The sequence below is a fragment of the Massilia cavernae genome, from assembly GCF_003590855.1.
In the GTDB taxonomy this organism is placed as follows: Bacteria; Pseudomonadota; Gammaproteobacteria; order Burkholderiales; family Burkholderiaceae_D; genus Telluria_A; species Telluria_A cavernae.
The window spans coordinates 1-55,922 of the sequence record NZ_QYUP01000146.1; the positions used below are offsets into that span (position 1 = coordinate 1).

General features: G+C 63.5%; 47 protein-coding genes and 4 pseudogenes. 30 read left to right on the forward strand and 21 right to left on the reverse strand.

Annotation, left to right across the window (positions count from 1 at the left end; all coding sequences use genetic code 11):
- The 3 genes and pseudogenes from D3872_RS25325 to D3872_RS18885 all read right to left on the reverse strand — a co-directional run.
- Window positions 1-194 (reverse strand): annotated as a pseudogene (locus D3872_RS25325) (hypothetical protein); the annotation flags it as partial.
- A gap of 77 nt (window positions 195-271) precedes the next feature.
- Window positions 272-826, reverse strand: a complete 555-nt coding sequence (gene mepK, locus D3872_RS18880) for a peptidoglycan L,D-endopeptidase MepK (protein ID WP_119812266.1) — start codon at window positions 824-826, stop codon at window positions 272-274.
- A 116-nt stretch (window positions 827-942) separates the two neighbouring features.
- A complete protein-coding gene (locus D3872_RS18885; protein WP_147373928.1) occupies window positions 943-1,431 on the reverse strand; it encodes a hypothetical protein in 489 nt (162 codons plus the stop codon).
- A gap of 132 nt (window positions 1,432-1,563) precedes the next feature.
- Here D3872_RS18885 and D3872_RS18890 point away from each other — a divergent pair, with 132 nt between their 5' ends.
- The 5 genes from D3872_RS18890 (at window position 1,564) to D3872_RS18910 (ending at window position 9,466) form a co-directional block, all read left to right on the forward strand.
- Window positions 1,564-3,195: a M28 family metallopeptidase gene (locus D3872_RS18890; protein ID WP_182915858.1), complete on the forward strand. Its 1,632-nt coding sequence runs from the start codon at window positions 1,564-1,566 to the stop codon at window positions 3,193-3,195.
- A 133-nt stretch (window positions 3,196-3,328) separates the two neighbouring features.
- Window positions 3,329-4,531, forward strand: a complete 1,203-nt coding sequence (locus D3872_RS18895) for a serine hydrolase domain-containing protein (protein WP_229459411.1) — start codon at window positions 3,329-3,331, stop codon at window positions 4,529-4,531.
- A gap of 154 nt (window positions 4,532-4,685) precedes the next feature.
- Window positions 4,686-6,740: a S9 family peptidase gene (locus tag D3872_RS18900; RefSeq protein WP_119812269.1), complete on the forward strand. Its 2,055-nt coding sequence runs from the start codon at window positions 4,686-4,688 to the stop codon at window positions 6,738-6,740.
- Between the two features lie 640 nt (window positions 6,741-7,380).
- Window positions 7,381-8,558, forward strand: a protein-coding gene (locus tag D3872_RS18905) for an IS3 family transposase (RefSeq protein WP_220476966.1) whose coding sequence is annotated in 2 segments (ribosomal slippage) — window positions 7,381-7,648 and window positions 7,648-8,558 — 1,179 coding nt in all. Because the reading frame shifts where the segments join, the coding sequence is not laid out codon by codon here.
- 530 nt (window positions 8,559-9,088) lie between these two features.
- Window positions 9,089-9,466: a PH domain-containing protein gene (locus D3872_RS18910; RefSeq protein ID WP_119812270.1), complete on the forward strand. Its 378-nt coding sequence runs from the start codon at window positions 9,089-9,091 to the stop codon at window positions 9,464-9,466.
- Between the two features lie 29 nt (window positions 9,467-9,495).
- On the opposite strand, the gene D3872_RS18915 is transcribed toward D3872_RS18910, so the two are convergent.
- On the reverse strand, window positions 9,496-9,972 hold the full coding sequence (locus D3872_RS18915) for a winged helix-turn-helix transcriptional regulator (protein WP_119812271.1): 477 nt from the start codon (window positions 9,970-9,972) through the stop codon (window positions 9,496-9,498).
- 138 nt (window positions 9,973-10,110) lie between these two features.
- On the opposite strand from D3872_RS18915, the gene D3872_RS18920 reads away from it, so the two are divergent.
- The 3 genes from D3872_RS18920 (at window position 10,111) to D3872_RS18930 (ending at window position 13,165) form a co-directional block, all read left to right on the forward strand.
- Window positions 10,111-10,458 carry a DUF4148 domain-containing protein gene (locus D3872_RS18920; RefSeq protein WP_119812272.1) on the forward strand — a complete coding sequence of 116 codons (348 nt, stop codon included), beginning with the start codon at window positions 10,111-10,113 and terminating at the stop codon, window positions 10,456-10,458.
- Between the two features lie 755 nt (window positions 10,459-11,213).
- Complete coding sequence (locus D3872_RS18925; protein ID WP_119812273.1) at window positions 11,214-12,083, forward strand: hypothetical protein; 870 nt, start codon at window positions 11,214-11,216, stop codon at window positions 12,081-12,083.
- A gap of 83 nt (window positions 12,084-12,166) precedes the next feature.
- On the forward strand, window positions 12,167-13,165 hold the full coding sequence (locus D3872_RS18930) for an LLM class flavin-dependent oxidoreductase (RefSeq protein WP_119812274.1): 999 nt from the start codon (window positions 12,167-12,169) through the stop codon (window positions 13,163-13,165).
- On the opposite strand, the gene D3872_RS18935 is transcribed toward D3872_RS18930, so the two are convergent.
- The 3 genes from D3872_RS18935 to D3872_RS18945 all read right to left on the reverse strand — a co-directional run bounded on the left by D3872_RS18935 (window position 13,162) and on the right by D3872_RS18945 (window position 15,885).
- Window positions 13,162-14,103, reverse strand: a complete 942-nt coding sequence (locus tag D3872_RS18935) for a CysB family HTH-type transcriptional regulator (protein ID WP_119812275.1) — start codon at window positions 14,101-14,103, stop codon at window positions 13,162-13,164. The genes D3872_RS18930 and D3872_RS18935 overlap by 4 nt on opposite strands.
- A 93-nt stretch (window positions 14,104-14,196) precedes the next feature.
- Window positions 14,197-14,859 (reverse strand): RBBP9/YdeN family alpha/beta hydrolase, encoded by a 663-nt coding sequence (locus tag D3872_RS18940; protein ID WP_119812276.1) that lies wholly within the window; start codon window positions 14,857-14,859, stop codon window positions 14,197-14,199.
- Window positions 14,860-14,874: 15 nt separating this feature from the next.
- Entirely contained in the window at window positions 14,875-15,885 is a 1,011-nt protein-coding gene (locus D3872_RS18945; protein ID WP_119812277.1) for a sulfate ABC transporter substrate-binding protein, read from the reverse strand.
- A 201-nt stretch (window positions 15,886-16,086) separates the two neighbouring features.
- Here D3872_RS18945 and D3872_RS18950 point away from each other — a divergent pair, with 201 nt between their 5' ends.
- On the forward strand, window positions 16,087-18,360 hold the full coding sequence (locus D3872_RS18950; protein ID WP_119812278.1) for a CHASE domain-containing protein: 2,274 nt from the start codon (window positions 16,087-16,089) through the stop codon (window positions 18,358-18,360).
- 48 nt (window positions 18,361-18,408) lie between these two features.
- On the opposite strand, the gene D3872_RS18955 is transcribed toward D3872_RS18950, so the two are convergent.
- Window positions 18,409-20,211, reverse strand: coding sequence for a tetratricopeptide repeat protein (locus D3872_RS18955; protein WP_229459412.1), 1,803 nt, complete (start codon window positions 20,209-20,211; stop codon window positions 18,409-18,411).
- A 230-nt stretch (window positions 20,212-20,441) separates the two neighbouring features.
- Between D3872_RS18955 and D3872_RS18960 the strand changes: the two genes are divergently transcribed.
- Window positions 20,442-21,758, forward strand: a complete 1,317-nt coding sequence (locus D3872_RS18960) for a metal-dependent hydrolase family protein (protein ID WP_119812303.1) — start codon at window positions 20,442-20,444, stop codon at window positions 21,756-21,758.
- A 70-nt stretch (window positions 21,759-21,828) separates the two neighbouring features.
- Window positions 21,829-22,320, forward strand: coding sequence for a hypothetical protein (locus tag D3872_RS18965; protein WP_182915859.1), 492 nt, complete (start codon window positions 21,829-21,831; stop codon window positions 22,318-22,320).
- Here the strand turns inward: D3872_RS18965 and D3872_RS18970 are convergent.
- On the reverse strand, window positions 22,317-22,886 hold the full coding sequence (locus D3872_RS18970) for a hypothetical protein (protein WP_119812280.1): 570 nt from the start codon (window positions 22,884-22,886) through the stop codon (window positions 22,317-22,319). The genes D3872_RS18965 and D3872_RS18970 overlap by 4 nt on opposite strands.
- A 431-nt stretch (window positions 22,887-23,317) precedes the next feature.
- Between D3872_RS18970 and D3872_RS18975 the strand changes: the two genes are divergently transcribed.
- The 5 genes from D3872_RS18975 (at window position 23,318) to D3872_RS18995 (ending at window position 32,086) form a co-directional block, all read left to right on the forward strand.
- Entirely contained in the window at window positions 23,318-25,432 is a 2,115-nt protein-coding gene (locus D3872_RS18975; RefSeq protein WP_229459413.1) for a TonB-dependent receptor, read from the forward strand.
- Window positions 25,433-25,504: 72 nt separating this feature from the next.
- A complete protein-coding gene (locus D3872_RS18980) occupies window positions 25,505-26,329 on the forward strand; it encodes a carotenoid biosynthesis protein (RefSeq protein ID WP_229459414.1) in 825 nt (274 codons plus the stop codon).
- Window positions 26,326-27,723, forward strand: coding sequence for an oxygenase MpaB family protein (locus tag D3872_RS18985; RefSeq protein WP_119812282.1), 1,398 nt, complete (start codon window positions 26,326-26,328; stop codon window positions 27,721-27,723). Before D3872_RS18980 ends, D3872_RS18985 begins: the two co-directional genes overlap by 4 nt.
- A complete protein-coding gene (locus D3872_RS18990; RefSeq protein WP_229459415.1) occupies window positions 27,720-31,172 on the forward strand; it encodes a hybrid sensor histidine kinase/response regulator in 3,453 nt (1,150 codons plus the stop codon). The genes D3872_RS18985 and D3872_RS18990 overlap by 4 nt, the downstream gene beginning before the upstream one ends.
- A complete protein-coding gene (locus D3872_RS18995; RefSeq protein ID WP_119812283.1) occupies window positions 31,169-32,086 on the forward strand; it encodes a diguanylate cyclase domain-containing protein in 918 nt (305 codons plus the stop codon). The genes D3872_RS18990 and D3872_RS18995 overlap by 4 nt, the downstream gene beginning before the upstream one ends.
- Before the next feature lie 32 nt (window positions 32,087-32,118).
- Here D3872_RS18995 and D3872_RS19000 read toward each other — a convergent pair.
- Window positions 32,119-32,337, reverse strand: a pseudogene (locus D3872_RS19000) (DMT family transporter); the annotation flags it as partial.
- Window positions 32,338-32,551: 214 nt separating this feature from the next.
- Here D3872_RS19000 and D3872_RS19005 point away from each other — a divergent pair.
- From D3872_RS19005 to D3872_RS19025, 7 genes and pseudogenes are all read left to right on the forward strand, one after another.
- Window positions 32,552-32,848: a hypothetical protein gene (locus D3872_RS19005; protein WP_119812285.1), complete on the forward strand. Its 297-nt coding sequence runs from the start codon at window positions 32,552-32,554 to the stop codon at window positions 32,846-32,848.
- Window positions 32,849-32,930: 82 nt separating this feature from the next.
- Window positions 32,931-33,854: a pirin family protein gene (locus D3872_RS19010; protein ID WP_119812286.1), complete on the forward strand. Its 924-nt coding sequence runs from the start codon at window positions 32,931-32,933 to the stop codon at window positions 33,852-33,854.
- Between the two features lie 310 nt (window positions 33,855-34,164).
- Window positions 34,165-35,282 (forward strand): annotated as a pseudogene (locus D3872_RS27290) (M13 family metallopeptidase); the annotation flags it as partial.
- Window positions 35,283-35,477: 195 nt separating this feature from the next.
- Window positions 35,478-36,176: a M13-type metalloendopeptidase gene (locus D3872_RS27295; RefSeq protein WP_307719446.1), complete on the forward strand. Its 699-nt coding sequence runs from the start codon at window positions 35,478-35,480 to the stop codon at window positions 36,174-36,176.
- A gap of 974 nt (window positions 36,177-37,150) precedes the next feature.
- The gene (locus tag D3872_RS25775) at window positions 37,151-37,297 is read left to right on the forward strand and encodes a hypothetical protein (RefSeq protein WP_182915860.1); all 147 of its coding nucleotides are present in this window, start codon (window positions 37,151-37,153) and stop codon (window positions 37,295-37,297) included.
- Between the two features lie 26 nt (window positions 37,298-37,323).
- Window positions 37,324-38,265 carry a bestrophin family protein gene (locus D3872_RS19020; RefSeq protein ID WP_119812287.1) on the forward strand — a complete coding sequence of 314 codons (942 nt, stop codon included), beginning with the start codon at window positions 37,324-37,326 and terminating at the stop codon, window positions 38,263-38,265.
- Between the two features lie 52 nt (window positions 38,266-38,317).
- Entirely contained in the window at window positions 38,318-38,854 is a 537-nt protein-coding gene (locus D3872_RS19025; RefSeq protein WP_119812288.1) for a DUF2058 domain-containing protein, read from the forward strand.
- Here D3872_RS19025 and D3872_RS19030 read toward each other — a convergent pair.
- Complete coding sequence (locus tag D3872_RS19030; RefSeq protein ID WP_119812289.1) at window positions 38,826-40,229, reverse strand: sensor domain-containing protein; 1,404 nt, start codon at window positions 40,227-40,229, stop codon at window positions 38,826-38,828. The genes D3872_RS19025 and D3872_RS19030 overlap by 29 nt on opposite strands.
- Before the next feature lie 329 nt (window positions 40,230-40,558).
- Between D3872_RS19030 and D3872_RS19035 the strand changes: the two genes are divergently transcribed.
- Window positions 40,559-42,208: a M28 family metallopeptidase gene (locus D3872_RS19035; protein WP_229459416.1), complete on the forward strand. Its 1,650-nt coding sequence runs from the start codon at window positions 40,559-40,561 to the stop codon at window positions 42,206-42,208.
- 80 nt (window positions 42,209-42,288) lie between these two features.
- On the opposite strand, the gene D3872_RS19040 is transcribed toward D3872_RS19035, so the two are convergent.
- Window positions 42,289-44,013, reverse strand: coding sequence for a methyl-accepting chemotaxis protein (locus D3872_RS19040; protein WP_119812291.1), 1,725 nt, complete (start codon window positions 44,011-44,013; stop codon window positions 42,289-42,291).
- A gap of 484 nt (window positions 44,014-44,497) precedes the next feature.
- A pseudogene (locus D3872_RS19045) lies at window positions 44,498-45,203 on the reverse strand (glutathione S-transferase N-terminal domain-containing protein).
- 187 nt (window positions 45,204-45,390) lie between these two features.
- Here D3872_RS19045 and D3872_RS19050 point away from each other — a divergent pair.
- Together D3872_RS19050 and D3872_RS19055 are read left to right on the forward strand one after the other, a co-directional pair.
- Window positions 45,391-45,759: a hypothetical protein gene (locus D3872_RS19050; RefSeq protein ID WP_119812292.1), complete on the forward strand. Its 369-nt coding sequence runs from the start codon at window positions 45,391-45,393 to the stop codon at window positions 45,757-45,759.
- Between the two features lie 21 nt (window positions 45,760-45,780).
- Window positions 45,781-46,275 (forward strand): SRPBCC family protein, encoded by a 495-nt coding sequence (locus D3872_RS19055; protein ID WP_220476967.1) that lies wholly within the window; start codon window positions 45,781-45,783, stop codon window positions 46,273-46,275.
- A gap of 96 nt (window positions 46,276-46,371) precedes the next feature.
- Here the strand turns inward: D3872_RS19055 and D3872_RS19060 are convergent, their stop codons facing one another.
- From D3872_RS19060 to D3872_RS19070, 3 genes are all read right to left on the reverse strand, one after another.
- A complete protein-coding gene (locus D3872_RS19060) occupies window positions 46,372-47,322 on the reverse strand; it encodes an SRPBCC family protein (protein WP_119812293.1) in 951 nt (316 codons plus the stop codon).
- Window positions 47,306-47,668, reverse strand: a complete 363-nt coding sequence (locus tag D3872_RS19065) for an ArsR/SmtB family transcription factor (protein WP_119812294.1) — start codon at window positions 47,666-47,668, stop codon at window positions 47,306-47,308. The genes D3872_RS19060 and D3872_RS19065 overlap by 17 nt, the downstream gene beginning before the upstream one ends.
- 103 nt (window positions 47,669-47,771) lie before the next feature.
- A complete protein-coding gene (locus D3872_RS19070; RefSeq protein WP_119808982.1) occupies window positions 47,772-48,908 on the reverse strand; it encodes an ISAs1 family transposase in 1,137 nt (378 codons plus the stop codon).
- Between the two features lie 351 nt (window positions 48,909-49,259).
- On the opposite strand from D3872_RS19070, the gene D3872_RS19075 reads away from it, so the two are divergent.
- On the forward strand, window positions 49,260-50,090 hold the full coding sequence (locus D3872_RS19075; protein ID WP_119812295.1) for a substrate-binding periplasmic protein: 831 nt from the start codon (window positions 49,260-49,262) through the stop codon (window positions 50,088-50,090).
- 174 nt (window positions 50,091-50,264) lie between these two features.
- Here D3872_RS19075 and D3872_RS19080 read toward each other — a convergent pair whose 3' ends face one another.
- The 5 genes from D3872_RS19080 to tnpC all read right to left on the reverse strand — a co-directional run bounded on the left by D3872_RS19080 (window position 50,265) and on the right by tnpC (window position 53,846).
- Window positions 50,265-50,681, reverse strand: coding sequence for a type II toxin-antitoxin system VapC family toxin (locus tag D3872_RS19080; protein ID WP_119812296.1), 417 nt, complete (start codon window positions 50,679-50,681; stop codon window positions 50,265-50,267).
- Window positions 50,678-50,932 carry a FitA-like ribbon-helix-helix domain-containing protein gene (locus tag D3872_RS19085; protein WP_119812297.1) on the reverse strand — a complete coding sequence of 85 codons (255 nt, stop codon included), beginning with the start codon at window positions 50,930-50,932 and terminating at the stop codon, window positions 50,678-50,680. Before D3872_RS19085 ends, D3872_RS19080 begins: the two co-directional genes overlap by 4 nt.
- Complete coding sequence (locus D3872_RS25330) at window positions 50,932-51,741, reverse strand: hypothetical protein (protein WP_147373930.1); 810 nt, start codon at window positions 51,739-51,741, stop codon at window positions 50,932-50,934. Before D3872_RS25330 ends, D3872_RS19085 begins: the two co-directional genes overlap by 1 nt.
- A gap of 399 nt (window positions 51,742-52,140) precedes the next feature.
- A complete protein-coding gene (locus D3872_RS19090; RefSeq protein WP_119808949.1) occupies window positions 52,141-52,401 on the reverse strand; it encodes a hypothetical protein in 261 nt (86 codons plus the stop codon).
- 32 nt (window positions 52,402-52,433) lie between these two features.
- Complete coding sequence (gene tnpC / locus D3872_RS19095) at window positions 52,434-53,846, reverse strand: IS66 family transposase (RefSeq protein WP_119811618.1); 1,413 nt, start codon at window positions 53,844-53,846, stop codon at window positions 52,434-52,436.
- Window positions 53,847-54,073: 227 nt separating this feature from the next.
- Between tnpC and D3872_RS19100 the strand changes: the two genes are divergently transcribed.
- The 3 genes from D3872_RS19100 to D3872_RS19110 are packed head-to-tail and all read left to right on the forward strand — an operon-like array spanning window position 54,074 to window position 55,810.
- The gene (locus D3872_RS19100) at window positions 54,074-54,451 is read left to right on the forward strand and encodes a COG4315 family predicted lipoprotein (RefSeq protein ID WP_119812307.1); all 378 of its coding nucleotides are present in this window, start codon (window positions 54,074-54,076) and stop codon (window positions 54,449-54,451) included.
- 52 nt (window positions 54,452-54,503) lie between these two features.
- A complete protein-coding gene (locus tag D3872_RS19105) occupies window positions 54,504-55,010 on the forward strand; it encodes an RNA polymerase sigma factor (protein ID WP_119812298.1) in 507 nt (168 codons plus the stop codon).
- Window positions 55,007-55,810 (forward strand): anti-sigma factor family protein, encoded by an 804-nt coding sequence (locus tag D3872_RS19110; RefSeq protein WP_119812299.1) that lies wholly within the window; start codon window positions 55,007-55,009, stop codon window positions 55,808-55,810. The genes D3872_RS19105 and D3872_RS19110 overlap by 4 nt, the downstream gene beginning before the upstream one ends.
- Window positions 55,811-55,922 lie beyond the last annotated feature (112 nt).

Below are 55,922 nucleotides of genomic sequence, written 5' to 3' on the forward strand. Positions count from 1 at the left end.
GGCGCGAAGGCGCGCTCGCGCTGGAAGCGCTCCATACCCTTGATCATTTTCCGGTAAGACTTGTCGACCGGGTCGCGCACATACGGCACGTGCACGGTGGCAATCGGGCCGGTGACGGCCTGTGCAAGGCATGCGGGCGGCAGCAAGGCTGCGGACGCGGCCAGCATGACGGCGGGAAGGGCGCGGGTGGGCATTCCGACATCTTAAGGACTTCGGGCGCGGCGCCGCGCACCGCAGGGGGCCGGGTCCGGCCCCCTTATTTACGGCAGTCCTACCAGTGGCGTAACCGGCCGGTGTCCATGTGGACGAATTGCGAGGTCGGGTAATAGCCCACGCCGCCGCCCTTGGCAGCCAGCGCCGCCTTGTGCAGGTGCTCCAGCGAACGGCCCGGCATGCGGATGTCGATCGCCTTGCCTTCGAGGTGCATGCTGTGCTTGGCCACGCCGCCGCTGGCCGCGGCCAGCTTGCGGTTCGATTCGGGCGAGCGGTAACCGGAAATGACGTGCAGCACGTCGCTGTCGCCGAATTGCGAGGTGACGCGGTCGAGCAGGCTCAGCAACTGCGGGTCGATTTCCGACACGGTGTTGTTGCGGTGGTCGCGCAGCAGCTTGTTGATGTCCATCAGCGCTTCCGGCACGTACTGGCCTTCCGCGTAGAACACGCGTTTCAGGCTCTCGCCGGTGTGGGTGTTATACAGGCGAAGGATGCGTTCGCCTTCTACTGGTTTTGCCGTTTGGGCAACTTGCGCAGCTTTGGATAATGCCGGCACGCTGAGGACCGACGCCAGGACAACTGAGCTCTTGAGGAAAGATCGACGCTTGTTCATGGTGATGGTCCTCCATGTTCACTGATTTTCCATGATACAGCGTTGAGCTGGATGATGCACGCAACAGTGCGCTTCACGCCCGGCTGGGCGTGAATGCCTTGCCGATCAGGCAAGTGTTACTGGACGCTGGCGGCGCCGGGGCGGTTCTGCAGCACGCAGCGATTGGCGGAACAGGTAGCGCCGGGGTCCTGCACCATCATGCAGTTCGACAGCATGCCGCTGCGTTCGTTCTCCGACTTGCGGGCTGCGGTATGGTCGGCGGCCAGCCTGGCCAGCTTCGCCTCATCCGTACCTTTGGTCGAGTACGCGGCATAGCTCTCGGGACCGCCGCAGGCCTTGTGCCCGACCGCAATGGTCTTGCACTGGGCGTGGGAATCGCAGGCGGCGCTGCCGATCTCGGCCTGCATCTGCTGCCACAGTCCTTGCGACGGCGCGGCCGGCCTGGTCGCCGGGGCCTCGGGGGCCGCCGGCGTGGCCGACATGTTGGCCGACGAACCAGCCGTGGTGGTGGCGTCGCCGTTGGCGCCGGCACTGCAGGCGGCCATGGCGAACGCCAGGCTCAGGGCGCCTAAACGGGCGCAACGTGGGAAGGTCAGTTTTTTCATGTCGTAATCTTGGACCGGCAATATGAAAATAGCAAGCGGAGCACGCTTGCTTATATGCATTCGAAATTACGCGCACGGCCGTGCCCTTCTGCTAGAGTGCTCGATCAACAATATTCCTCACAGGACACCGCGATGAAACACGGATTCATGCTGGCCGGCGGCTTGCTGGCGCTGGCGGCCAGTTGCCACGCCGCTCCCGCCGCCGCCCCGGCCGCCGACAAGAACATGATCCGCGCCCACCTGAACTTCCTCGCGGACGACCTGCTGGAAGGGCGCGAGACTGGCAGCCGCGGCTACGATATCGCGGCGCGCTATGTCGCGGCCCAGTTCATGCAGTACGGCGTCAAACCGATGGGCGACAAGGGCGGCTACCAGCAGCTCGTGCCGCTGCGCGCGACGCGGCTGGTGCAGGAGTCGCCGGTGGTCGAGCTGCGCAGCAAGGCCGGCAGCGAAACGCTGGCCTACCTGGACGACTACGCGGTCAGCGGCAGCCTGCTGCAGGACCAGTCCGAAGTCAGCGCGCCGCTGATTTTCGTCGGCTACGGCATCCAGGCGAAGGCGTTCGGCTACGACGACTACGCCAATATCGACGTCAAGGGCAAGATTGTGGTGACGCTTGCCGGCAAGCCGAGCCGCCTGCCGACCGAGGAGGGCGCCCACTTCGCCAGCGGCGACCACAAGCGCGCCATCGCCGCGCGCTACGGCGCGGTCGGCACGGTCACCCTGCAGACGCCGGTAAGCGAAAAGGCCGCGGCTTTCTCCAAGAACCGCGACTACCGCTTCATTCCGTCCATGAGCTGGGTCGACCTCGAGGGCGAGGCCGCGCGCGAGGAAGCGGCGCTGCAGAACCGCATCAGCCTGAGCATCCCGGCGTCGAAAAAGTTGTTCGCGCATTCGGGCGGCGCCAGCCTGGACGACATCTACGCACTCGCCGAGGCCAACAAACCGGTGCCGCACATGGACCTGAACATGTCGATGCGCATGTTCAAGAAAAGCGTGCGCAACGATGTGGCCAGCACCAACGTGGTCGGCATGATTGAAGGCAGCGATCCGAAACTGAAGAACGAATACGTGGTGTTCACAGCCCACCTCGACCACCTGGGCCAGGTGAAGGAGCGCAGCGGCGACAACATCTTCAACGGTGCGATGGACAACGCCAGCGGCGTGGCCACGCTGATCGAAACGGCGCGCATGTTCGCCCAGTCCGGCGCCAGGCCGAAACGGTCGATACTGTTTATCGCCCTGACCGGCGAAGAGAAGGGCCTGCTGGGGGCCGACTACTTTGCCCACAACCCGACTGTGCCTGTGCGCTCGATTGTCGCCAACGTCAACCTCGACATGCCGCTGCTGGTGTTCGACTTCAATGACGTAATGGCCTTCGGCGCCCAGCATTCGACCCTGAAGGGCATCGCCACGCGCGCGCTGGCCAAGATGAACATGACACTGATTCCCGACCCGTGGCCGGAACTGGGCCTGTTCACGCGCTCCGACCATTACATGTTCGTGCGCCAGGGCATCCCGTCGATTTTCCTGGCGACCGGCATGGGCTCGGCCAACAAGGACGAGAACCCGGGCAAGCTGTGGGGCGACTTCCTGTCCAAGCGCTACCACCAGCCCAACGACGACCTGACGCAGCCGTTCAACTTCGACGCGGCGGCGCGCTTCGCCCAGCTGAACTACAACATCGCGCTGGAAATCGCGGACACACCGGCGCGGCCTGCGTGGAACAAGGGCGACTTCTTCGGCGACACCTTTTCGAAGTAAGTACAGGGCGGCGGCCTTGACCGCCCCACGCGATGCAACTATGCTTTTCGGGTAGCGCCGTGCCGCCCGAAGGCCGCGGCTTTTTTCTGACCGTGCCCTTCCCCGGACTGGAGCCCCCGATGCCTGTTAGCCGATGAGCGTTTTCGCGCGTTCCCTCACGATGATTGCCAGCTTTTGCGCCGCCCTCGGGACCGCCGGCTGCGCCCACCAGGCGCCGCCGGCGGCGCCCCTCGACGCCACTCGTTTCGCCAGCATCGACCAGGCGATCGAACAGGTCATCGGCGAACGACGCATGCCGGGCGCGGTGTTCCACCTCGAACGGGGCGGCATGGTGTACCAGAAGGCGTTCGGCCGCTACAGCTACGAGGAGCAGGCCGCGAAGGTGGCGCCCTCGACCGTGTTCGACGCGGCGTCGCTGACCAAGGTGGTGGCTACCGCGCCGTCGGTGCTGCTGCTGGCCGAGGACGGCCGCCTCGCGCTCGACGCGCCGCTGGTGCGCTACATTCCGGAATGCGGCGGCGGCGGGCGCGACCCGATCACCGTGCGCCACTTGCTGACCCATACCTCGGGCCTGCCAGCGGGATTGCCTGCGCTGCCGGCGTGGCAGGGCAGGCAGAAGGCGCTGGAACTGGCCTGCAGCCGCGTACCCACCCACAGCCCGGGACTCACTTTCCGCTATTCCGACGTCAATTACATCCTGCTGGGCGAGCTGGTGCAGCGCGTTTCGGGCAAGCCGCTGGACCGTTTTGCGCACGAACGGATCTTCGCGCCGCTGAAGATGCGCGACAGCGGCTTCCTGCCCTTGTCGATTTTCGCGGTGGACCGGGTGGCGCCGACCCAGCGCATCGGCGGCGATGCCTGGCGCATGCTGCAGGGCGAGGTACATGACCCGACCGCGCGCCGCATGGACGGCGTGGCCGGATCGGCCGGCATGTTTACCACCGTAGCCGACCTGGCGCGCTATGCGCGCATGCTGCTGGCCGGTGGCGAACTGGATGGCGTGCGGGTGTTGTCGGCCGAGAGCGTCCGGCTGATGACCACGCCGCAAAGCGGCGCCCACATCGGGGCGATGCGCGGCATGGGCATGGACATCGATTCCCCGTTCGCACGTCCGCGCGGCAAGCTGTTCCCGGTGGGGAGTTACGGGCATACGGGGTTTACCGGCTGTATCCTGTGGGTCGACCCGACCTCGGGAACCTTCTACCTGTTGTTGTCGAACCGGGTTTATCCGGACGACAAACAGAACATTCTCGATCTGTATGGGCGGCTTGGAACGCTTTCGGCCGAGGCGGTGAGCGGGTTCGAGTTCGTTCCTCCAGCGGCAGGGGCGCGGTAAGCCTGCGGCGGAACGGCGGATGCGTGCCGCGCACTTATCCGCCGTATTCCCCGGCCCACCTTTCTGTGTGTCTTGACACCCTATTCCGATACAATCCCAGTCCAAAGTAACCGCAAGCCATAAATGCGGGCTTTAACCAGACTTGGGAGATCGAATGAAGTTACGTTTGCTGTTGTTGGGTACGGCCGTCGCTGCCGGCAGCGCGCTTGCTGCGCCGCGCGGGTTCACCGTGGAAGACCTGGTCGCGATGGAACGCGTCGGCACGCCGGTGCTGTCGCCGGATGCGTCGCGCGTCGTCTATTCCGTCCGCACCACCGAGTTGGACAAGAACCGCGGCCATAACGAGCTGTGGATGGTCGACCTGCGCGCGGCCAAGCCGGCGCCGGTTCGCCTGACCAACCACACCGCCAGCAGCAGCGACCCGCAATGGTCACCGGCCGGCGACGCCATCTACTTCCTGTCCGGCCGCTCCGGCTCGTCGCAGGTCTGGCGCCTGCCATTGGGCGGCGGCGAAGCGTCGCGCGTGACCGACCTGCCGCTCGACGTCGACAACTTCCGCCTGGCCCCGACCGGCGACCGCCTGGCACTGAGCATGGCCGTGTTCCGCGACTGTCCGGACCTGGCATGCACCAAGGCGCGCATGGAAAAGCACAGCAAGGACAAGGCGACCGGCCGCGTCTACGACCGCATGTTCGTGCGCCATTGGGACACCTGGGCCGACGGCACCAACGCCGTGCTGTACTCGGCGCCGATCGACAGCACTGGCCGCGTCAGCGTGGCGCCGGTCAGCCTCTCCGGCACCCTGGACGGCGACGTGCCGTCCAAGCCTTTCGGCGACGCCGAGGAGTACCGCTTCAGCCCGGACGGCAAGACCATCGTGTTCTCGGTGCGTATCGCCGGCAAGAGCGAATCGTGGTCGACCAACTTCGACCTGTACAGCGTACCGGCATCAGGCGGCGCGGCCCCGCGCAACCTGACGGCGGAAAACCCGGCATGGGACACCAAGGGCACCTTCTCGCCGGATGGCCGCACCCTGGCATACCTGGCGATGGCCAGGCCCGGCTTCGAGGCCGACCGCTTCCAGGTCATGCTGATGGACGTCGCCACCGGCAAGAAGCGCAAGCTGGCCGACAACTGGGATCGCTCCGCGGGCGACCTGCGCTGGACCGCCGACGGCAAGTCGTTGGTGGTCGATGCGCAGGACGTCGGCCAGCACCGCCTGTTCTCGATCGATGCCGCCAGCGGCAAGGTCACCGCGCTGACCGGGCCTGGGTCGGTGGGCGGCTTCGACGTGCGCGGCGACACCGTCGCCTACAGCCTGTCGACCCTGCAGTCGGGCGCGCAGCTGTTCAAGTCGAAAATCGGCGGCAAGCCGGTCCAACTGACCTGGCAGAACAACGCCGCGCTGGCCGACGTGCGCTTCGGTGAATTTGAACAGTTCTCCTTCGCCGGCGCCAACGGCGAGACCGTGTACGGCCACGTGATGAAGCCATGGAACGCGGTGCCGGGACAGAAGTATCCGGTTGCATTCCTGGTGCACGGCGGCCCGCAGGGCAGCTTCGGCAACGGCTGGAGCTACCGCTGGAACCCGCAAGTGTATACGGGCGCGGGCTACGCTACCGTGTTCATCGACTTCCACGGTTCGACCGGCTACGGCCAGGCCTTCACCGATTCGATCAGCAACGACTGGGGCGGCAAGCCGCTGGAAGACCTGAAGAAGGGCATGGATGCGGCGGTCAAGAAGTTCCCGTGGCTGGACCGCGAACGCAGCTGCGCGCTGGGCGCGTCGTACGGCGGCTACATGATGAACTGGATCGAGGGTAACTGGTCCGACGGCTTCCGCTGCATCGTCAACCACGACGGCGTGTTCGACACCCGCGGCATGGCCTACTCGACCGAGGAACTGTGGTTCACCGAGTGGGAAAACGGCGGCACCTACTACGCCGCTTCCGACAACTACGAGCGCTTCAACCCGGTCCACCACGTCACCAAGTGGAAGACCCCGATGCTGGTGATCCAGGGCGAGAAGGACTTCCGCATCCCGACTTCGCAGGCACTGGGCGCCTTCACCGCGCTGCAGCGCCAGGGCATCGAGAGCAAGCTGCTGGTGTTCCCGGACGAGAACCACTGGGTGCTGAAGCCAGCCAACTCGCTGATGTGGCACCACACCGTGTTCAGCTGGCTCGACCAGCACCTGAAGCAGAAGTAATTACGGTTTGAGAACCGAAGAACCCGCATCGATGGTGCGGGCTTTTTTTTCGCTTGTGGCAATGTGTTTGGAATCTCTTCTAGCTGCTGAGGTCTTACAAGATGCGGCACCGCTGAGGGGTAGCAACGAAGGAGGTAATCGGGCCGGTGACTCATGTCGGCAACTTACATCACGGAACGGGTATGCAAGAGGTTCGACGAAAGCCAAAGAAGAGGTTGGTGCAGGTCGCGGGCGATTCAAGTTATCAACCCAAGATCAGCCCTAACAAGGAGATTTCCAACCCGCTCACAAATACCTCGACTGGGGGCACTTTCCGGCGCTGAACACCCACGCCAAGGTGTTCCCAGCCGGACCGATCCGCCTTCGGTACGGAGAGCATCGGGGTGCTGAGAACGGATTCGGGCTGGCACATATATGGGCAGCTCGCAAAATGAAAAGTGAGGTGCTCTCAACGCCGCTGTCCGCAGTCAACAAGGTCGCGAACTTGATACACAGCATCTTGCAATCTGGTGCGGAGATTTTTTACGAGGGATCCATGGCGAAGCGCTTTGACAGGGCAACCATTTTCAAGAGCAATGCTGTGGTCTAATTTGCCCGGTCACGTCGATAGGTGGACAATCCACCATCCGAGGAGATTTGCATGACAAGGCAACGCCGTAGTTTCGATCCCAGCTTCAAGCTTGAGGTCGTCAAAATGATCAAAGAACAGGGGCTGAGTGTTCAGCATGTGTGCCAGAGCATGAGCATTGGTCCCACCGCCGTTCGCCGCTGGGTGGAGCAGTACGATTCCGAGCAGGCTGGCCAGCCAGGCATTGGCAAACCGCTGACGCCTGAGCAGCAACGAATCCGGCAACTGGAGCAGGAGAACCGCCAACTGCGAGGAGACGTAGAAATTTTAAAAAAGGCGTCGGCCTTCTTTGCCCGCGAGCTGAAATGAGTTTTCGACTTATCGACGAGCTGCAAACGAAGGCCATCCCTGTCTCGCAAAGCTGCCGTGTACTGGGCGTTAGCCGTTCCGGTTTCTATGAAGCTAAGCGCCGTGCTGCTGCGCCGGTGGTTTGCAAAGCGAGTGTCCATTTACGCGCAGCTTTCGTGGCGAGTCACCAGAGCTATGGCAGTCGCCGTATGGTGGCAGAGCTGTCAAATCGGGGCATTGCGGCCGGTCGCTTCAAGGTTCGACGTTTGATGCGCCAGGCAGGCTTAAAACCCGTCTGGAAGCGCAAATTCATTCACACGACCGACAGCAAGCATGATCTGCCGATCGCCGCCAACGTACTGGCCCGCCAGTTCAATCCGGCCGCGCCAAATAAGGCCTACGTCTCCGACATCACCTACGTCCGGACCGGAGCCGGCTGGCTATACCTGGCGGTGGTGATCGACCTGTTCTCGCGCAAGGTGGTCGGTTGGGCCATGGCACCGAGCATGCCAGCCAAGCTGGTTTGCGATGCTCTGCACATGGCGGTTCAACAGCGGCGGCCTGGCGAAGGATTGATCGTTCATTCAGACCGCGGCAGCCAGTACGCCAGTGCTCAATACCAGGCGAAACTGGCCAGCCACGGCTTCATCTGCAGCATGAGCCGCAAAGGGAACTGCTGGGACAACGCCGTCGCCGAACGCTTCTTCCTGAACCTCAAAATGGAACGCGTGTGGCAGCGAGAATACGCCAACCACGCTGAGGCCAAGATCGATATCGCCGCCTACATCGTCGGCTTCTACAACAGCGAACGCCTGCACTCAGTTCTGGGCAATCTGTCGCCCTCCGTCTACGAACGGAACATGGCAGCAAAAAAACCTATCGTTGTGTCCGAATTTACTTGACCACCACACAAGTCAGGCACGGTGATCGTGGAGGAGCGGACTGATGGACGTGGTAACCCAGTGTATTCCATCGTTACGGCCATCCCAAACAAGCAGGTGCGCGGTGTGAAAATCGGGATGCTTCCCTGACGGCCCTGCGCTTTCGCAGGCAGAAACGAAGACGGCCGCTTCGAAAAGCGGCCGTCTTGAAATTAGTGCGTTGAGCCCAAGGTGTCCGATGCCTCTCTTTAGCTTCACCCGAAGGTTTGGTCCAGAGCACCAGCGCTTCCGCTGCCCCACTATTCAGAGCTACCGATTGCTCTGCCTGCCCAGATGCATGAAGACCACTTATCGGTCATGTCCTCACCAAATGCTCGATTGCAGGAGGCCCAACGGTTTGTATACTACCTCAAATTGATCCGAAACGATTTGCTTGCGTTTCGCGTGAAGTCGCAGTACATCATCCCGGGCATGCCAGAAACGGGGGGTTAGTTTGCTGGCGATTTTCGCTTATGATTGACGCTCTGATAATTTCAATGCCAGGAGTCGCCATGGGTTTGCTCGACGGAGTTTTGGGCAACGCATCGAAGATCGATGCGTCGAAGGTGCAGGAAGAATTCAGCAAGGTGCTCGCGCCCAACGAGAGGGTGGAGCATGCCTACCAGCTGATCCGGGACTATTTTGTTTTCACCGACAAGCGCCTGGTGCTGGTGGACAAGCAGGGTGTCACCGGCAGCAAGACCGATTACCACTCGATTCCCTACAAGAGCATCACCCATTTCAGCATCGAGACTGGCGGCACATTCGACCTGGACGCCGAGCTGCACATCTGGATTTCCGGCACCGCGGCGCCGATCGTCAAGCAGTTCAACAAGAAGCTGAGCATCTACGAAGTCCAGGGCGTGCTCGCGACCTACGTCCTGCGTTAATCACACAGCGCCCGCGTCCCTGACGATCATCAGGCGGCGCTCAGCGGCTGCGCATCGGCGGGCGCTTCGGTGCCGCGCGCTTCCAGCCGCGCATTCTTGATGTTGATCGGATCCCCGCATTCCGAGCAGACCTGGCCGGCGCGCGTCACCTTGCCGCAGCCGAGGTGGCGAAGCTGCAGCGGCGAACCGAGTTCCGACGGCATCCATTCTTCCGCATAACGCATCAGTTCCAGCGCCACCGGCATCAGGGCCAGGCCGGCCTTGGTCAGCCGGTAGGTATAGCGCGGCGGCCGCTCCTGGTAGGGCACCTTGACCACGATGCCGGCCGCGATCATGCGCGTCAGCCGGTTGGTCAGGATATTCGTCGCTGCGGTGGTCTTCTTTTGCAGCTCGTCGAATTTTTGCGGCCCCTGGAACAGTTCGCGCAAGGCAATCAATACCCATTCATCACCGATCAGGCTGGCGGCGCGGGCAATCGGGCAGGCGGTAGATGAGCGGGTGTCCATGTTTTTGATTTTACACGCTTGCAAAATGAAAGTCTAGCGTGTATCATCAATTGTGGGTTGCAAAATGCAAGCTACTGTAGAAGTAACGAAATGCCGGTGCGGGCCTTCTGCCGGCACCGAATTCAAGGGAGAACAATCATGAAAACCTTTTATCTGATCAGCGCCGCCGCCATCCTGGCCACCGGTTCCGCCCTGGCTGCGGAGCCGCCCAACGACGCGGTCGCCAAGGCCCAGCAGACCCAGGCCCAGATCCAGCGTGCCGATGTGATCGCCGAAACCAAGCGCGCCATCGCCAGCGGGGAGCTCAAGTTCGGCCCGCTGGTGGACTACCAGTCGCAGTTCGGGCCGACGGCGGTGCGCAGAGGACAAGGCACCGCGCGCAGCGGCGTCGAAGCGCGCGGCGGCGTGGCGCAGGGACGCACCGTGGCGATGGAACCGGCCAAGCCTCAACAGCCTGCCATGCCGACCACCCCGGTAGAGAAGTGATCGGGGGAAGTAAGTACCCGCCAACGCGCGACTCGCAGTTTATGGGTTTCCGTGCAGAAATTCATGTGAAGCACTGAATTGATGAACACACCATCCACCACGCGGCGCGCGTGGCGGCTGACGAAGCAGGCGCGCGCGGCATCTCTGATCGCGTCGTACATGCGCAATGCCGCGCATGGGTAGCAAAACTGTAGACGTAGCTGTCCTTTACTTAACCCTTAGTTGACATACTCCCCTTCGTGAACGAAAGGGGATTCCCACTGCTGGCGTCTGATGCCCCAGACGGAAGCCGGACTGAAAGAGCCCAGCTTCTTATTCAATCCGCAGGATATCTCTCGACCTCGCCTAAGGCGACTGCGGATTGGAAAAAGCGGTACTGGTAAATCATGCCCAGCGCGTAATCGCATACTGAAGCACTTATGGAGTTTGACCGTGAACCAACACCAAAGTTCAAAACATTTTTTTACTTGGACGGCTGCGGGCGCTACGCGCCCGGCTCCTTTCACTCCCTGCCCTGAAGTACAGGGTTTCTCGGAGCAATTCCGATGAAAGTGAGCGAACCATGTGGAGCTATGTCCTTCTTGCGCCTGTCCTTGCTGTTGCCGCGTCGTCCATCTACGTCGGTAGCTTCATCCATGCCATCCCTGACCGCAACGAGGACTTCAACATTTTCCTGCAGCTGAGGTAATCCGGCGATCTGAAAAAAATACCGCCGGATTCGCGGAAGTCATCTTCATCTACTAAGGACAGCCACCATGCAAGTGCCAGCCAATATCCTCTCGCTCAAGAAGCGCGTTGTTGCAGAAATCTCGGACGACCTTGCGGCGCATGCGCCGGAAGATACCTGCCTGCTGCTCGACAGCACCGGGCCGAGCTTCACCCGCCAGTACATCGTGCTGAATGCCATCGGCGTCGAGCGCCTGGCCAGGTTCGGCGAAATCCACGCCTTTTCCGGCTCGGTGTATGCGCTGTTCGGCTTCCTGGCTTTCGCCACCGGCCGCAACCGGGTCAGCATCGATTCGCTGTGCCATCCTGAGGCCGAAACAGTGTTCCGCAACCAGCATCACGTGGGCGCATTTTCGGGCCTGCGCTCGATCTCCAAGCTCATGGTCGGCAAGCCGGCCTTCGATTCGGTCGACCCGCTGGTGGCCTCGCTCGAATACATATTCGGCGACTTCGTCGACCAGCCTTTCTCGGTCTTCGGCGCCAACATCCACGTCTATCTCGCCAAGTCGAAGGAGGCGCCGCTGCTGGTGCTGTCGAATAACGAACGCTGCTCGCCGGAACTGGTGAAGCTGCGCAAGCTGCCGATCAAGCACGTGATCGCGATGGCCGCCAACGTGCCGATCGTGTACGGCGGCGCGCGCGAGGGCACGCCTTACTTCGACCCGGTCTACACCGAGCATTACGTGCCGACCCTGAAGGCGATTACCTCCACCGACCGCCACACCCTGATCTCGACCCCGTGGCGTTCGGGCCAGAAGGACAACCGCCGCTACCTGAACTGCTACCCGAAGGGCAATGCGCGCTGGCTGATGCTGAAGGACTTCACGCGCCTGGTCAGCGGGCAGCGCAATGTGTCGTGGAGCCGCGACATCTACACGGCGTTCAAGGTCGCGGCCTGACGCCGGCAAAGGGGCGCGCGCCTGCAGGCGCGCGGCTTCTGTGATAACTTGGAATCATCCGAACCCGCTGCAGGAAGCCTACGATGATTCCACTTTCCGTTCTCGACCTGGCCCCCATCACCGAGGGCAGCGACGCTGCCCAGTCGTTCCGCAACAGCGTCGACCTGGCGCAGGCCGCCGAACGCTGGGGCTATAACCGCTACTGGCTGGCCGAGCACCACGGCATGCCGGGCATCGCCAGCGCCGCCACCGCGGTGCTGATCGGCCACATCGCAGGCCATACCTCGCGCATCCGCGTGGGCGCCGGCGGCGTCATGCTGCCGAACCACTCGCCGCTGGTCATCGCCGAACAGTTCGGCACGCTGGCTTCACTGTATCCGGGACGGATCGACCTCGGGCTCGGGCGCGCTCCCGGTTCCGACCAGGCCACCGCGCGCGCCATGCGCCGCAACCTGGCCTCCGATGCGGACGAATTCCCGCAGGACGTACGCGAGCTAATGGACTATTTTTCGTCCGAGCAGAAGCGCCAGGTGCGCGCCGTGCCCGGGGCGGGACTCGACGTGCCGATCTGGATCCTCGGTTCCAGCCTGTTCGGCGCCCAGCTGGCGGCCGCCTACGGCCTGCCGTACGCCTTCGCCTCGCACTTCGCTCCAGGCCAGATGATGGACGCCATCGCGGTCTACCGCGATACCTTCCGCCCGTCGGCGCGGCTCGACAAGCCTTACGTGATGTTGGGGTTTAACGTGATCGCGGCCGAAACCGACGGAGAAGCGGCGGTGCTGGCCACCTCGCAGCAGCAGGCCTTCGTCAACCTGCGCTCGGGCCGTCCGGGACGGTTGCAGCCGCCGGTGCCCGGCTACCTGGAATCGCTCGGGCCGCAGGAGCGCGCGATGCTGGACCAGGTGCTGTCTTGCTCCGCGGTCGGCTCGCCAGCCACGGTGGAACGCCAGGTGCAGGCCTTCCTGGCCCGCACCGGCGCCGACGAGCTGATGCTGACCTGCCAGATCTTCGACCACTATGCGCGCCTGCGCTCGTACCAGATCGTCGGCGAAGTCCACCACCGCGAGCGCGGCCTGGATTAATCCGGCTCGGCCGCCGTGTCGGTGCGCAGCGCCTGCAGCACGCGGGACTCGTCCAGGCCGGGCGCGCACAGTTCGATGAAGCGGTAGGCGTAGCGGCGCAGGTAGTGGCCGCGGCGCACCGCGATGCGGGCCACGTTTTCCGGGAACAGATGCTTGCTGTCGAGCTGGCGCAGGCCGCGGTCCTTGTCCGGGTTGACCGCCATCGAGGCCACGATGCCCACCCCCAGCCCCAGTTCCACATAAGTCTTGATCACGTCCGCGTCCAGCGCCGACATCACGATGTCGGGCACCGCGCCGGCTTGGGCGAAAGCCTGGTCGAGGTGGGTGCGGCCGGTGAAGCCTTCGTGGTAGGTGATGATCGGGTGTTCGGTCAGGGCTTCCAGGGTCAGCGGATACACGTCTTCGAGCGGATGCCCGGCCGGGACGATCACCGAATGGTGCCAGCGGTAGAAGGGGAAGGAGGCGAACGAGGACACGTCCGACAGCGCCTCGGTCGCCACCCCGATGTCGGCCTCGCCATCGAGCAGCAGCTTGACGATCTCACCCGGACTGCACTGGTGCAGCTTGAGGTGCACCTTGGGATAGGCCTTCTTGAATTCGGTGATCACGGCCGGCAGCGCGTAGCGCGCCTGGGTGTGGGTGGTGGCCACCGTCAGCTGGCCGACGTCGCGCTGGCTGTACTGGTCGCCCAGGCGCTTGATGTTGGCCGCCTCCATCAGCATGCGGTCGACCATCACCACCAGTTCCTTGCCCGGCTCGGTCAAGCCCAGCAGGCGCTTTCCCTTGCGCGTGAACAGCTCGACGCCCAGCTCGTCCTCGAGGTCCTTGATGTGCTTGGACACCCCGGACTGCGAGGTGAACAGGGCGGCGGCCACCTCGGTGAGGTTGAAGCCGCGCCTGACGGTTTCGCGGATGATGCGCAATTGTTGGAAATTCATGACGTGTGCCTGGCTGCTTGTTTTACAGGCAGTCTATCTGCCGGGCACTGCGATGGGAAATACAGTTAACGCAACAACTCATTACTTTTAAAGCTAAGCGCCCAGATTGGCCCGCGTATGGTGGCGCAGCCGCGCCAGTGCGCTGCGGCGGCCCTTGACGGCGGCCAGGCCGGTATCGATGGCGCCGAGCGGAAAGTCCTCGACGCTGTCCTGCAGGCCTGCCAGCAGGGACAGTCCCGCCGGCCAGGCGCCGAAGCCCGATTCGGTATTGACGTGGCCGGCGTTGCCGAGGTCCATCAAGCGGCTGCCCCACTGGTCGGCCAGCTGCACCGCGCGTTCGAACTGGAGCCAGGGATCGTCGCGGCTGGCGACCATCAGGCTGCTTGATGCCAGCGGCGCCTGCGGCAGCACCTGGGCCACGCTGATGCCGTCGGGGTAGTCCTCACGGGTGCCGAACAGCGAGAAGCGGCGCGGTTCGGCCGGCGCTACCAGCAGCAGCCCGGCCACCTTGCCGGGCCGGTCGGCGGCGGCGATCACGCTGGCCAGGCAGCCGAAGCTGTGCGCCACCAGCCACACCGCGCCCGGCGCCTCGTCGATTTCGCGCCGCACTTCCTCCGCCCAGCTGGCCAGCACGGGGCGTTCCCAGTCGATGCCGGAAACGCGCCGCGCATCCGGCAGCTGGCCTTCCATCCACGTTTGCCAGTGGCCGGGGCCGCTGCCGTGAAAGCCGGGGACGATCAGGGTGGTGGTTTGCATGGCGCGCTCCTTGCCTCACTTGCTGGCGTAGATCTGGTCGAAGGTGCCGCCGTCGGCGAAGTGGGTCTTCTGCGCCTTGGCCCAGCCGCCGAAGGTGTCGTCGATGGTGAAGGTCTTCAGTTTCGGGAAGCGCGCGACGTCCTTCGGATCGGCCAGCGCGGGCTTGACCGGGCGGTAGTAATGCTTGGCCACCAGCTTCTGGCCGGCCGGCGAGTACAGGTAATCGAGGTAAGCGCTGGCGACCTTGGTGGTGCCGCGGCGATCGGTGACGGCGTTGACCACGGCCACCGGCGGTTCGGCCAGCACCGACACCGACGGCACGACAATCTCGAACTTGTCCGGTCCCAGTTCATTCACCGACAGGAAGGCCTCGTTTTCCCAGGCCAGCAGAACGTCGCCCAGGCCGCGCTGGACGAAGGTATTGGTCGAACCGCGGGCGCCGGAGTCGAGTACCGGCACGTGCTTGAACAGTTCAGCGACGAAACCCTGCGCCTTGGCTTCGGTGCCGCCCGGCTTCTTCAGGGCGTAGCCCCAGGCTGCCAGGTAGTTCCAGCGCGCGCCGCCCGAGGTCTTCGGGTTCGGGGTAATCACCGAGACGCCCGGCTTGACCAGGTCGTCCCAGTCCTTGATGCCTTTCGGATTGCCCTTGCGCACCAGGAACACGATGGTCGACACGTAGGGCGAGCTGTTGTTGGCGCGCGTCTTCTGCCAGTCGGCCGGGATGCGTTTGGTCTTTTCCGCGATGGCGTCGATGTCGTAGGCCAGCGCCAGGGTGACGACGTCCGCTTCCAGCCCGTCGATCACCGCGCGCGCCTGCTTGCCCGAGCCGCCGTGCGACTGGCGGATGGTGACCGCTTCGCCGGTCTTTGCTTTCCAGTACTTGCTGAATTCCTGGTCGTATTCCTGGTACAGCTCGCGGGTCGGGTCGTAGGACACGTTCAGCAGGGTGGTCTGGGCCAGCGCCGGACCGGCGATGCCGGCAAGCAGGGTGGCGATGATGAGTGAACGGCGTGCGGGGCGGAGCATGATTTTTTTCCTCGGTAAGGGTGATTGAATGTGTATGAACCGAGTCTACTGTCGGCCCCGATGGACACGAACCAAGAAATTCTGCAATGCTTATCAAGGCGGCGCCCGGATGATGGCCGGGCCGGAAGTTTACGCCGGCGTCGTGTAAAAATGCTAACCTCATGGAATTAAGCCCGGCTTGCCCATCCACGACTTGCGTCAATGCCCACAGCCCGCAATACATCGCCGACCACCTTCCCGGAAACAACGGACTCGATCCGCTCCCCGCCACTGTGGCTGGCGACCGGCACGCTGCTGCTTTCGCTGCTGGCAACCACCATGCTCTGGCACCAGGCCGAGCTGTCGCGGATGGCAAGGGTGCGCTCCGAGTTCGAATTCCAGGCGCGCCACGTCGCCGCCCAGGTCGGACGCCGGATGGCCACCTACGAACAGGCCTTGCGCGGGCTGAAGGGAAGCCTGCACGGCTCGATGGAAATCGGCCGCGACGAGTTCCGCGACTATGTCGACACGCTGCGCCTGGCCGAGCTGTATCCGGGCATCCAGGGTATCGCCATGTCCGAGATCGTCCCCGGCCCGCCGGCGGCGACTCCGGTCCCCGGTCCCGGGCCGCAGGCACTGCAGCATGCCGCGCATGCCGTGTGGCCGTCCGGTCAACGCGACCTCTACACGGCGATCATCCGCATTGAGCCGCTCAACGCCATGAACCGCCGCGCGCTGGGCTTCGACATGTTTAGCGAACCGGTGCGGCGCGCGGCGATGGAAAGGGCGCGCGATACCGGCGAAGCGGCCCTGTCCGGCAGGGTGACGCTGGTGCAGGAATTGCGGCCGAACGGGCAGCCGGGCGCGCTGCTGTACCTGCCGGTGTACCGGCGCGGCATGCCGGCGGGAACGGCGGAGCAGCGCCGCGCCGCGATCATCGGCTGGGTCTACGCGCCGTTCCGCACGGGCGACTTCATGCGCGCACTGGAAAGCGAACGTTACGTCGGCCTGGCGGTCTCGATCCATGACGGGCCAACCGTGTCGGACGCCAGTTGCATGCACGGCTGCGATTTCGTGCGGAAAGCCGGCGGCGCTTCGGGCCTGGAATTGACCAGCGCGATCGACATCGCGGGTCGCCCGTGGCTCGTCCACGTGCGCGGCACCCCGGCCTTCGAGGAGCGTATCAAGAGCGATGCCCCGCGTTTCATCGCCATCGGCGGCGCCGTCGCCAGCCTGCTGCTGGCCTCGCTGGTCTGGGTGCTCGGCAGCGGCAGGCAGCGCGCCTGGGCGCTGGCCACCCGCATGGCGGAGGAACTGCGCGCGTCCGGCAAGGCGCTGGAGGCGGCGCAGCGGCTGGAATCGATCGGCATGCTGACAGGCGGCGTGGCGCACGACTTCAACAACGTACTACAGATCATTTCCGGCAATGTCCAGCTACTGTTGCGCTACCAGTCCACGCCCGAGAAGCGCGCGGCCCGGTTGAAAAGCATCGGCAATGCCGTCGAACGGGGCGCCAGGCTGTCGGCGCAGCTGCTTGCCTTCGCGCGCCGCCAGCAGCTGCATCCGCAGGCGGTTGACCTGCGCCTGCTGCTGGCCGGCATCGACGACCTACTGCAGCGCGCGACCGGGGTGGAGGTGGCGCTGGCGGTGCACAGCGAGCCGGGCGTGTGGGACGTGCTGGCCGATCCGTCGCAGCTTGAGAACGTGATCCTGAACCTGGCGATCAACGCACGCGACGCCATGAGGGGCCGCGGCAGGCTGGAGATCGGCCTGGAGAATGTCTTGCCGGACGGGGAAAAGCTGGCGGCGATATCGGACATCCGGCCGGGCGAGTACGTGCGCATCGCGGTGCGCGACACCGGGCCGGGCATGCCGCCGGAAGTGCGGGCGCGGGCGTTCGAGCCTTTCTTCACCACCAAGCCGGAGGGACAGGGCAGCGGGCTGGGCCTGAGCATGGCCTACGGCTTCGTGAAGCAGAGCGGCGGGCATATCGACATCGACAGCGCGGAGGGAATGGGAACCACCATCGCCATCTACCTGCCGCGCTCCTACCAGGCGCCGCAAGCCGCGGCGCCGGCCAGCGAGGTGGCCGAGGTTGCCGAAGGCCGGGGCGAGACCATCCTGGTGGTGGACGACGACCTGCCGGTGCAGGAAGCGGCGGCCGACATGCTGGCCGAGCTGGGTTACAAGGTGCTGCGCGCCAGTGACGGCGCAAGCGCGCTGGAGATGCTCGGCCAGGCCGGCCACGTCGACGTGCTGTTTACCGACGTGGTGATGCCGGGACCGGTCTCCAGTATCGAACTGGTGCGCGCCGCGAGCGCCCGCTTGCCGGGACTGGCCGTACTGCTGACCTCGGGATACCCGCGCGACCTGATGAACCAGGTGCGCGACGCTGCTCCCGGCGCGCAGCTGCTCGCCAAACCCTACCAGCGCGAAGAGCTGGCGCTGAAGGTCAGGCAGCTGTTGGACGCGCGACCAGAAACCCCGGCGGACTAGAAAGTGGGCTCAGCGTCACCCAGTGCGTGAACCAGGCAGCGATCGAGCCTAAAGCAGCGACAGCGCTGGTCCGTCCCTGCTTCCCAGCCAGGTGGAATCGAAGCGCTTCTGCGCCGCAGCCAGCGCCGCGGCATCGCCGCGCTTGCGGTAAAGCTCGATCAAACCGCGCAGCGCCCACCCATTGCTCGGCGTGCGCGCCAGCGATGTGCGGAACACCTGTTCGGCGGCGTCCAGCTGGCCGCCGCGCATCAGCGCCGCGCCCAGCGACTGGCGCACCGGGTAATACCAGTAGGGCGGCTCGGTGTACGGCAGCGTGTCCTGCACCGCTATCGCTTCCTCATAGGCCTTGATCGCCGCCGGCAGGTCGCCTTTGGCATCGGCCAGGCGGCCGGCGGCCACCGCCCGCGCCGTGTGCACGATCTCTTTCGCGGGAACGCCCCAGTCGGCGATCGGCTTGAAGTCGGCCGTGCGTTCGAGTTTGGCCAGCGCATCGACTTCCGCGGCGCCTTCGGCCAGTGCGCCCTTGCGTGCGAAACCGACGGCGCGCGCGTAGTGCCACATGGCCTTGGGCAGCACCAGGTCCGGCCCGGGATCGGGCAGCGACACCAGCACGTCGGGGCTGCTGAACTGCACGTGCGAGAAGTAGGGCGCCGCCTTCACCGGCTGCAGGACGCCGAAATCCTTCACCAGCGCTGCCGGAAGCGACTTATCCAGCTTGGCCGCAGCGCCCAGCGCGGTCTTGCCGTCGCCTCCCATCAGCGCCGACACCATCACGAAGTGGATGTTATGCGGATAGTAGGCGCCCTTGTAGACCGGGTCGCTGTCGGAGCGGCTGAAATACTTCTCGTCGGCGGCAATCGCTTCGAGGTTCGATTTCAGCGACTCCTTGTACATGCCCACGCGGTAGTAGATGTGTGACGGCATGTGCACGATGTGGCCTGCGCCCGGTATCTGCTTCGCCAGCACGCGCGCGGCGGGCAGGGCTTTTTCGGGATGGGTCGAGGCTTCGACCGCATGGATGTAGTAGTGCGCGGCCCCGGGGTGGGTGGGATTGCGTTCGAGCACGCGCTCGAGCGCATCGACCAGGTCGGCGGTGCGGCCCTTCGGTTTCGCGCCCGCCGCTTCCCAGTAGTCCCAAGGCGACAGGTCCATCAGCGATTCGGCGTACAGCACCTGGATGGTGTCGTTGTTGGGCCAGGCGCGCGCCGCTTCGGCCATGGCGTCGGCGTAGGCCTTGTCGAGCGGGGCGCGGTCGGCCGGCGCCGTTGCCGCGTAACGGAGCGACGCCGCCTTGATCAGCGCCTGTTCGGCCGGGCTGGCGCCCGCGGCAAGCCTGGCGGCGTTGGCCGCGGCGGCAAAGGCCGGCGCGACAGCGTGCGGGAACATCGGGGCGTTGATATTAGGCCCGAGCACCAGCGCTTCGCCCCAGTAGCATATGGCGCAGCCGGGATCGAGCTGCTGCGCGGCGCGGAAGGCGCGCGCCGCTTCGGCATGGTTGAAGGCGAAGGTGAGCCGCATGCCTTGGTCGAAGTAGGCCTGCGCCTGCGCATTGCGGGTGCTGATCGGCACGTGCAGCTTGCCGAGGTCCTTGTACAGCGGCGGCTTGCCTTCGGCGGCGCGCCGGGCCGGTTGCTGGCCGGGCTTGAACGGCGCCGTTTCCGTCGCCTGGGCAAGCACCAGCCGGTCGAGAAGCGGCGGCCGGCCCTTCTGGCCCGGGGCGCAGACGGCGCCGCCCGTGAGCAGGGGATCGAAACCATTCGCAACTTGTTTCTGCGCCTGCGTGGGCGCCAGGGCGGCAAGGCCGGCAACGGCGACGCCGGCCAGCGCAACCAGGGAAGTCTTGTTCTTCATATTGTTCTCCTGCAAGCGGCAATGCAAAGCGAATTCCGGCGTCCAGCCAAGAGAAGAGCCTACATCATTGCACTAAACGCCATCATAGAATTTTTCTAACGTGCCCGCGTTATGAAGCGTATTGACAACGGCATGCTGCGCGGCCGTGCTGGTTGCCTTGCCGCGGTTCTTGTGCCAGCATGGCGAGCCGGACCCTTCCGCACGACAACCCGTTTCCTGAATACTCGATCATGACACTCAACACTTCGCTCAAGACCATTGCTGCCGCAGCCGCCATGGCGTTCTCGCTCAGCGCCGCCGGCGCCGACACCATCACGCTGGTGCAGGCAGGCCACCTGCTCGACCGTCCCGGCCAGGCGCCGCGCGGCGCGTCGACCCTGGTGGTCCGCAACGACAAGGTTGCTGAAGTGCTGGACGGCTTCGTCGGCGCGGAACGCTACGCCGGAGCATCGGTCATCGACCTGCGCCAGCGCTTCGTACTGCCCGGCCTGATCGATAGCCATGTGCACCTGACCAGCGACCGAGCCGGCGTCGAAGGCCAGTTGGCCGCGGTGACCGACAGCGTTGCCGCCAGTGCGTACGAGGCGCAGATGAACGCGCACAAGACCTTGCAGGCCGGCTTTACGACGGTGCGCAACCTGGGCGATGGCGACGGCGTCACGCTGGCGCTGCGCGACGCGGTCGCAAAGGGCTGGGTGCAGGGTCCGCGCATCATCGACGCAGGCGCGCCGATCTCCACCACCTCCGGCCACATGGACGGACGCCTTGGCTACACGGACTGGGTCCAGCACGCGGTCCCGACGACCAACCTGTGCGATGGCCCGGAAAGCTGCCGCAAGGCGGTGCGCGTGCAGGTCGGACGCGGCGTGGACGTGATCAAGATCGCCACCACCGGCGGCGTCAACAGCGTGATCGGCGCGGGCGTCAACAAGCAGATGTTCGACGACGAGGCGAAGGCGCTGATCGAAGCGGCCCACCTGTACGGCAAGAAGGTCGCGGTGCATGCGCACGGCGCCACCGGCATCAACCTGGCGCTGGCCGCCGGCGCCGACTCGATCGAGCACGGCACCTTGCTGGACGACGAAGGCGCGAAGCTGTTCCTCAAGTCGGGCGCGTACTACGTGCCGACGCTGTCGACCATCAACGGCTACAAGGAGCGCATCGCCGCCAATCCGGATGCGTATTCGCCGGCGGTACGCGCCAAGATCGACTGGCGCATCGGCATCACCGGCAAGGCGCTGAAGCAGGCGCACGCGCGCGGCATCAAGATCGCGTTCGGCACCGATGCCGGTGTATCCAAGCATGGCCGCAATGCCGATGAATTCGAATTGATGGTGCAGTTCGGGATGACCCCGGCCGAGGCGATCAAGGCGGCGACGGTCAACGCGGCCGACCTGCTGGGCGTATCGGCCGTGGCAGGTTCGCTGGAAGCGGGCAAGAACGCCGACCTGATCGCGGTGTCTGCCGACCCGCTGGCCGATGTGCGCGCCTTGAAGAAAGTGGACTTCGTGATGGTGGGCGGCCAAGTGGTCAAGACGCCGAAGTAAGGCGCGCGTTTCGGGCGGACGGGAGCATAATCGGGCTGTTTTTCCATCCATCGCGGAAAGGACGGCGGCAATGAACTCCTCACTCTTGATAGCAGGCGCGGCGCTGCTTGCCTGCTGTACGGCGGCCTACGGCGCCAGTTCCAAACTCGCGCCAAGCGACGAGGCCGCCGCCTTCAAGGCGGCCGGCTTCACGCTCAAGGGCAAGCAGTGGCGCAGCTGCGACGACCCGACACCCACCTATTCGCCGGGCGCAATCGCCGAAGTGCGCGACCTGAACGGCGACGGCCGTCCGGAGGCCGTGATCACCGAAGGCGGCACCTACTGCTACGGTCATACCGGCGCCGCCTACACCCTGGTTTCGAAGCAGGCCGACGGTCGCTGGAAGGCGATGGGCGGCGGCACCGGCATCGCCACCTTCCTGCCGACGAAAGGCAAGGGTGGCTGGCCGGATATCGAGGTAGGCGGCCCCGGTTTCTGCTTCCCGGTCGTGCGTTGGAACGGCAAGGAATACAAGTTCAACCGGCACCAGTACGAAGGCAAGGCCTGCCGGCCCAACCGCTAGCCGCAGGTTTCGACGTAGGCGACGGCAGGCTGCAACCCGGCGCGGATCGTGGTAACGGAGGTGCCGTCTTCTTCCATCACGATGGCGGTCCCGCCTTTGCCCTTGACGGTCAGGTAGTGGCCTTCGGGCAGGTACTTGTGCGGGCCGGCTTCCACGGCCGGCGCCTTGGCGCGTACCTGGGCCAGCGAATCGCCCACCGCGACGCCCAGGCTGTTCGGCGTGCCGGCATCGGCGTCGGCACGCGTAATGACGCCGTTTTCCACCATCAGCCGCACACCCGGTGCCTTGCCCAGCCGCACCATGCTGCAGGCCGGATCGCGCGCTCCCTCCGGTTCGGCCTTGCTGCCCAGCGCCTTTTCGGCGTCGGCCAATTTGGCGCCGAAACGGATCGCGCCGTAGCCTTCGGGGGACAGCACCGGCGGCGCGACTGGCGCCGGGGCTGCCACGCCTTGCACGGCGGACGGTGCACTTGCCTGGGGTACCGAGCCAGCCTGGGGCGGCGCATCCTGGCGCGAACATCCAGCCAGCGCTGCGGCAATGGCGATTAACGCGATGGAAATCTTCATTTTGGTATCCGTACAAGAAAACCCGATCCTATCAGCGCGGCGTGCGGCGCACGGTGCGCTGCGCCACCAAGACCTGACTTGATGGCTGTCGCGCCGGGTGTACGCTTGCCAAATTTTTTTCCTACTGGACATTATCCTGTTTGGATATGGAAGCACTACCTGTTAGACTTTTTGATCGTGTCAGCGTGAAACAATTCCTGCCGAAATGAAATGATGTATTGGCAAGATGGGGCGATAGTGCCGGGCTGAGAAATATAATCATAAACAGATAGGTGGGATCCATGACAAGTCAGTCTGGGCAATGGAAACGGACATTGCCAGCTGCTTTGATTTGCGCGGCGTTTTGCGGAACGGTTGAACAATCTTATGCACAGGTAGTGGCGGGGCAGGACAGCGCGCCCGCAAACAATGAACAGGTAGCGGAAGTCATCGTGACCGCGCAGCGCACCGCCGCGCCGGCATCGAAGACGCCGGTCGCGATGACCATCCTCGCCGGCGAACGCTTGCGCGACGGCGCCATCGACAGCCCGTCGGCACTGGGCGCGCGCTTGCCCAACGTCCATCTGGACGGCGCCGCCGACGGATTGCGCATTACCATTCGCGGCGTGTCGAACGCCGACGCCACCGAGAAGGGCGATCCTTCGGCCGCCTTCATGCAGGACGGGATCTACATCGCCCGCCGCCAGATCCAGGACACCAGCTTCTTCGACATCGACCGCGTGGAAGTGCTGCGCGGGCCGCAAGGCACGCTGTACGGACGCAATTCGACCGCCGGCGTGGTCAACGTGATCTCCAACACGCCGGGCAGGCAGCTCGAAGGCGCGGCCAGCGTCGGCGTGGGCAACTACAATAGCCGCAAGGCCAACGCCATGGTCAACGTGCCGGTCGGCGACGCGCTGGCGCTGCGCGCCGCCGTGGCCTATAACAAGCATGACAGCTACCTGACGAACGGCCAGGGCACCGGCTTCGACCTGGGCCTGGATCGCGACGAGAAAGCCGCGCGCCTGTCGGCCCGGCTGGCGATCGGCAAGGACGCCTCGCTGCTGCTGCGCTACGACGCCAGCTCCCTGCGCGACAACAACGACAGCATCGTCCCGGTGTCGAACTTCTACAGCGTGGGCGCCGACAAGCAACCGCGCTGGGTCGACGCCAGCACCGGCTCGCGCCTGACAAACCGCTTCATTCCGCCGAACGCGCCGCTGGAACAGGGCTTCGGGCGCATGTCGACGTCGGGCCTCGGTGCCGAATTCGACTGGAACCTGGGCGCGGTCACCTTGCATTACCTCGGCTCGCACCGCAAGTTCGACGACGACCACAAGCTCAATTTCCACTACGGTGTGGCGCCCGGCTTCGCGCTTGGCGTGCGCCAGACCTTCAGCGGCAAGCACCGCCAGGATTCGCACGAACTGCGCGTGGAGACCGGCGCCGGGCCGCTCAAGGCGCAGGCAGGTATCTACCACTTCAGCGAAGACGCGGACGTATACTACAGCTTCCGCGACCTGCAGCTGCTTGGGCTGCCGCCTTACTATGTGTTCCCGCTAACCGCGTCCGCCGTCAGCAAGGCCGTGTTCGGCCAGGCTACGTACAGCCTGGCGCCTTCGCTGCGCGTGACCGCAGGCGTGCGCTATTCCGACGACGACAAGTCGCGGGTCGGCTCGACCAACTTCCAGCAGGGCGCCGCCTTCAACGCCGCCACCGATTTCAAGCTGCTCAACGCGGCGGCGATCGACACCCACAAGACCACCTGGCGGCTCGGCGCGGAATACGATGTGTCGCCTGCTGCGATGGCGTTCGCCACCGTGTCGACCGGTTACAAGGCGGGCGGCTTCAACGACGGCTGCCTCGCGGGTGCCGTCGAAAACGGCATTCCGTGCCCGCCGCAGGTCGCGGTGCCGGCCGGCGCGCTGTACTACCAGCCCGAGACGCTTACCTCGTACGAAGCGGGCGTCAAGACGTCGTTCTGGAACCGCAAGGCCACGCTGAACGCCACCGCCTTCTACTACGACTACTCGAACCTGCAGCTGTCCGGCGTGATGGTGGTGCAGGGCGCGCCGCGCTTCGTCACCACCAACGCCGGCGTGGCGAGCGTCACCGGCCTGGAAGTGGACGGCCAGCTGGCCGCCACCGCGGCGGACCGCATCAGCTACTCGCTGGCGCTGCTCGATGCGCACTACAAATCGTATGCGCCGGACGGCGTGCATTCCTGGGCCGGCCGCAGGCTGGACCGCGCGCCGCGCGCGACCGCGTCGCTGGGCTACGAGCACAACTTCCGCATGGATGGCCGCCAGCTCAAGGCCGGGATCTTCGCGCGCGCCAGCGCCGCCTACATGATCAGCGTGCCCAGCCAGCTGCTGCAGTACCGCGTGCCGGGCCGCACCCAGACCGACCTTAGCCTGGGCTACCAGCCGGACCGCGCCAGCTGGAGCCTGCACGCGCACGTAAAGAACGTGGAGAACAAGGTGCTGCCAATCACCATCGACAGTTTTGGCATGGTGGTGCCGGGTGATCCGCGTACTTACGGGGTGCGCCTCGACTACCGCTTTTAAACGGGAGGCCGGCGCGAGACCGCGCGCCAGCCGCTGATCCACTGCTACCGGCCATTCATGATGAAACCACTGTTGAGTCGTTTGCCGTTCCTTGCCGCTGCCTTCCTGGCCGTGTTCCTGCTGCTGACCGCGGCGCGCGGCCACGCCGATACCACCTCGCTGCTGATCGGCAGCTCGATCCTGATGTTTGCCTGCTGTCTCGCCAGCGCCGCCCACCTGCTGGGCGTGCGGGCGGCGCTGCGCTTCGCGGTCATCGGCGTCGTGGTGGGCTGGTTCGCCGAGCAGATGGGCGCGTCTTACGGCTGGTTCTTCGGCCGGTACACCTACACCGAGGTGCTCGGGCCGCGCATCGGCCAGGTACCGTTCATCATCCCGCTGATGTGGTTCGCGCTCAGCTACGTGGCCTACGTTACCGCCAACCTGATCGTGTGGCAGGCGCCGGTGGACGGCCCGGAAGGCCTGGGCCACGCGCTGGTGATGTCGCTGCTGGCGGCGATGATCGTCACCGCCTACGACCTTGGCGCCGATCCGTACATGGTCTACACGCTCAAGGCCTGGATCATGACGAAGACCGACGGCTGGTGGTTCGGCGAAACGCTGGAAGGATTCTTCGGCTGGGCCTTCGTGTCCTTCGTGATCGTGTCGCTGTTCCGCATGACCTTGCGCAAACGCGCGCCGGTGGCCGCGCTGCCGGTGCAGAAATGGCATGCGCTGGTGCCGTTGGCGATCTATGGCGGCAGCATGGTGTTCCAGATGTTCAAGGGCTCGCCGGTTGAAACCCGCACCGTGGCGCTGTTCGCGATGGGCATCCCGCTGCTGTGCGCTTTGTGCGGCTGGTGGCGCTGGAGTGGTGGCACCGGCGTCGGCGCCGATGCTCGCGCCGGGGTGGCGGCATGATCCCGCACGTCGCGGGCGAACCAAAAGCCGCGGGCGATCCGCGCCGCCGCACCGACCCGCTGGCCGACGCCGCCATCGCGCACATGCTCGGGCCGTGGACCGGCCAGCCGGCATGGCGCGACATCGGCGAGATCAACCGCCAGATCGGGCAGTGGCAGACCAACGGCATGCTGCGCGGGTGGCAGCCCGATGCCGATGTGCCGCTGGAAGTGGGCGCCGCGCTGGAGGCCTACGTACGGGCCGGCCTTGCGCTGCCCGCGTGGGCCGACCCGGCAAAGATCGAGCGCGCCGAGGCCTTGTTCGTCGACTATGGCATGCTGTCGTGCACCTTGCTGTTCTGTTCCAGCCTGCCCGAATGCTATGTGATTCCCGACCTGTCGGCGGTGCTGCACATCGCCGGCCAGCTCGAGCAGAACACCGAATACCGCATCCGTTCCACAGCGGCGATGATCTTCCCAGTGATGATGAAGGGCGGCCTGACCAGCCCTGACGGCGCCGGCGTGGCGCAGGTGCTGAAGGTAAGGCTGATCCACGCCACCATCCGCCACCTGATCCTGCGCGGCGAACCGGCCGCGGCGCAAGGCATCGTGCCGCCGCAGGCCATGGCTCCGGCGGCGGGCGGCATGCACGAGGCGCTGTTCGCGCACGGCTGGAACACGCCGCGCGACGGCCTGCCGTGCAACCAGGAGGAGCTGGCGTACACGCTGCTGACCTTCGGTTATGTGTTCCTGCGCAGCCTGCGCAAGCTGGGACTGGGCCTGGCCAGGGACGACGAGGAAGCCTTCCTGCACGCATGGAACGTGATGGGCCACGTGCTCGGCATCGAACGCGCGCTGATGGCGGACACGATGGAGCAGGCCGAAGCCCTGTTCGCCCGCATGCAGGAACGCGGGCGCCAGTCGCCTTACCTGCCAGATCCGCGTCCCGCGCTGGGCCGCGACCTGATGCTGACGATGGAGAACGCGATCCCGCTGCCCGTGGTGAAAGCCTTCCCGGTGCTGATGATACGTTTCCTCGTCGGCGCCGATACGGCGCGCGAGATCGGCGCCGATACGGCGCGCGAGATCGGCGCCGACCTGCGCGCCGGCCTGCTGGCGCACCTGCTGTTCACGCTGTTCATGCTGGTGACGCGCGCCATCGATACGGTCGCGCGCCTGGTGTTCCCCGAGTTTTCGATTTCCCGCCTGATCACCCGCGTGGTCGGTTATCAGTTCACTGTCAAGGTACTCATGGACCAGACCCGCCCGCTCAAGCTGCCGCCGACCCTGCTGAACCGGGTTTCCACGATGACCCTCGCCTGGGAAACCGACCCGAAGGCGCCGCGCTGGATGAACGCGCTGGAACGGCGCCTGACCGGCCGCGGCAAGGACGCCGCCGAAGGGGTGCGCGCATGAACGCCCTCCGGCGGGGCTGGCGCGCGCTGCTCGCCGCGATGCTGCTGTGCGTCCTGCTGCCGGGCGCCGCGCAACCGCTGCAAAAGCAACTGGTCCTGGAGGATAACGCCGGCCGCATCGAAGCCTGGCCGGCCGTGACCGTTCTGTACGACGACGCCCGCAAGCTGGACATCGCCGGCGCGCTGGCGGCGCTGCCCCGGTTCGAAGCCCCGCGCTCTGCGCGCGCCACGCTGGGCGTCGAGCACAAGGTGGTGTGGGTGCGTATTCCCGTCACCGTGGCGGGCAACAGCGACGGCCAGTGGATCCTCGATATCGACTACGCGATCCTCAACCGCATCGACGTGTTCGCGGTCGAAAACGGCCAGGTCAGGCAGCAGGCCATGCTGGGCAACCTGTTCCACCCCGAGTGGGCGTCGTCGGTCGGCGGGCGCACGCCCGCCGTGGCACTTCGCCTTCCCCCCGGCGGCAGCTACGAGCTGCTGATGCGGGTCGAGAACCGCGGGCCGCTGATCCTGCCGATCGGCCTGTCCAAGCCGGCCGCCTTCCATGCGGTGTCGCTCAGCGAGCAGATGCTGCAGGGTATGCTGATCGGCCTGAGCCTGTGCCTGCTCCTGTACGACATCGGCAAGTGGATCACGCTGGGCGATTCGCTGTTCGGCAAATACGCGCTGCTGGTCGGCGGCACCACGATGTTTTCGATCGAGTTCTTCGGCATCGGCGCGGAATACATTTGGGGTGGCCACGCCTGGATGACGCTCCATGCGGGCGGTCTGTTCGCGCTGATGGCGTCGTGCGGCGCCTACCTGTTTGTCGAAAAGGCGCTGGCGCGGCCGGGCTTCGACCGCACCTTCAGCCTGTTGATGAAATCCGGCGCGGTGCTGACCGTGATCTCGGCGGCCGGCTATGCGACCGACATCATCGACGTCGACCAGCTGGTGGCGATCGTCAGCACGCTGGGCGTGATGCCGATGCTGCTGGGCCTTCCGGGTGCCTTCATGCGCGCGCGCCGCGGCGATGCGGTGGGCACCTACTTCCTGATCGGTTGGGCGGTCAGCTTCATGTCGTCGGTGATCCTGAGCCAGGTCATCGCCGGGAACATCGAGGCCAACTTCTGGACCATGCACGCGCTGCAGTTCGGGAATGCGTTCGACATGCTGATCTTCATGCGCATCCTGGGCATGCGCGGCAAGGCGATGCAGAACGCCATGCTGCGTGCCGAGGCGGCGACCCGCACCAAGTCCGATTTCCTGGCCAGCATGAGCCACGAGATCCGCACCCCGATGAACGCCATCATCGGCATGAGCCGGCTGGCGCTGATGACCGATCCGAACCCGCGCCAGCGCAACTACCTGGGCAAGATCCACGGCGCCGGCGAGCACCTGCTGGGGATCATCAACGATATCCTGGACGTGTCCAAGATCGAAGCGGGCAAGCTGACCCTGGAGTCGGTGTCGTTCGACCTGGGCGACATTCTCGAGCACCTGTCGAGCGTCACCGCGATCAAGTCCGACGCCAAGCGCGTCGAGCTGGTGTTCCGGGTCGAGCGCGGCGTGCCGGCCACGCTGGTGGGCGACCCGCTGCGCCTGGGACAGATCCTGATCAACCTGACCAACAACGCAGTCAAGTTCACCGACCATGGCGACGTGGTCGTAGGCATCACCGTCATCGACCGCCAGGCCGACGCGGTAACGCTGGGCTTTTCCGTCAGCGATACCGGCATCGGCATGAACGAGGAACAGCTGTCGAGGCTGTTCGAGTCGTTCAGCCAGGCCGATGGTTCGATCAGCCGCAGGTATGGCGGTACGGGACTGGGCCTGAACATCTCCAGACAGCTGGTGGAAATGATGGGCGGGACGATCAGGGTCAAGAGCACGCCGGGCGTGGGCAGCCGCTTCAGCTTCAGGGTGCGCCTTGGCGTGGGCGACGCCGCCGAGCTGCCGCTGGTGCCGCCGGCGGCGGCCCTGCAGCAGGTGCGCGTGATGGTGGTGGACGACAGCGCCACCGCCGCCGACGCGCTGGTCGACATGCTGGGTTCCTTCGGCATCAGCGCGCGTTCGGCCAGCAACGGCGAACAGGCGCTCGACATGCTGGCCGCCGCGGTGGAGGCGGGCGAGCCCTACCATGTGGTGCTGATGGACTTCATGATGCCGGGCTGGGACGGCATCGAGACGATCCGCCAGATCCGCGCCGACCAGCGCTTCGCGGCGCCGCCGGCGATCCTGATGGTCAGCGCCTGCACCCGCGAAGAAGTGAGCCGCAAGGGCGAAGGCACGCAGCCGGAAGGATTCCTGTCCAAGCCGGTGGGCCCGTCGCTGCTCTATCACAGCCTGCTGCAGGTGCTGCGGCCGGAACTGGCGGACGACGACAGCGCCGACGTCAAAGCCGACGTGCGCGACGCCGACCTGGCGCGCCTGGAAGGCGCGCGCATCCTGCTGGCCGAGGACAACGCCAACAACCGCGAGGTGGCGTTCGACTTCCTGGCCGCCGCGCCGGTGCAGGTGGACGTGGCCGTCGATGGCGCAGAAGCGGTCCGCATGGTGCGCGACGGCGACTACGACCTGGTGCTGATGGACATCGCCATGCCGGACATCGACGGGCTGGCCGCGACGCGCCAGATCCGCGCAATGGGATATGCGCTGCCGGTGGTCGCCATGACGGCGCACGCCATGGCAGGTGACCGCGAGAACAGCCTGGCGGCCGGCATGAACGACCACGTGACCAAGCCGATCGACCCGGACCTGCTGTTCCGCGCGCTGCTGAAGTGGATCGACCCGGCGCGGCTGGAAGGACGCCGCGCGCCAAACACGCGCACCCTGCCGCAGGCGGCGGAAGGCAAGGGCGCGCCCGCGGCGCTGCCCGCCATCGCCGGCGTGAACTGGGAACGGGCGCTGGCCGGCGTGGACAACAAGCGCACCCGCCTGCACAAGCGTGTACTGGGCTTCGCGCGCGAATACGCGTCGGCGCCGCAGGCGCTGCGCGAAGCGCTGGCGGCGGAACGCTTCGACCGGGTACAGCGGCTGGTGCACAACCTGAAATCGAGCGCTTTCTACATCGGCGCCGAACCGCTGTCGGGGATGGCGAACGAGGTCGAACAGGCCTTGCGCGAAGGGCGCAATGACGAGGCGGCAGGCCTGGCGGCGGGCATGGTGGCGATGCTGGAAAAAGTGCTGGCGGGGCTGGAAGGCATCGAGGCACCGGAAACCGGCGCGGCATCGGCGCCGGCCGACGCCGACCGGCTGGTGCGCCGCCTTGGCGCGCTGCTGATGTCGGACGACGCGCAGGCCGAGGACGTGCTGGCCGAGCTGGAGGCGGTGCTGGCGCACACGGCGCACGGCGCTATCCTGGCGGGGGTGAGGAAGGCGGTCGAGGACATCGAATACGACGCCGCCCTGTCGGCGCTGGGGAAGCTGGCCGGCGCCATGAACGTCGCGTTGCCGGAGAGCGTATGAACCTCCCGGCTATGCAAAAAGTCCTGGTGGCCGACGACGACGGCATCAATCGCGAGGTGCTGGCCGAACTGCTGAAGCCCGAATACACCGTGCTGCTGGCGAAGAACGGCGCGCAGGCGCTGGAGCGTGCGGCGCGCCACCTTCCGGACCTGATCCTGCTCGACGTGATCATGCCCGACATGGATGGCTACGAGGTGCTGCGGCGCCTGCGCGCCGACCCGCTGACCGAGCACATTTCGGTGATCTTCATTTCCGGGCTGGACCGGCCGGAGGACGAAGCGAATGGCCTGAACATGGGCGCGTCCGACTACATCGCCAAGCCGTTCAACGCGACCGTGGTCACGGCGCGGGTGGCGCTGCACCTGCAGGTGGTGCGCCAGCGCCGCATGCTGGAGCGGCTGGCCAATGTCGACGGCCTGACCGAGCTGGCCAACCGGCGCCGGTTCGACGAGGTCTACGCCGCCGAGTGGAAGCGTGCGCAGGGCGAACGCAGGCCGTTGTCGCTGGCGCTGCTCGACATCGACTGCTTCAAGCAGTACAACGACCATTACGGGCATCCGGCCGGCGACCGCGTGCTGCGTTCTGTGGCGCGCACGGTGGCCTCGTTCATGCGGCGCCCGGCCGACCTGGCGGCGCGCTACGGCGGCGAGGAGCTGGCGCTTCTGATGCCGGACACCGATGCGGTGCAGGCCCAGTACCTGGTCGACTGCGTGTGCAGGGCGATCGAACAGCTGGCGCTGGCGCACGGCGCGTCGCTGGTGAAGCCGGTGCTGACCGTCAGCGTGGGCGGCGCCACCATCGCCGAATTCGGCGGCGAGTCGGCCACGGAGCTGCTCGATGCCGTCGACAACCAGCTTTACCGCGCCAAGCACGCGGGGCGCAACCGGGTCGAGTGGCGCCAGGGCGGCAAATAAGGTCAGCCGTGCGGATTGCCGGCGAGGTTAAGCAGCACCACGCCGACCAGGGCGATGATGGCCAGGCCCGCGCCGCTCCAGATCGCGTAGACGATCCCCACTTCCTGGGTCTTGAGCACCAGCGACAGCAGGTAGAAGGCCAGCCCGTAGCCGGCCACCACCACGATGGACGGGCCGGCCTTGGAAAAGCCGTCGGAAAACTTCAGCGCGGTAGTGGCGGCGATTTCGGCGCCAATGGCGATTGCCAGCATTAGCCAGGGGTTCAATTCTTCGTGTACTGGATGTGTGGGGCCGCCATGTTACCTCCGGAATCGACTGTTCCGAAATATTAAACATTCATCGTATGAATAGCTGATTAAATAAGTTTTCGGAATAATCTATCGACAATGTTTACAAACATGTCAACTGGCACCCCACGCGACACGTTTTGTGCTTGGCATTTCGCCATTTTCTGAGGAAACGCAAATGAGCAAACTACTTCTTGCTGTAGCAGGTCTTCTTCTCTCCGGCGCCGCCATGGCAAGCCACCACACGCCCGAGGAACGCGCAGCCGCATGCGAAGCCAAGGCGATGGACAAGAACGGTAAGATGCTGGCCGGCGCCGCGAAGAAATCGTTCATGAAGAAGTGCGACGCGGATATGATGTCCGGGATGGCGAAGACCTGCGCCGACAAGGCAGTCGGCAAGAGCGGCAAGCCGCTCGCTGGCGCCGCCAAAACGTCGTTCATGAAAAAATGCGAGGCTGAAGCACCGAAGGCGTAAGCGGTACCAACGGCGCACTGTCTCATCGCGCGGCGCGGTGGCCATGCCGCCCGCCGCGCTTTCATTGCCATGGAGAGCAGGGATGGATGATTCTTCGGAAAACGAAAGTGCGCTGGACATTGTCGTCATACCGCGTACGCGCGACCTGGGCGACAATTTTGAAGTAAGGCGGGCGCTGCCCACCATCGAGCGGCGCATGGTTGGGCCGTTCGTGTTCTTCGACGAAATGGGACCGCATACCTTTGCGCCCGGGCGCGGGCTCGACGTCCGTCCCCACCCCCACATCGGCCTGGCTACCGTGACCTACCTGTTCGACGGCGAAATCCTGCACCGCGACAGCCTGGGCACCGTGCAGGCGATCCAGCCCGGTGAAGTCAACTGGATGACCGCAGGGCGTGGCATCGTCCATTCCGAGCGCACCGCGCCCGAGATCCGCCAGCACGAATCCACGCTGTCCGGCCTGCAGTGCTGGGTGGCCCTGCCGAAGCAGCACGAGGAAATGGCGCCCTCGTTCGTGCACATCGGCGCCGGCGAGCTGCCGGTGGAGGAGGGCGAGGGTGTGAGCGCCAAGATCATCGCGGGCAGCTTCTTCGGACGCCGTTCGCCGGTGCCCACGCTGTCCGATTTGTTCTACGTGGACGTGCAATTGCAGCCCGGGGCCAGCGTGGTGGTGCCGCCCGAGTATGGCGAGCAGGCGGTGTATGTCGTCAGCGGCTCGGTCGATCTTGGCCGCGACGGCAGGTTCGACGCGGGCCAGCTGCTGGTGCTCAAGCCCGGCAAGAGCGTGACCTTGTCCGGCGTCGGCGCCGGCGCGCGGGTGATGCTGCTTGGCGGCGAGCCGATGGACGGGCCGCGCGCGATTATCTGGAATTTCGTCGCCAGTTCGGCAGAAAGGCTGGAACAGGCTAAAGAGGACTGGCGCCTGCAGCGTTTCCCGGCCATTCCGGGCGAGACCGAGTTCATACCGTTGCCCGAACTGCCCGGCCGGCCGGTGTTCTATCCTTAGCGCGCACCGCAAGCGCCATCGACGCCACCCGAGGGTGGCGTTTTTGTTGGCGCGGGACGGCGTGCCGTCTTCGCGCAGCAACACATGCATATTCGATTTATCCGCCGCGAGCTAGGCATCGCAAACCATTTCCATTAGCATCGCCGAATGCCGGCCATGGCGGCGACATAAACCAACAAGGGAGTAGCGAATGAAGCGTTCCATCTGCAGTATCCTGATCGCGGGCCTGTTTGCCGGCGCCGCCGTCCACGCGGGCGCGCCGGACGCGGCGACGGGCAGCATCGCCCCGGCCAGCAAGGCCGCCGGGACGATGTCGGGCGTCGATATCGGCTCGCACGACAGCAGTGTGCGCGCGCAGGACGACTTCTTCCGCTACTCGCTGGGCAAGTGGCTGAAGGACGTCGACATTCCGTCCGATCGCTCCAGCTGGGGCGCGTTCCAAATCACCGCCGATAACGTGGAAACGCAGGTGCGCACGATCATCGAGCAGGCCGACCAGGACAAGCAGGCCGGCTCCGGGAACCGCAAGATCGGCGATTTCTACGCCAGCTACATGGATGAAAAGCGCCGCAACGACTAGGCCTGGCGCCTTTGAGGACAGAACTGGCGCGCGTGTCCGCCATGCGCGACAAGAAGTCGATTGCAAAGCTCGCCGCGCGCTTCTCGCGCATCGGCGCGGGCGCGCCGATCGACATGTCGATCCACCAGGACAACCGCAACTCGACCGCCTATATCGTGGACATCAGCCAGTCCGGCCTGGGCATGCCGAACCGCGATTACTACATCGTGCAGGACGACGCCAAGCTGGCCGACGCGCGCGCCAAATACCAGGCGCACGTGGAAGCCATGCTGGCGCTGGCCGGGTACAAGAACGCCGCCGCCGAAGCGGCGCAGGTCGTCGCGCTGGAAACCGAGATCGCGAAGGCGCAGTGGAGCGCCGTCGAAAACCGCGATCCGGTCAAGGCCTACAACAAGCTGAGCATCGCCCAGGTGAAGGCGCTGGCGCCCGACTTCGACTGGAACGCCTACCTGAAGGACACCGGCATCTCGGGCAAGGTCGATTCGCTGATCGTCAGCCCGCCGAGCTACCTGGCAGGCCTGAACGCCATCATCAGGAACACTCCGGTGGAAGTGTGGAAGCCTTACTTCGAATTCCGCCTGATCAGCGCATACGCCCCTTACCTGTCGCAGCCGTTCGTGGACGAGAGCTTCGCTTTCCGCGGCAAGGTGCTGTCGGGCGCGCAGGTCAATCGCCCCATGCAGAAGCGCGCGATCGCGGAAGTGAACCGCGCGCTGGGTGAGGTAGTGGGCAAGGCCTACGTCAAACAGTACTTCCCGGCCGAGCGCAAGCAGCAGGTCGAGGGAATGGTCAAGAACTTCCTGGCCGCGTTCAAGGAAGGCATCGAGGCGCTGGACTGGATGACCGACGAAACCAAGAAGCAGGCGCAGGTAAAGCTGTCGAAGATCAGCGTCAAGGTGGGTTATCCGGACAAATGGCGCGACTTTTCAAGCCTGAAGGTGGCGCGCAACGACCTGGTGGGCAATGTGTCGCGCGCGCGCGAGTTTGCGCATGCGTACGAGGTTAACAAGCTGGGCAAGGCGGTCGACCGCAGCGAATGGGGCATGTCGCCGCAAACCGTGAACGCCTATTACAACCCGGAGCTGAACGAGGTGGTGTTCCCGGCGGCGCGCCTGCAATATCCGCTGTACGACGCGGACGCCGAACCGGCGATCAACTACGGCGCGGTCGGCATTTCGATCGGCCACGAGATCAGCCACGCCTTCGACGACCAGGGCTCGCAGTTCGACGGCGACGGCAACCTGCGCAACTGGTGGACCAGGGAAGACGCCGAGAAGTTCGCGGCGCGCGGCAAGATCCTGGTGGCGCAGTACGGCGCTTACAGCCCGCTGCCCGGCTACACGCTGAACGGCGAACTGACGCTGGGCGAGAACATCGCGGACAACGCCGGCGCCATCATGGCCAGCCGCGCCTACAAGATTTCGCTGGCCGGCAAGCCGGCGCCGGTGATCGACGGCTTTACCGCCGACCAGCGCATCTTCATGGGGCTGGCGCAGGCGCGCCGCGGCAAGGCGCGTGACCCCAGCCTGATCGCGCAGATCAAGTCCGACCCGCATTCGCCTGCCGAATTCCGCGTCAACGGCAGCCTGCGCAACCACCCGGGCTTCTACGACGCCTTCAGCGTCAAGCCGGGCGACAAGATGTACCTGCCGCCGGAGCAGCTGCGCGTCATCTTCTGGTCAGCGCATCGCTTGAGGACGGACGAGGACGCTGCCACCGGGCGCCCGGTTCGTTTTCATTAGTGCGTATCATTGGTGACTTGGCGATTCGGCGTGTTCAACACCACGAAACCATCATGAACAAAAGCCGCCAATTGCATGAGCCGCGGCTCCGCGACCATCGAGGAAGGGCTGGAAGGTCGGCGGCGAAGTGCTTAGGTCGAGATCAAGAGCCACCGGCATCTGCACCTGATTATCGCTGTCGGCGCTGACCGGAGGCATTTTCCCGGGCGTCCTCGGGCATGATGGGGGGGCATCGTCGACGTCGGGCGGCGTGACCCGGTGAGAGGACGACCACGTTTCATTCCGCTGTACACGCTCGAATGCCGCCAGTGCAAATTCTGTCTGTCGCGCAGACCAACCCTGTGCAAGGCGATTCGTTGACCCAAGTGTTTCGCGGACTCAGCCGGAGCGACCTCAGCGCTTCTCGATCGACGGCAAGCCGATCTTCACTAACTGAGGTACCTCGACCCTTCGCTGAACTACATGTGGTTCCGGAGATACGCCGGTGGCGCATCCGCAAGGACGGCGCCGTTCGAAACGGCCTGCTACACGGCTGCGCGCCACGGCGTGGCGCGTGGTATTCTCGGCCCATGGTGGAAGGCGTGGCGGCCAAATCGTGGTGGTGTTCGGCTTGGCGTGGCATCGGCGCTGCGATACTTCAGGCGGCCAGTGGTTTGGCTGCGAACAGATCATCGGCGTCGAATTCATCCGCGCGATTGGAGATGGCGACCGGTTCGGGCATGACGATTCTTTCACCCGAAGGAAGTGGCGAACTGGTAGACACATCGTCCTGACGATGGCGGCGCGCTATTCGTTCGATGCTCGGATACCACGACGTTGGACAGGCGCTGGGATGCTGCCACAAGGGTGGCAGTCGTTCATATCGGGCTGTGGCGTGCGGCGGGCGAGCTGAAGATCAGTCACGCGTCGTTCCAAGCTATGACGGACGCGAGTGGAAGGTTCGGCGTTCGGCTCGGCGCGCGCGACGCACCGACGTGCCGAAGAAGATCGTCGACTGGTACATGGACGGCAAGCTGCGCATTGATGAACTGATCACGCATACGCTGCCGCTGGAGCGTATCAATGAGGGCTTCGACCTGATGAAGCGGGGCGAGTCGATCCGTTCGGTAGTGCTGTACTAAGCACTCCGTAGATCGGGAGACGCGGCATGATTGTCCGGGACCGGCCCTCTGGGCTCAGGCTGTTCTTGCTGCTGCGCGGCTCGGTGCTGCCGCGCATCCTGCCTACGCTGGTGGTCAACATCGTCATCGCCACGCTGGTGACATGGTCCCATGGCGATCTGTTCGAGCTGAAGATCACGCTGACCACTATTCCGTTCACCCTGATCGGGCTGCCGATTGCTATCTTCCTGGGCTTTCGCAACAACTCCGCGTACGACCGTTTCTGGGAGGGGCGCAAGTTATGGGGTGAACTGGTGCTCAGGAGCCGGAACCTGGCGCGCCAGTGCCTCAGCCTGATCGACGGCGACGAACCGGCCGATGCACGGCGCGGGCTGGAGGACGTGCGGGTTCGCATGGTCTATCGCGCCATCGCCTTTGCACATTCCTTGCGCGACCTGCTGCGCAACCGGCCATCGCCGGACGGCCTGAGGCAACTGGTGCTGGCGCCGGAATTCGCCAAAATGGAAAAAGCGGCCAACAAGCCGGATTACCTGATGCAGCAAATGGGCAAGGACCTGCGCCTGTGCCTGAAGGAAGGGCGCATCGATCCCTGCCTGGCCGCAGCCATCGACAGCACGCTGTCGTCGATGACCGCGGCAGCCGCGTCGTGCGAACGGATCAAGAATACGCCCATCCCGTTTTCGTACACGCTGCTGCTGCACCGTACCGCCTATATTTACTGCTTCCTGCTGCCGTTCGGCCTGGTCGATTCGATCGGTTTCATGACGCCGTTCGTCGTGGCCGTCGTCGCCTATACCTTCTTCGGGCTGGATGCGCTTGGCGACGAGATCGAAGAACCGTTCGGCGTCGAACCGAACGACCTGCCGCTCGATGCGATCTGCCGCGCCATTGAAATCGACCTGCGCAGCGCGCTGCACGACAGGGATATTCCACCACCGCTGGAACCCGTCGATTATCGCCTGACCTAGCCGGCATGTTTGCTATGCTAGCGACTTCACGCGGACAACGGAGCAGTACAACATGGTCTCTTTACAAGAACAGCTTTTGAAAGCCGGCCTGGTCGACAAGAACAAGGTCAAGCAGGTCAACCAGGACAAAAGCAAGCAGAAAAAAGTCGAGCGCCGCACCGGCACCCAGACGGTGGACGAGGCGCGCCTGGCCGCGATCGAGACGCAGCGCAAGAACGCCGAGCGTGCCCGCGAACTGAATGCGCAGCGCGATGCGGCGGCTGCGCAGAAGGCCGTCATGGCGCAGATTGCGCAAATGGTGCAGCAGAACCGCCAGAACAAGGGTGCGGGCGACATCGCCTATAACTTCACGCACGGCACCAGGATCGAGCGGATCTACGTGTCGGCCGCGGTGCAGGCGCACTTGATGGCGGGCCGCCTGGTGATCGTGTGCCTGAACGGCAGCACCGAGCTGGTGCCGAAGGTTATCGCCGACAAGATCGCCGAACGCGACGCCTCGATGGTGGTGCGGGTGAACAAGACCGTCACCGAGCCGGATGCGGACGATCCGTATGCGGCCTTCAAGATTCCTGATGACCTGATGTGGTAACGGCGCCGCCATCGGTCTGACACGAGGCTGGTCCAGCTGACTGGCGCCGCTTCTTCTCGATGTACATCGCATCGTCCGCGTGCCTGAGCAGCTGCTGGCTGTCCTTCCCATGTTCGGGATAGAGGGCGATGCCGACACTCGGCAGGGGCCGTAACATGCGGCCGCCGCCGATGTCGAGCGGCTGGCCAAGCGCGTTGCGGATTTTCTCCACCATGGCCGGTACCTGGCCGGGATCCTGGAAGTCGTCCAGCAGCACCACGAACTCGTCGCCTCCCATGCGCGCGACGGTGTCGGCGCTGCGGACGCAGTGCGCCAGGCGCCTGCCGACCTCGCGCAGTACCGCATCTCCCGCAGCGTGGCCGAACATGTCGTTGATCTGCTTGAAGTGGTCCAGGTCGAGGAACAGCACGCAGAGCCGGTGCTGTTGCCGCTGCGCGCGTGCGAGCGCGTTTTCCAGCCGGTCGTGGAACAGGCGCCGGTTGGGCAGCGCGGTCAGTTCGTCGAATTGCGCCATGCGGTGCAGCTGCGCGTGCAGCTGCTTGCGCTGGATCGCGGTGGCGACCTGCGTGGAGATGTACTGCAGCAGTTCGCGGTCGGCCTCGCTGTAGGCTGCGCTTCCCTGTGCGCTGTGCAAGGCGAGCACGCCGATGGTTTCCTGCCCTGCGTTCAGTGGCACACCCAACCAGTTTTGCGGCGCGGGGCCTGCGATATGCCCCAGGGTGTCCGGCAAGTGGCCAATGGTTTCCCTTGTCACCAGGAGCGGCTTGCGGGTGCTTGCCACCTCGGCGCACAAGGCGAGGGCCGCCGCGTCTGGTTCGGTGGCGGCATCGTCGAATTCGATGGCGTTGTACGCGAAGGCCAGCGACGTTCCGTCCCGGTCGATCAGCGCCACGGAAAGGCCCGGAGCCGGGAGCAGGGAGGCGATGATGTGGTGGACCTGGCGGATCAGGCCGAGCACGTCTTCGGCGGCGTGCGCGGCTTCGGAAATGGCGTAGACCGCGGCTTGCATCGATGCGGTGCGCTTGCTTTCGGTGATGTCGCGCGCGACGGCGATCCGCAGCTGATCCACTTCGGACCAGCGCGCCGACCACATGATGTGCACCACCTGGCCGTCCTTGTGCAGGTAACGGTTCTCGAAGTGCAGGTGGGTTTGTCCCGCCATGACCCGTCCCGCAGCTGCCAGGGTGCGCTCACGGTCCTCGGGATGGACCATGTCGATCATGACCTTGCCAATCATTTCTTCCTGGGTGTAGCCGAAAATCTGTTCGCAGGCGGCGCTGACAAACACGAAGTGACCGCTGCGGTCGACGACGCAAACGGCGTCGAGCAGCATGTCCAGAAAGCCGGCGTGGCCAAGTACGGTCGCGGATGGCATAGGCTAGGTCATGTTTGGTCGCGGACCGGCTTTAGTACCAGCATTGGGCGCGGCGCTGGTAATTCGGCGATCAAATCCACTGTTACGTTGATTCAAGTCTAGCAAAGAATGCCGCGGTTGGAGTAAGCGACGGAAGAAGCTTGCTCAATGCGTTGACGATCGCACACCGGACGCCCGCATTGCGCGACCCCAAAATTCCATCCGCGTGTCATCCCGACAAGGCCCTCGCTCGTTTTGACCGAGGCGAGATGACCTATGTTACTGTGCCGGATCGTTTAGGATTAAACGGTTTGCCCGATTCGTTCATATTTACGCAATGGAGAAATGCATTGAAAAACGCTACCCTTGTACTGTTGAGTCTGGCGGCGGCCACCGCCCAAGCTGCCGATACCCCCAAGTTCGACGCGCAACGCCTGTCGCAGGACGTGAAGGTGCTGTCCTCGGACGAATTCGAAGGCCGCGGCCCGAACACGGCCGGTGAGACCAAGACCGTCAATTACCTGATTGAACAGTTCAAGGCAGCGGGCCTGAAACCGGGCGGCGACCTGGCCGGCGGCAAGCGCAGCTGGACGCAGGACGTTCCGCTCGGCCGTTTCGACATCAAGGGCCCGGTCACACTGACCCTGAACGACGGCAAGAATACCCAGACCCTCAAGCAGGGCGATGACATGGCCGTGCGCGCGGCGATGAACGGCGCGAAGAAAGTCGAATTCAAGAATGCGCCGCTGGTCTTCGTCGGCTACGGCGTCACGGCGCCTGAGCGCAAGTGGGACGACTTCAAGGGCATGGACCTGAAGGGCAAGCTGGCCATCGTGCTGATCAACGACCCGGACTTCGAAACCGGCAAGGGCGATTTCGGCGGCAAGGCGATGACGTACTACGGCCGCTGGACCTACAAGTACGAGGAAATGGCGCGCCGCGGAGCAATCGGTACGATCATCGTGCACGAGACCGCGCCGGCATCGTATGGCTGGCCGACCGTCAAGAACTCGAACACCATTGTGATGTACGACATCGTGCGCAAGGAGCCGGGCAAGGCGCACGCGCCGATGGAAGCATGGATCCAGCGCGACCTGGCGGCGGATCTGTTCAAGCGTTCCGGCCTCGACTTTGACGCGGCCAAGAAGCAGGCGCAGTCGCGCGACTTCAAGCCGGTCGAGCTGAAGGGCCTGTCGCTGTCGGCCAACTACGCGGTTGATGCGCAGGTCATCAAGTCGAAGAATGTTGTCGCCGTGCGCGAAGGCAGCAAGCACCCGAACCAGTACGTGATGTACAGCGGCCACTGGGATCACCTGGGCGTCGGCCTGCCGGATGCCAAGGGCGACAAGATCTACAACGGCGCGGTCGACAATGCCACCGGCCTCGCCGCGATGCTGGAACTGGCGCGCGTGTACGCCAAGCAGCCTGCGCCGCAACGCAGCGTCGTGTTCCTGGCCGTGACGGCCGAGGAAAAAGGCCTGCTGGGTTCGGAATACTATGCTGCCAACCCGCTGTATCCGCTGGCGAGCACCGTTGGCGTGATCAACATGGATGCGCTCAGCCCGTTTGGCCCGGCCCGCAACTTCAATATTTCCGGCAGCGCCAAGCTGGACCTGCTGGACCAGATGGTGGCCACGGCCAAGAAGTGGAACATCGCTTACTCGCCTGATCCAAAGCCGGAAGCCGGCTACTTCTTCCGTTCCGACCACTTCCCGTTCGCCAAGCGCGGCGTGCCGGCCGTTTCGTTTGGTTCAGGCTATGACTGGGTCGATGGCGGTGTGAAGGCGGGCGCGGCGGCTGAAGAAGCCTACACCAAGAACAATTACCACCAGCCGTCGGACGAGTTCAATCCGAAGTGGCCGTTCACCGGCATGGCGCGCGATCTGGAAGTGCTGTACACGGTGGGCGCCGACCTCGCCAATTCGGCATCCTGGCCGAACTGGTCGGCGGACTCCGAGTTCCGCGCGGCACGCGACAAGTCGGCGGCACAGCGCAAGTAAGCGCCGCAAGCAAAAACGCCACCCGAAGGTGGCGTTTCGCTTGAGTGCTGCTGGTGCGGGAACGATCCCGGCCCAGGCATTTAGCCAAGCAGGGCCGGCGCGGACTTCCTGACCGCGCGCGGCGGGGCCGCACGCGGCACATCATGGCTGCCATCGAGCTTGAAGATGCTGGCCACTTCCGCCAGGCGGCGCGCCTGGTCCAGCATCGCCTGGGATGCCGCTGCCGCCTCTTCGACCAGCGCCGCATTTTGCTGGGTGCCGTGGTCCATGCCTGCGATGGCGTGGTTGATCTGGTCGATGCCGGCGCTTTGCTCCTGGCTGGCCGTCATGATCTCGCCCATGATCGCGGTAACGCGCTTCACGCTGTCCAGCACTTCGGTCATCGTGGCACCGGCCTCGTCGACCAGCTTGCTGCCGGCGTCGACGCGGCCGACCGAGTCGCCGATCAGTTCCTTGATTTCCTTGGCGGCGGCCGCCGAACGCTGCGCCAGGTTGCGCACTTCCGACGCCACCACGGCAAAGCCGCGGCCCTGTTCGCCCGCGCGCGCCGCTTCCACGGCGGCATTCAGCGCCAGGATATTGGTCTGGAACGCGATGCCGTCGATGACGCCGATGATGTCGACGATCTTGCGCGAAGAGTCATTGATCGAGCCCATGGTGTCGACCACCTGGGCCACCACGGCGCCACCCTTGGCGGCAATGTTCGACGCGGTGACAGCCAGCTCGTTGGCCTGGCGCGCGTTCTCGGCGTTCTGGCGCACGGTGGTGGTCAGTTCCTCCATCGATGAGGCGGTCTCTTCCAGCGCGCCGGCCTGCTGTTCGGTACGCGACGACAGGTCCTGGTTGCCGGCCGCGATCTGGCCCGACACGCTGGCGATGGTCTGGGTGCCGTGGCGCAGTTCGCCCACGACCTGCGCCAGGTTGTCGCGCATTTTCTGCATGGCGTGCAGCAGGCTGGCCTCGTCGCCGGGGCGCACGTCGATCGCTACCGCGAGGTTGCCCGCGGCGATTTCGCCGGCAAGGAGCTGCGCTTCAGCCGGTTCCGCGCCGAGCTGGCTGCTCAGGCGGCGGTAACCCCAGGCCAGTCCGGCCGCGACGGCCAGCACCGAGACCAGCAGCAGCGCGCCGGCGGCCATGAAGGCCTGGCGGCTGGCTTGCTCGGCAGCGGCGACAGCCTGCCGGGTGCGCTCGTCGAGCAAGGCGAAGAAGGCGTCCACCGGCTTCATGATCTGTGCCTTGAACCTGTGATAGTCGTTGCTGTGCAGCAGTTGGCGCGCCATCTCCATGTTGGGGCCGTCCTTTTCGACGAAATGGCCGGTGCCGTCGTCGAACAGGCCTTTGACCGCATTCATGGCGACCACTTCAGTCTTGACCAGCGCGTCCGAATTGTCCTGGGCTTCCTTCAGCTTGGCGAATTCCTGCTCCGAGAAGCCGGCCTTTTTCATCAGGTCGATCAGCGAGATGGTGGCGCCATCCGGACGGGGCTTGCTTTCGCCGGCGGCGACGAAGTCCCAGTAGATGCGCTCGTAATTCTGCGGGCGTGGCTTCTTGCCGCCGCGGATATCGAGGATGTCGAGGTACTGCTTTTCGTATTTTGCGTCGCCGGTGACCACGTAGGTGCGCGCGAGGCGGGTGAGGTCGTCCGAGCTCTGGCGCAGCTCGTCGGCAAGAATGTAGGACTGATAACGTACTTCGTAAGCGGCAGATACTTGCGCCTGCGTCTGGCGTACCCGGTATAACGCCGCGGCAAACAGAAGTGCAAGGCCGATCCAGCCGAGCAGCGCCCAGGTCAGGGTCTTTTTCATCAGAATTGCTCCGAGAAACCCTGCACTTCAGGGCAGGGAGTGAAACGAGCCGGGCGCGAAGCGCGCGCAGCCGTCCAAGTGAAAAAATGTTTTGAACTTTGGTGTTGGTCCACGGTCAAACTCCTTAAGTGCTTCAGTATGCGATTACGCGCTGGGGCTCCAGGTTGTCATAATTCTATCATGTCAAAAACGGTTGGTTGTTTGAAAGCAACATGACTGCTCAGAGTTTTTCTTGGCCGAAAGGGGATGAGAAAAACTTGGGTAGCTCAGTGTGAGGTCTCGCCAGCAGCTACCGTTGAGATGACTTTCGCAGTATTAGCGGGTTGGGACAGTGCTCTATTGTGGTCTCAACGGTACTTTTCGCTGCTGAAGCAATTAACCATGCCTCAGGATAACAGGCCGATTTCTGTTGAAAACTAACCAATCATCACAAGTACAATGAAAATCCTGGAATTTGCATGCGCCTTTCCAGGCAGGTACGCTTTCAACCGCGCGCCGGGATGTTCAGGCCACGCTCGACGGCAGGGCGCGCGACGAAATCGGCCATCACGTGCTGCACGTTGGCGAATTTTTCGATGCTGCCGACCAGCCTCGCCCGCCGCCGTAGAAGCCGACGCAGGTTGCGACCCACGGAAGATGCGATGCGCAATGGTGTACTGATCGCCCATCATCCATTTCCGTTCCTTTCCAGTGCCGGTTCAAGCCACCCAGCAGCGCGCCGACTCGGCTACGTAGCGGTCGCGCGGACGCTTGTCTTCGTAGTCCTTGCCGGCGAATTTATGGAAGAAGCCCACTTGGCCGAACATCGGGCCAATGCCGCCCATCTGGAACATCACCCACTGGATTGTCTCGTAGCGCAACGCTGCATCCTGCGGCAGCAGCTGGCCGCTCTTTTCGGCCAGGTAAAGCAGGATGACGCCCGACTCGAACAGTGCCAGCGGTTTGCCGCCAGGCCCGTTGAGATCGATGATGGCAGGGATCTTGTTGTTTGGGTTCAGCGAGATGAATTCCGGCGACATCTGGTCATTGGTCTCGAAGCTCACCAGATGCGGCTCGTAGGGTAGGCCGATTTCTTCGAGCATGATCGATACCTTCACGCCGTTCGGCGTGGGCAGCGAGTACAACTGGATGCGGTCAGGGAAGCTGGCAGGCCATTTGGCGTTGATGGGGAAATCGGCGATTCCGGTCATGGTCATCCTCATGTGTGCAAAGAAGTAAGATTATCGTTAAATCAAGGCACGTGCAGACCTGCCCCGGAAATGCAAACCCAACCGCGGTAGTACCCGAACTCAACCGTGCGACAAATTCTATTGATCTTGCCACATTTGCAATCTGAAGTGAATGCCCCCTGACCGAAGGCCACCCGAGGAGCGCACGATGGAACCGTTCCAGATGCTACAAATATCGACCTATTTGTTTGGCATCGCCGCATTGGGCGGCGTCGCAATGGGCTTTGTTCGGTTTACGTCCGGAGCGAATCCGCCGTCGTGGCTCGCGATGCTGCACGGCTTCCTGGCCGGTGCTGGCCTGACGCTGCTTGCATATGCGGCTGCTACGATGAACGTGCCCGCCTTCGCCTACCTTTCCCTGCTGCTGTTCGCGGGCGGCGCCGCCGGCGGAGTCTTCCTGAACCTTCATTATCATCTTCGACAAATTCCACTTCCGAAATGGCTTGTCATTGTCCACGCGGGCGTCAATGTGCTGGCCTTCGTTTTGCTGTGCTTCGCGGCATTCGCCGGCGCTTAAGATTTATTTGGAGGGGAAAGTATGAGCAAACTCGAACTGACGCAGGTGCCGGTTGCAAAGACAGGGATGCTCATACGCAGGCCCATCGCGGAAGTGTTTGCCGCTTTTATCGACCCTGACGTGACGACCAGATTTTGGTTCACCAAGAGTAGTGGCCGTCTCGCAGCCGGAAAGTCGGTCACCTGGGAATGGGAAATGTATGGCGCTTCAACGAACGTGACCGTGACCGCTATCGAGCCGAACCGGCGGATCGTCATCGAGTGGGACGGGTACAGCGGGCGTACCAAGGTCGAATGGAAGTTCGCGGTCCATGGAGATGACGCAACGTTCGTCAGCATCACGGAATCGGGCTGGGCCGGCACCGGCGACGAGTTGGCCATGTACGCATGCGAGTCGACCCAGGGATTCACCTGGATGCTTGCGGGACTGAAAGCGCTCCTTGAGCACAATGTTCGCTTGAATCTTGTGGCGGACCGTTTTCCAAAAGGTCCGCAGGCACCTTATCCGGACGAATGAGTCCCGCGCCTGGCCGAAAAGGGCAGGGGCGGGAACCGAAGCGGTCAAAAAGCAAAACGCCACCCGGAGGTGGCGTTTGTCATCAAGGCCCGGCGGTCAGCGTGCAGCGAGTACGGAGTCGAGCTTGTCGAACGACCCGGTCCAACCCTGGGTCATGCCGCCGCGGGCAGCGGCGAAGGCTGCGCGTTCGTCCGCAGTCGCAGGGCCTGCAACTTCCGCGGTGACCGTGACGCGCGTGCGGTTGGGGCCCTCCGCGCTCAGGTCCACGGTGGTGCGCAGGGTGTCCGGCCAGTCCGGCGCCATTGGGTGGCGCGAGACATTCTCGTTCTCGTCGCAGAATTGCTGCGTATAGACGATGCGGTCCGGACTGCGGACTTCCTCGTAGTTGAAGCGGCCGTGTATCGTGAACGCCGGACTTGCCATGCGGCAGAAGGCGCTGCCTCCGGTCTTTATGTCGGCGCGGAAGAAGTGTGTGTCGAAACCCGACGGCGCCAGCCATTCGGCGATGTGTTCGGTCCTGGTCCACATGTCGAACATCACGGTCAGCGGCGCATCGAAGCTGCGGTTGATGACAAATTTGTCCGCGTCCGACAGGCGCTTGGCCAGGTATTCGGCCAGCCGGTCCCAGGTGGCGTCGCCGCCGGCCTGCTTGATGAACTGGCGGGCCTGCGCCGCCGCTTCCGCGCTAGGCAAGCTCATGCACATCTCCATGCGGGTCTTGCCATCCGCCTCCGCGAACTGGACTGTGACGCGGAACATGGGTGGACGGTCATCGTTGCCGCCATGGTCGTAGACGAGCCTGGCCAGCGGCTCCACTTCCAGGTAGAGCGTCTTGTTCGGGTAATCGGTGCCGTCCGGGCCATGCATGGTGTACACCCAGCTGCCGCCTGCCCGCAAGTCCTTGCTGTGCGTGGTGAGCGTGAAGCCGCGCGGCCCCCACCACTGCGCCACCTGGTCCGGATCGGTCCATGCATCCCAGACCGCCTTCAACGGCGCGTCGTAGGTGCGGATGATTCTGATTTCCCTGGATTCACTGGTCGCTGTCATTTTTATTTCCTTCCGAAGGGTTTGCGGTGACGGTTTTCAGGTAGGCATCGAGGCGGTCGAAGCTCTCTTCCCAGAAGATGCGGTATTGCTCCATCCAGTCGGCCGCGTCCTTGAGCCCGTCGCCATTGATTTTGCAAGAGCGCCATTGGGCCTTGCGCGTCTTGGTGATCAGGCCGGCTTTTTCGAGGACCTGGAGGTGTTTAGTGATGGCAGGCAGGCTCATCTCGCCAAGAAACGGCCGGGCCAGGTCGGATACGTTCGCTTCTCCCGTCGACAGGCGTGCCAGCATGGCGCGCCGGGTCGGATCGGCAAGGGCGGAAAAGGTCTGGCTGAGTTGATCTTGCATGGGACTATACCAAGCGTTTAATTAACCTATTGGTTAAACATGGGCCAGGAAGAGTCGATTGTCAAGCAATCGCATATGCCAGGCAGGGCGATTGCATGAAGGATCAGATTGCCAAGCCCAATACTTTAGCGAGATAGTCGGTGTTCCAGCCTGCCTTTAAGCGTTTTCCGGCGATCCCGAGCTTCGTGGTCTTCTCGTTTTTCAGTAGGTTGAGAGCAATTCGACGCAGGATGGCGAAATTTTGCGCAGCTTCGCCTACGCGGATACGGCAATCGTCCTCGCGAAATGCGACGTCCAGAACCCAGTGCATGCAGTTTTCGATGCCCCAGTGTGCCCGTACGGTCTGAGCGAGATGCGCCGCTTTGGCCGGCAGGCTGCTGATGTAGTATCGGCGTTCGACGCTGGTTTTGCCGCTACTGTTTCTGCCAATAATTTCACGCGTCGATTCGATCATGATTAGGCTTTGCAGGCCGGACCAGTGCTGGTTTTGCTGACCGAGCCAGGCGACGTCGTTGGTTACCAAGCAGCGCCGGGTTTCGATCCGTCCGTGATCTTTTTCCGTCTGGCTGTCATCCCAGAACGGGCGATCCAACTTGCCGCTATCTGCGGCATCGAACCACAGCTTGACGGCTTCGGACAGACCGGGCTGGTTGTCCTTCACGCCCAGCACATAGTCGGCGCCGCTTGCGACGATATTGGCCGCGATGTCGTGCTGGCATCCCATCGCGTCAATCGTGATTATGGCGCCTTTGATGTCCAGCGTCGCCAACAGTTCCGGTATCGCCGTGATCTCGTTACTCTTGTCGGCTGTCCGGACCTGTCCCAGCGTCAAACCGCTTGCGCTGCTCCATGCCGACACTAGGTGAATGGCACTCTGCTTGCCATCATGCGAGCCACGTACGCACTTGCCATCGATGGCAATGTGCTGTCCCTTCAGCGAGGGACACATTGAACTCATCCAGCGCACGAAGCATGCCTCGAACTGCGTTGCGTCGAGCAGCGAAAAGACCCGTCCGAAGGTGTCGTGCGAGGCGATGCCATTGGCAAATGGAAGGTGCTGGCGCAACCAGTCGAGCTTCATCTCGCTCCATTCGACAACATTGGTCCAGCTCTCTGCCCCACTGATGACGGCGCAGATCGCGGCCAACAGTAATTCGTCGAGTTGATATGCGCATTGCCGCGCACGCGGATCGCGCAATTCATCGAATGCTTCCACCAACGACATCGGTCCGTTTGCCATTTTCTCGCTCAAATATCGAGAGTAAACGCCATTCTGAGCGAGTTTACAAGCAATACTTGCAACCTTTGCTCATGACAACGAGATCGCCTTCATGCAATTGCCCTGATATGCCAGGGTGTCGCGCGCGTCGGATGCGTTGTCAACGTGATAGCATACCCGCCGGTAATAAACCTTCGTGCGCCGCCTGAAAAAGGGGTACGTCCAGCCACCCCATTCGAATCCAGTTCCCTGTCATGCATCGGTTTTTGGCTTTCCTGCTGTGGAGCTTATCCTGCCTGGCTGCGCTCCCTGCGAACGCGGCGACATATACGTATCTGCGTCCTGAGTGGGGCGATACCGATCGGGACCCGTATGGGGGCGATATTGAAGCTCGCGTTCGCCAAGGCCAATGTTTGCCACACGCTGGTGTACAGCAGCCAAAGCATGCAGCAGGCGCGCGGATTGATGGAGCTCGAGCGTGGGTCCGGCAAGGTCGACATCATCTACACCATGACCGCGCCGGAACGCGAGGCGGCGCTGCTGCCGGTCGCCATTCCTTTGACCAAGGGCCTGCTCGGCTGGCGCATTGCGCTGGTGCGCAGCGATCGCCTTCACCAGTTCGCGAATGTCCGATCGGCTACGCAGCTCAAGCCTTTCGTCGCCGTGCAGGGGCACGACTGGCCGGATACGGCGATTTTGCGCGCCAACGGCATGCCGGTACACGCATCGTCGGCCTACGATGGCATGTTCAAGATGCTGGAGGCAGGACGGATCGACTATTTTCCTCGTTCGATCCAGCAGGTCTTCTCCGAACAGAGCAAATATCCGGCGCTGGCAGTCGAGCCGAACCTGGTGCTGCGCTATCCCACCGATGCGTATTTCTTCGTCAATCGGCGCAACACGCAGCTGGCGGAGGAGGTGAGGCGCGGGCTGGAGGCGGCGATTGCCGACGGTTCATTCGACCGCATGTTCTACAGTTATTTTGCGATGCAGATCGCCGAAGCCGGGCTGGAACGGCGCCGCGTGATCGACCTGGCGAACCCGTTGCGCCCCGCTTCCTTGCCGCATGCCCGCAAGGCCTTATGGTTTTCTCTTGACGAGATCCGGCGTCCGGCATTCGTGAAAGCACTCAAGGAGCGCGGGCGCGGGCCCGTGCCTGCACGCACCCCGGCAGCGTGCGATAAATTGGGAGCAGGGAAGTGAAGAGAGAGAAGCGCCGGGCACGGTCCCCGTGACGGGTGGCCAAGCGTGGGCTGAGGGTCGCGCCGAACGTGGTACTGCGCTATCCCTCCGTTGCGTGCCCTGAAGGCGCGAGGGCAGAATTGAATCTTTGACGCAGGGTGTTTAGTCCCGCCACCAATCGTGCGGTCGAGTCGTCTACTGCTCCCACGGATTGATGATGGCTACCTTGGCGGCCTCATGGGGAGCTGTATCCCGCGAAGCCACGATGAAATGCCGCGACACTGCAATCGCGGCGATATAACCATCCGGTGTTGGAAACCCGCGCCCGCCGGCCCTGGCGGCTACGGCCAGCTCGGCATAGTGCCGGGCGGCATCGGTGTCGAATGGAAGCACCCGATCCCTGAAAAGCTCAATGAGACCGTCAAGGGTCCGCGCCAACACGTCCTTACGCTTGCCGCTCGGGAGAGCACGGATGCCAAACAGCAGCTCGGCCAGCGTAACGCTGGACAGATACAACGTTTCGGCGGCTTGCTCGTTCAGCCATGCGCGCACAGCGGGGTGCGGCGTGGGCTTCATCGCTTCCGAAACCACGTTGGTATCGAGAACGATCATTCAAGGCTCACCGGCTCGGCCGGTGTCTTGTCCTTACCTTGCGTAAAGGCTTCGAAATCCTTGTTCGAGAGGCCGATTTCGCGCCCCAATGCTGCCAGGGCTTCACCCATTTGAACGCGCTGTTCCGGCTTCACCGCGCTCGCCAGAATCTCGCGGACTTCGGCCTCGGTGCTGCGGCCATTTTGGGCAGCTCGCACCCGCAATGCCCGGTGTACATCGTCGGGAATATTACGTACGGTTAGCATTGCCATTACAGCGCCTCATAAATGCCTGCGATGCATTCATCATATGTGATTGCATGCATGCCTGCAAGCCAGCAGAAGTGGGCGTTTTGCTTGGAATATTCTTGGCGGACGCGATACTTAATAAGCGTGGTTTGATGGTGATCAAGTCCTGCGTCAAGCTGCGTGATCCGTCGGCATAGCGTTCCTTCCAGGCTGCACAATGAATGCACTATTTCAGGCAAACCTTCGGGTTGTGGTGTAATCTGATCATTGAAACAACGTCGTAAACTATCAACATTTTGGGAGGCAATATGCCCTGCGTTGATCATGACCACAAGAATTGTCCCGCTTATATTGAATTGGGCACTGGCGAGCAATGCAAACAACCTGGATGCCAGCGTAAAAAGGTAGCCTTTCAGACTTCCCCTGCCTTGTTCGAGCAAGTGACTGATGATTTGGATGACTTTGTCATCCCAGGAAAGACCGGTGGTAGGCAGGGCACGATCTAGAAGCCCTGATTTAATCAACACCCTTCCCACGCTGAGGCGCACCGAGGTGTCAAAAAATACAGTAGTCAAGTGGCTCGATTGCTCGCCGAATTGACCCACTCCACCGGTTGCCGCGCCTTCCACTGCCTGGCGGGTGCTCGTGAGCCCGTCGTTGGCATATGACGCGTCGCTTCTTGTTTCGTCCGCGCGAAAGAACTTTGACGCAGAACCGGACACGAGCACTACAAACCCCGGAAACGAAAACGCCAACCCGCGAAGGTTGGCGTTTTCACTTTTTGTCCTTGGTGGCCCGGGGCGGAATCGAACCACCGAAACAAGGATTTTCAAGTCTAACGCCAAGCCAAAATTTTGCACTCAAGACGGCGCCATGAACATTTTTCCTGTACTCCGCCGTTTTTCATAACTTCAGACGGATCGATCCTTGATGCGGGCCGGTCACCAGATTTGTCGCTGATCTGCCTGGGGAAGTCCACCTCCAATTCGTCGTATCAGACCTCGCAAGCCGCCCATTTCCTTCTGGAAGGCCGGACAAAGACCGGCGCTTCGCCAGCCAGGCCGCTGCTTGCGTCAACTACCTACCTGATCCAAGCTTTTCGCAATGGGAGTGTTGCGACCCAAAGGCCGGCGAGATGAACAGCCGCTGACCAGCGTGACGCAGCTCTGAAGTCAAACATGCGTCTCGAAAATTCCACCTACCCCAGCCATTGAAAGAAATAATGTAACTGTTCAGCCTGAATGGCCAAAGCAATCCGCGTCATCCGCATCGGTGAACGCGATGTCGCCTTGTTCGGCCTCAGCTATGCATTCCCACAGGCCGTCTTGATGCAGCGCGATCGAATCGGCATTTCGCAAGTAGAACTCATCGGGATCCAGGCCATCGATCAGGACCGGACGACGTACCCGCCTTTGTTTTCCGTTGATGAAGATAGTCATGAACTGTGCCTTCTCCCTCTTCTGGGCGACGGTCAGTTTGCGCTTCGGGGCCATGGTATTGAATGCGATTGTTAACTGTTCGGCCGCTACGCAGCTGGCATGATCGGATCGCCAGTAAATGCGCGGCGTAGCACTTCCAGCATGCTGTGCCCCTGTTTGCGTAGCGTGTCGAGGCAGGAGCGAATGATGCAGAAATTGTCGGCGCCGGCAATGGTGCGGAAGCATCCCGATATTTTTTGTTTGACCTTGGGCATGCGGACGGCCCGCTCGGCAATATTGTTGGAGAACGGGACGGTCGGATCGGCGATGAAGCGCAAGATAGCATCGGCGTGCAGCCGGAAGCGGCGCAGCAAGTTATAGGCGTCGGATTGCTTGCAGCGACCGGATGATCCGTCTGGTTTGAGTTGGGGAGGGTTCAATTGCTCCCCTTGGCGCACGATGTCGTTGTAGACGATGGTGAAGGCGGCGATGGCATCGGCATCAAATGGCCGGCCCTGCTGTCGCGCCGCCGCGCTCAGTCGTTGGGCGTTGAGCAGCAGTTCCGTCATGGCGGTCGGCCATTGCTGGCCAGTCACTTCCTGCGCATACACCAGTTCTCGAAGGAGATGGGCATTGCACAAGGCATGCAGGCCATCGTCGAGTTTCCAGTAAGGGGCCCAGCAATCATGCACCAGAACGCCGATGCGTTTGGGGAGAATGCCATGCGCGACGATGGCATCCAGGCCGCGCTTTGCGTGCATGCCATACCAGGTCAGTTCCGCCGTGGCCGCCACATGCATCCAGTGCAGTTTGCCATCCACGCGCAAGCCCGATTCGTCGGCGCACAGCACTGGCGCGTGGTGCAATTGCCGCGCTATCAGGTCGGCTGTACCCTGCAGGGCCAGGCTCGCTTCGCCAACCCAGGCAAGCAGGGTTGCTGGCGACACAGACAAGCCCGTCATCTCGCCAATCAACTCGGCGGCGCGGGCATATGGCAGCATCTGGCCCTGGGTCAGATGCACGCCCAGTGCGCGCACGTTCGGGCCGTATTGCGCAAGGTCGCCGACCGCAGCCGGGAATACGCTGTCGTGCCGCTGACCGCAGGCGCAGACCACCGTGTAGACACGGTGTTCCACCACCTCGAAGCTCATCGCAGGCACATCGAATACCTGGCGGCGCTCCAGCACCTGCGCCTGTTCGAGCGCCAGCGCACTGTGGCAGCGGTTGCAATGCGACGGCGGCGGATAATCCTTCGTACTGGTGGGCTCGGCCACCCGCTTGAGTGTACTGCCTTTATGGCCCGGTTGGCCGCCAACCGCCTTGCCAGACTTGCCGCGCAACGAGCTAGTCTTCTGCTTCTTGGCCAGTCCATCCGAGGATGGTGGCTTGCTCGAATTCTGGCTGTTCATTCCCAGCTTTGCCTCAAGCGCATCCATGCGTGCAAAGAGCACGTCGATGAGACGATCCTTGTCGGTATCGGACAGCTGCGTGAGGTCGGGACGAGGCGGTTTCGGTGGCATGCCGACATGATGCGGCAATAGCCAATAGTTTACAACTGCTCATTGCCGTGTTCATTCAGGCTGAATAGTTACGAAATAATTTCAGGCGTCGTGGAATAAATCAGGTGCTGGTCTCGTACACCCAAGTATTAGCGGCCATTTCAACGATCGACTGCCGCCTTACGATTAGCCTGCGCACCCAAGGCCGCCGGGACAAACCCCAACGCCGCTCGAATAGGATCTTCATCATGAAAGTGCTTCATCTTTTGGCCTCGATTATTGCTACTCTGTTATTCGCTGCAGGATCTGCCATTGCCGCCGCTCCTGCACTAAAACAGGCCAATGGCATCCTGGTCGACCATAACGGAAAAACGGTCTATACCTTTGATAAAGATGTCGCCGACAGCGGCAAAAGTGTATGCAACGGCCCGTGCGCTACGTTGTGGCCTCCCGTGGCAGCCGGTGCTGCACAGCTGTTAACGCCGTATTCTGTTGTTGCTCGGGATGATGGCAACAAGCAACTTGCTTACAAAGGCAAGCCGCTTTACCTATATGCGGCGGACAAAAAGCCAGGCGATCGAACCGGTGACAACTTCAAAGACATTTGGCACGTCGTCAAAGATTAATGCGAACTACGTCAATGGCTAATCTTTCAAAGGCATCCTGAGCTACCGCGTTATGGAACAGAACAGCGCTCAGCTCGTATCCTGCATTCCTCGCCTTCGCCGCTATGCACGGGCATTGGTGGGGAGCCGCGCCGAGGCTGACGACCTGGTGCAAGACACACTAGAACGTGGCTGGAGCAAGCTCGCGTCCTGTCGCCTTGGCAGCGACATGCGGCCGTGGATGTTTGGCATCATGCACAACCTGTACGTGGACCAACTGCGCAAGCAGGTTGTTGCGACGGTCGAGCTAGATGAGGATACGCTCGTGCCGTCTTACAATGCACCGCAGATGCAAGGCCTGGAAATCCGCGATATGCAGGCGGCCTTGACATTGCTACCTGTCGAACAGCGCGAAATTTTGCTTCTGGTCGCTTTGGAAGAAATGACATATGAGGAAATATCTTCCACGCTGAGCATTCCCCTCGGTACAGTGATGTCGCGTCTGTCGCGCGGCCGCGAACGACTGCGGCTTCTAATGGACGGAAAAACCATCCCATCTCGTTTGAAGGTCGTCAAATGACGCAACTACCTGTTACCGAAGCCGATTTGCAAGCTTATATAGACGGGCATCTTCCGGAATCGCGGCGTACCGAGATCGAGGCTTATCTCGCAGCGCGACCCGGGGAAGCCGAACGGTTGTTAGCTTACCGCCGTCAGACCGCAACCTTGCGCGTGCTATTCAATCCCATATTATCCGAGCCAGTGCCGGCCCGGCTGACCGGCGTACCTCGGACAAGAAACTGGATGCTGCAGCAGTGGGCCGCAGGCGTGGCCATTGCCGTGACCGGTGTCGTCGCCGGGTGGACGCTGCACGGTCAAATGGATGAGCCAGGCGTTCCCACCCTAGCGCAAAGATCAAGCCGATTTGCGGAGGATCGCCAGGTAGCCAACCTTGCGCGGCAGGCAGCAATCGCTCATGTGGTTTATAGCCCGGACGTAAAACGCCCGGTCGAAATCGGTGCGGACCAGGAGGAACTGCTCGTGACATGGCTGTCCAAGCGGATTGGCAGCAAAATTCAGCCCCCGAAACTCGGCAAGCTGGGGTACGAGCTGATTGGCGGGCGCCTGCTGCCCGGCGAAAGCGGCCCGGTTGCCCAATTCATGTACCACGACTCAAGCGGCCAGCGCCTGACATTGTATGTCTCCACGGAGCAGGCGCACAATAAGGACACGGGTTTCCGCTTTGCTGAGGAAGGACCGGTCAACGTGTTTTACTGGATAGACGGCAAGTTCGGCTATGCCCTATCGGCCGGTACCAACAAAGGCGAACTGGCGCGTATCGCCAGCGCCGTCCACGAACAGCTGAAGGCGCACGCATGACCAGATATCGTAGCTTCCTGCCTGCCAGGATTACAACATCCATGTCGCTCTGCCTCGCACTGGTGATGTCGCTGGCATTGCCGCACCGGGCTGCGGCACAACAGACAGGCCA

Bases quoted from the DNA above. Each gene is read 5' to 3' on its own strand.
- mepK (WP_119812266.1), bottom strand. From the start codon at position 826: ATGAACAAGCGTCGATCTTTCCTCAAGAGCTCAGTTGTCCTGGCGTCG.
- D3872_RS18885 (WP_147373928.1), bottom strand. From the start codon at position 1,431: ATGAAAAAACTGACCTTCCCACGTTGCGCCCGTTTAGGCGCCCTGAGC.
- D3872_RS18890 (WP_182915858.1), top strand. From the start codon at position 1,564: ATGAAACACGGATTCATGCTGGCCGGCGGCTTGCTGGCGCTGGCGGCC.
- D3872_RS18895 (WP_229459411.1), top strand. From the start codon at position 3,329: ATGAGCGTTTTCGCGCGTTCCCTCACGATGATTGCCAGCTTTTGCGCC.
- D3872_RS18900 (WP_119812269.1), top strand. From the start codon at position 4,686: ATGAAGTTACGTTTGCTGTTGTTGGGTACGGCCGTCGCTGCCGGCAGC.
- D3872_RS18910 (WP_119812270.1), top strand. From the start codon at position 9,089: ATGGGTTTGCTCGACGGAGTTTTGGGCAACGCATCGAAGATCGATGCG.
- D3872_RS18915 (WP_119812271.1), bottom strand. From the start codon at position 9,972: ATGGACACCCGCTCATCTACCGCCTGCCCGATTGCCCGCGCCGCCAGC.
- D3872_RS18920 (WP_119812272.1), top strand. From the start codon at position 10,111: ATGAAAACCTTTTATCTGATCAGCGCCGCCGCCATCCTGGCCACCGGT.
- D3872_RS18925 (WP_119812273.1), top strand. From the start codon at position 11,214: ATGCAAGTGCCAGCCAATATCCTCTCGCTCAAGAAGCGCGTTGTTGCA.
- D3872_RS18930 (WP_119812274.1), top strand. From the start codon at position 12,167: ATGATTCCACTTTCCGTTCTCGACCTGGCCCCCATCACCGAGGGCAGC.
- D3872_RS18935 (WP_119812275.1), bottom strand. From the start codon at position 14,103: ATGAATTTCCAACAATTGCGCATCATCCGCGAAACCGTCAGGCGCGGC.
- D3872_RS18940 (WP_119812276.1), bottom strand. From the start codon at position 14,859: ATGCAAACCACCACCCTGATCGTCCCCGGCTTTCACGGCAGCGGCCCC.
- D3872_RS18945 (WP_119812277.1), bottom strand. From the start codon at position 15,885: ATGCTCCGCCCCGCACGCCGTTCACTCATCATCGCCACCCTGCTTGCC.
- D3872_RS18950 (WP_119812278.1), top strand. From the start codon at position 16,087: ATGCCCACAGCCCGCAATACATCGCCGACCACCTTCCCGGAAACAACG.
- D3872_RS18955 (WP_229459412.1), bottom strand. From the start codon at position 20,211: ATGAAGAACAAGACTTCCCTGGTTGCGCTGGCCGGCGTCGCCGTTGCC.
- D3872_RS18960 (WP_119812303.1), top strand. From the start codon at position 20,442: ATGACACTCAACACTTCGCTCAAGACCATTGCTGCCGCAGCCGCCATG.
- D3872_RS18965 (WP_182915859.1), top strand. From the start codon at position 21,829: ATGAACTCCTCACTCTTGATAGCAGGCGCGGCGCTGCTTGCCTGCTGT.
- D3872_RS18970 (WP_119812280.1), bottom strand. From the start codon at position 22,886: ATGAAGATTTCCATCGCGTTAATCGCCATTGCCGCAGCGCTGGCTGGA.
- D3872_RS18985 (WP_119812282.1), top strand. From the start codon at position 26,326: ATGATCCCGCACGTCGCGGGCGAACCAAAAGCCGCGGGCGATCCGCGC.
- D3872_RS18990 (WP_229459415.1), top strand. From the start codon at position 27,720: ATGAACGCCCTCCGGCGGGGCTGGCGCGCGCTGCTCGCCGCGATGCTG.
- D3872_RS18995 (WP_119812283.1), top strand. From the start codon at position 31,169: ATGAACCTCCCGGCTATGCAAAAAGTCCTGGTGGCCGACGACGACGGC.
- D3872_RS19005 (WP_119812285.1), top strand. From the start codon at position 32,552: ATGAGCAAACTACTTCTTGCTGTAGCAGGTCTTCTTCTCTCCGGCGCC.
- D3872_RS19010 (WP_119812286.1), top strand. From the start codon at position 32,931: ATGGATGATTCTTCGGAAAACGAAAGTGCGCTGGACATTGTCGTCATA.
- D3872_RS27295 (WP_307719446.1), top strand. From the start codon at position 35,478: ATGTCGCCGCAAACCGTGAACGCCTATTACAACCCGGAGCTGAACGAG.
- D3872_RS19020 (WP_119812287.1), top strand. From the start codon at position 37,324: ATGATTGTCCGGGACCGGCCCTCTGGGCTCAGGCTGTTCTTGCTGCTG.
- D3872_RS19025 (WP_119812288.1), top strand. From the start codon at position 38,318: ATGGTCTCTTTACAAGAACAGCTTTTGAAAGCCGGCCTGGTCGACAAG.
- D3872_RS19030 (WP_119812289.1), bottom strand. From the start codon at position 40,229: ATGCCATCCGCGACCGTACTTGGCCACGCCGGCTTTCTGGACATGCTG.
- D3872_RS19040 (WP_119812291.1), bottom strand. From the start codon at position 44,013: ATGAAAAAGACCCTGACCTGGGCGCTGCTCGGCTGGATCGGCCTTGCA.
- D3872_RS19050 (WP_119812292.1), top strand. From the start codon at position 45,391: ATGGAACCGTTCCAGATGCTACAAATATCGACCTATTTGTTTGGCATC.
- D3872_RS19055 (WP_220476967.1), top strand. From the start codon at position 45,781: ATGAGCAAACTCGAACTGACGCAGGTGCCGGTTGCAAAGACAGGGATG.
- D3872_RS19060 (WP_119812293.1), bottom strand. From the start codon at position 47,322: ATGACAGCGACCAGTGAATCCAGGGAAATCAGAATCATCCGCACCTAC.
- D3872_RS19065 (WP_119812294.1), bottom strand. From the start codon at position 47,668: ATGCAAGATCAACTCAGCCAGACCTTTTCCGCCCTTGCCGATCCGACC.
- D3872_RS19070 (WP_119808982.1), bottom strand. From the start codon at position 48,908: ATGGCAAACGGACCGATGTCGTTGGTGGAAGCATTCGATGAATTGCGC.
- D3872_RS19075 (WP_119812295.1), top strand. From the start codon at position 49,260: ATGGGGGCGATATTGAAGCTCGCGTTCGCCAAGGCCAATGTTTGCCAC.
- D3872_RS19080 (WP_119812296.1), bottom strand. From the start codon at position 50,681: ATGATCGTTCTCGATACCAACGTGGTTTCGGAAGCGATGAAGCCCACG.
- D3872_RS19085 (WP_119812297.1), bottom strand. From the start codon at position 50,932: ATGGCAATGCTAACCGTACGTAATATTCCCGACGATGTACACCGGGCA.
- D3872_RS19090 (WP_119808949.1), bottom strand. From the start codon at position 52,401: ATGGCCCCGAAGCGCAAACTGACCGTCGCCCAGAAGAGGGAGAAGGCA.
- tnpC (WP_119811618.1), bottom strand. From the start codon at position 53,846: ATGCCACCGAAACCGCCTCGTCCCGACCTCACGCAGCTGTCCGATACC.
- D3872_RS19100 (WP_119812307.1), top strand. From the start codon at position 54,074: ATGAAAGTGCTTCATCTTTTGGCCTCGATTATTGCTACTCTGTTATTC.
- D3872_RS19105 (WP_119812298.1), top strand. From the start codon at position 54,504: ATGGAACAGAACAGCGCTCAGCTCGTATCCTGCATTCCTCGCCTTCGC.
- D3872_RS19110 (WP_119812299.1), top strand. From the start codon at position 55,007: ATGACGCAACTACCTGTTACCGAAGCCGATTTGCAAGCTTATATAGAC.